Below are 57671 nucleotides of genomic sequence, written 5' to 3'. Positions count from 1 at the left end.
ACCAGGGAGGTGAACCTCCCGCCGTCGTCGACGCTCAGCACCGTCGGGATGCCCGCGGCCTCGCAGGTCTCCTGGTCGACCTCGCCGTACGCCGGGGCCTGGTGCACCACGCCGGTGCCGTCCTCGGTGGTGACGTAGTCCGCCAGCAGCACCTGGAAGCCGTGCTCCGCCATGCCCGGCTGGTCCGCGAGGTAGCCGAACAGCGGCTCGTACCGCACGCCCGCCAGCTCGGCGCCGCGCAGCTCGCGGGTCACCGCCGCCAGGGCGTCCTCGGCCGAGTCGTAGCCCAGGTCCTTCGCGTAGCCCTTGACCAGCGCGCGGGCGAGCAGCAGCTGCGTCGCCGCGGCCGAGGTGCCGTTCGGCCCGGCCGGGACGACCACGTACTCCACGTCCGGCCCGACCGCGAGCGCCGAGTTCGTCGGCAGCGTCCACGGGGTGGTCGTCCACGCCAGCGCCGCGACGCCCGCGAGCCCGAGCTCCTCGGCGCGCGCACCCGTCAGCGGGAACGTCACCGTCACCGTCTGGTCCTGGACGTCCCGGTAGACGTCGTCGTCCATGCGCAGCTCGTGGTTCGACAGCGGCGTCTGGTCGTTCCAGCAGTACGGCAGCACGCGGTAGCCCTCGTACGCCCAGCCCTTGTCGTACAGCCGCTTGAACGCCCAGATCACCGACTCCATGAACGTCGGGTCCAGCGTCTTGTAGTCGTGGTCGAAGTCCACCCACCGCGCCTGCCGGGTGACGTACACCCGCCACTCGTCGGTGTAGCGCAGCACCGACGTGCGGCACGCGTCGTTGAACGCCTTGATGCCCATCGTCTCGATCTGCGACTTGTCCGTGATGCCGAGGATCCGCTCCGCCTCGAGCTCCGCCGGCAGGCCGTGCGTGTCCCAGCCGAACCGGCGCTCCACGCGGCGGCCCCGCTGCGTCTGGTACCGGCCGACGATGTCCTTCGCATAGCCCGTCAGCAGGTGCCCGTAGTGCGGCAGGCCGTTCGCGAACGGCGGGCCGTCGTAGAACACGAACTCGTTCGCGCCGTCCGCGCCGGCGTCACGCGCGTCGATCGACGCCTGGAACGTGCCGTCCGCCTCCCAGTACGCGAGGACGTCCTTCTCCAGCGCGGGCAGGTCGGGGGACGCGGGCAGGCCGAACGCGGCCCCCGGGGACGACGGGGCGACGTGCTTGCCGGCGGGCGAGCGGTGCAGGGGGTAGGCCATGGCGGATGGCGCTCCTGTGGTCGGTGCTCCCGCCGGCGGGCGGCGGGGGCGGTGCGGTTCGGCAGGACCACGGGGACGACGTCACCCGGGCCGGACACCGACCCGGGGGCACCGCGGTACCACCCCGCTTGCCGTCCACCGTGCCCCTCGCGGGGTGCGGTGCGCGACCACTCTGCGCTGCGGCTGTGACGGGCCTGCCCCGTCCGGTTCTACTGGGGACGCGCCCGGTGGTGCGACGCGGCCTGTTCTTCCGGAGGCTCCCCGGTGATGGCCGGATCGGTGCCTGTGGGGACGAGTGTAGCGACGGTGGCGGACGTGGACGCGCGGAGCGCGTCGGGCGCCGAGCCGGCGCCGCCCGTCGGCGGGGCGGAGATCAGGCGCGCAGCGCCTCCCGGACGGAACGGCCCGGCCGGAGCCCGGCCGGGCCGGTGGCCGTCATCCGTCCGCGCCGCCCCGACCTGCGGACGCCTCGCCCGCCCCGCCGTACGCGTACGCCCCGTCCTGCGGTGCCGCGAGCGCCACCGCCGGGTCGGCCGAGAGGTACCGTCCGCGCGCCGGGTCGTAGTACCGCGTCCCGACGAGCAGCAGGCCGGTGCCGTCCTGCGGCGCGCCGAGGAAGGCGCGGTCGTCCGGCCAGACGGGGCTCGCCGCACGGGCCGCGCCGAAGGCGTCGAACCGCCGGGTGGTGAGGATCTCCTTGACGTTCTGGATCGCGGCGATCGCCGTCCCGTCCGCGTCGGTGACGAACGAGGTCACCGCCGAGCCGGACCTGCCGGTGCGCACGGCGACCGTCATCCCGGCGAACGTGTAGGAGCGCGACGCCGTGACCTGGCCGTCGGCGGTGAGCGTGATCTCCTGCCCACCGGGCAGCGTCACGGTCGTGCTGCCGTCCTGCCGCCGGACGAGCCGGTCGCCGTCGGCGGTGTACAGGTAGGACGACGTCGACGAGCCCGACCGGACCGTGGTGAGGCGGCCCTCGGCGTCCCAGGTGAGCGTCTGGGCGGCGCTCCCGGAGGGCGCGCGGGTGGTCGTGCTGCCGCTGGCGTCGGAGGCGTACCGCGAGGTCACGGTGCGGGACCCGGTGGTGCGGGCGACCGACGCCAGGGCGTGCGGCCGGCCGGACGCGGCCGCGTAGGTGTACCGGTCGGTGGTGGTGCCGGTCGCGGTGCGGGTGACCTGCGTGAGCCGGTTGCCCGCCGCGTCGTAGGTGGAGTCGGTCCAGGAGGGAACGGGACCGCCGAGCCGGGCCACCGACCGGGTGGTCGCGCAGCTGCCGCTCGCGGGGGTCCACGCGCTGCGCAGCCGGCCGAGCCCGTCGCGGGTGAAGCACTGGGTGTCGGTCTTCTGGCCGGTGCGCCGGGTCACGACCTTGGTGACGTTGCCCGCGGCGTCGTACTTGACCCGCTGGTCGAGGTCGGTGGCCCCGGACGACTGCCTCGTGAGCGCGACGCCGGTCAGCCGGCCGGTCCCGTGCTCGTAGTCGTAGCTGATCCAGTTCGCGGCGGTGTTGCCCACGTCGAGGCTCATCAGCTCGCCGGAGGACGAGTAGACCGTCCCGGCGACGTAGACGCCCCAGCCGAGACCGCCGTGCATCCACTCCGGCAGGTTCGCCGCGTCGTACTCCGTCCAGATGCTCTCGGCGGTCAGCGGACCGGCCGCCGGGAGCGTGGTGCGGAGCAGCTGCCCGTCCACGGTGTACTCGTACTCCGTGGTGTAGGTGCCGGCCAGAGCGCCCTCGACGGACGGCAGCGTCACGGACTCCCCGAGCGGACGGTACCCGTCGTCGTAGCCCGTCACGGCGGTGACGTAGGCCGCGCCGGCCTCGTAGCGGGTCGACGACGTGAGCTGCCCCGCGGCGAGGGTGTCGTACGTCCACTCGGCCCGCAGGTCCCCGGTGGCGGAGCCGTCACGCAGGGAGGTGCGCCGTCCGAGCGCGTCGTACGTCGACGCGAGAGTCAGGCCCCGGGCGTCGGTGACCGTGAGCACCTGACCGGCGTCGTCGTACGTCCGGGTGGTGGTGCCCGTGTCCGGGTCCGTGACGGAGACCTGCCGGCCGCGCAGGTCGTAGGTGGCGGTCCACGTGCTGCCGTCGGCGTTGCGCACCGAGGAGAGCGCGCCGGAGGGCGCGTACCGGTAGGTGGTCAGCTTGTAGGTGCCGGAGGGCGCGCCGGAGGTGTAGCTCCGCAGCTGCGTGGTGCGGCCGCGCGCGTCGAGGACGGTGGTCTGCGCGACGCCGCCTGCGGGCGGGTCGGTGCTGACGCGGTCGCCGCCGTAGGTGGTGGTCGTGCGCCACTTCTCGCGGCCGTCGACGTCGAGGATCTCCTTGCGCAGCCGGCCGGCGCCGTCGTGGACGTACCGGGTCCGGGACGGGACCGCCGACTTCGGCGCGACGAGCGCGCCGCCCGGCTCGCCCGGGGCGAACCACGCGCCGTTCTCGTACGACACGTACCCGCGGCTGTCGTAGACGGTGTCGGTGACCATGCGCCCGGCGGTGCCCGCGGCGAGCGACGGCGACTGGGTCTGCCGCGGGCGCAGCAGCCCGTCGTAGAGCGTGACCACGCTCTGGTAGGTGCCCGCGGCCGTGAGCGTCGAGGTGGTCACCGCGTCCGGCCCGGATCGCGAGACGACGTACGCGTAGGTCGTGCTCGCCGTCGCCGAGGCCTGCGGCCGGCCGGGGAGCCAGACGGCGGTGGGCCGGCCGAGGGCGTCGTACCGGGTGCTCGTGACCTTGCCCGCCGCGTCGACGACCTCGGTGGGCAGGCCCCACGCGGGGTCGAGCGTGGTGGTGACCACGTGCGGGGTGAGGTCGCCGTCGCCGTCCGGGTCGGGCGACGTCTCGGTGACACCGGTCACGGGTCCACCCGTCGCCGGGGTGTAGGCGGTGGTGGTGGTGCGGCCCAGGGCGTCGGCGCGCGCGACGACGCGGCCCGCGTCGTCGTACGTCGTGGACGTGTCCGTCACGTACACCGGGGCCCCGTCCGCGTACGACGCGAGCACCTCGGTCGCGGTGACCAGCCCGCGCGTCGGTGCGACGCCGACCGCGGCGCCGTCGTACGAGGTGCGCACGTCCGAGACGACGTCGGCCGGCCTCGCCGGGGTGACGTCGCACCGGACGGCGACGGTCTCGACGCGGGCGGGCGCTCCGACGACGGTCGTGGCGCCGTCCCGCGCGTACTCGGTGCGGGTGCACAGGTCGTCGGCGGCGGTCGCGAGGTCGCCCTCGTCGTCCACCTGCGTGACCGTCCCGTCGGCCGGGTCGAAGGTGGTCGCGGTCCGGGTGGTCCGGCGGCCGCCGGGCAGCGCGGGTGCGGTCGTGCGGGTCTCGGAGAGCCCGACGCCCAGGAAGGTCGAGGTCCGGCCGTCCGCCCCGGTCGCCGTCGGCGGCGACACCCACGGCGTCCGCACCACCCCGGTGAGCTCGCCGGTCCCCGCCCCGTCGTAGGTGATGACCTCACGGACGAACCCGGCGAGCCGGCCCTCGTCCGTGATGCCGTCGACGCTCGCGGACCGGGTCCCGCCGGACCCGAGCAGGTCCCCGTCCATCCCGCGGAAGTAGCGGTAGCGGGTCGTGGACCTGGTGGTGTCGGAGGGCGCACCACGGACGACGTCGACCGTCGCGTAGCCCCGGAAGTCGCCCCAGGTGCGCTGCGCCACCGGCGTGCGCGCGTCGTCGTCGTGGTGCCAGGCCGCGCCCCCGACGTACCGGTAGTGCGTCTCGACGGTCGCGCTCGTCCCGTCGTTCGGGTTCTCGAGGACCGAGGACACCGGGTAGGTGTGGAAGTACTCCGGCTGCGCACCCTCGGTGGCGGGTGCGCTGAGCACGGGGAAGCAGCGCGAGGAGCTCGTGCTGGGATCTGCCGGCAGCGACGTCGCGGAGCAGCCGGGAGCCGTGTAGGAGACCGAGGTCGTCGCTCCGGACTCGGACACCACGGAGGAGACCCGGTAACGGCTCATGGCCGGGCCGCCGGCGCCGACCACCCGGTTCGCCAGCGGCGTGCCGGTGAAGGAGACGTCCGGCAGGTCGACGGTCGTCCCCGCGAGGCCGCTGTGCCCGATCTTCGCGAGCCACAACGCGGTCTCCGAGCCGTCACCGGGGTCGGGGAACGTCTGCGTCAGCGTCCAGCGGTCCACGTCCCGGTAGGTCGCGCCCGCGAGCACCTGCGTCGTCACCCGGGCGAGCCGCTTGCGGGTGAAGAACGCCGGCGACGTGACACCCGGGCAGGACGTGGTCGACGTGCAGACCAGGTCGGCCGGGACGTCGGGCCAGGCCGCGGCGCTCGACGGCGTCAGCTGGTCCGGGTCGCACGTCACCGACGCCGACGGCACGCAGCGCTCGGCGACCGTGAGCTCCACGCGCGAGGGCGCCGGGCCGGTGGTCTCCTCGCCGGCGCGCTGCCCGTACTCGACGCGCGTGAGGTAGCCGCCGCGGTCGTACGTCGAGACCGCCGCGCCGAGGTCCCGCTCGTACGCGTTCTGCTCGCGGGTGTAGAAGTACGTCATCGAGCCGCCGGACGCGTCGACGACGTACTCGAGGTTCCAGCGCCAGGCCTGCGCGCACACGGACTCCGCGAACGTCTCGGCGTGGCACGGCTCGCCCGCCTGGTTGCCGTAGACCGGGACGGTCCAGGCCGAGTCCAGCGGCGTCGGGTCGGTCGCCGAGCGCTGGCCGCGACCGAAGACGTACCGGGTGCCGTCCGTCGTCGTGACGGCCCAGTACTCGCCGTCGTCGTCCCCGTTCGACGCACCGGTCAGCCTCTCGACGCGGCTCCCGTCGTCCTGCTGGACCCGCCAGGTCCCCGTCGCGGCGTCCTCGACGAGCGGGCTGGTGGTGCCGTTCAGCACGAGCACCGCCGCACCCGACGACCAGCACAGGTCACCGGTGGCGTGCCCCTCGTTGTTGCCGCCCGCGGTGTCCTGGGCGCACGGCACGTAGGACCGCTCGACGTACCCCGTGCCGAGGTCCCAGCCGTCACCGACCCAGGAGGCCTGGTTGTTGGTCGCGGACGTCCGGCGGTCGACCGAGCCGGAGGAGTACGCGAGCGCGAGGTCGGGCTCCGGACCGCCCGCGGCCGGCGGGACGCGCAGCGGGTAGGTCCACCGGAGGTCACCGGTCTGCGCGACGACGTCCCAGCTCGCGGAGGCGGACGGGACGGGCCCGGACGGGGACGGGGCGGGCGCGGACGAGTCGGATCCCGCCAGCGGGGCCGACGCGACGCCCGACAGGGACGCGTCGGACGCGGACGCGGGCGGCCGCGGGGTCGCCGCCCAGCTGCCGGTCGAGCCGGACGTCGCCGCGGTCACGGCGAGCGCGCCGGCAGCGGCGAGCGGCACCGCGGCCCGCACGGTCTGCGCGACGGGGTCGTTCACCGACTCGATCTCCGTCTGCGTGCGGCACTGCGCGTCCGACGGCGTGTCGAGGGCGCAGTCCGGCAGGCTGACGAGTCGCAGCCGCGCCGACCAGTCCCCGCCGTACGCGTCCGCGAAGGGGGCGTAGCTCACCGTGACGACGACGGGCGCCCCGGCGTCCGCGACCTCGGTCTCCGACTCGGCCGGACGGACCGACGCCGTCTGCTCGACGACGGCGGGCGAGGTGGTCGGCGAGGTGGTCGGTGACGGCGCCGAGGTCGCGGCGGTCGCCGCCGGAGCCGGCGTCCCGTCAGGCCCGGCGTCGGCGCCCTCGGCCCCGCTCACCGGCTCGAGCGCGAGCAGCACCCCGTCCACGCCGATCGCCTCGGCCGCGTCGTGGTCGACCACCTGGACCTGGACCGCGTCGGGGGACTCCGCCGTGCCGGACTGCTCGAGCCGCACCAGCGTCTCGGCGGTGACGGCCGCGGACGGGTCCGCGTCGGTCGCGCCCGGCGGGTCGACCGCGATCGTCGCCGTGCTCTCCGCGGGCCAGGCGACCGGCTCGGTGCTCGCCGCCGCGACCGGGTCGTGAGCGGGCGGCGCCGGCTGGGCGAGCGTCTCGACGGCCAGGGGCTCCGCCTGCTCGACGGCGGGCGCGGAGGCGACGCCCGCCGAGCGACGGTCCTCGTCCGACGGCGCGGCCGCTGCCGTGCCCGGAGCCGCCACGGCCAGGGTCGCCAGCAGCGACGCGACGACGACCACGGTCAGGCCGGTGCGCCGTCCCGGGGAAGCGCTTCGCCCCCGTCGTGTCGTCCCGTGCGGCAGGGCAGGCACAACAACGGTGTGACGACGCACAGCTCCCCCTCGTACGCGGATGCGCGATGCGCGCCGGTGGCCGGAAGGTACAGCCACCGCACCCGAGGGCACCCCGGCTTCGGCCGCCGGCACACCCGTTCGGCCCTGTGTGACGCACGCCACAGTGGAGCGTCTTCCCTGGTCACGGGCCGTCCAGGGACCAACGTCCGGCGCGCGGCACCGCGCTCCCGACGTCCCGCCCGCGTGCGGAAGCCGGCCGGTCGGCCGACCGCGCCGGCCGCGTCAGACCGCGGGGCGGGCGACCGGCGGCAGCGCGGACCACGGGAACGTGATCCACTGCGCCGTCCGCCGCCACACGAAGTCCGGGTCCACGATGGAGTGCGGCTTCGCGTAGAGCACGGCCGAGCGGGCCTCGGCGCAGTGCTGCGACACGAGCCGCTGCACGAGCGCGAGGGTCTCCCCTGTGTCGGCCACGTCGTCGACGACCAGCGCGCGGCGACCGGCCAGCGCCTCGGTGTCCAGCAGCGGCGGCAGCACCACCGGGTCGGGCAGCCGGGTGTCGATGCCCGTGTAGAACTCCACGTTGAGGGTGCCGCAGGCCTTCAGCCCGAGCGCGTACGCCAGGGCGCCGGCCGGCAGCAGCCCGCCGCGGGCGACCGCCACCACCACGTCGGGCTCGAAGCCGGACGCCACCACGTCGCGGGCGAGGTCGCGGGCGGCCTCCCCGAACTGGTCCCAGCCGAGGATCTCGCGCTCGTCCGGCAGGTCCTGGCCGGGGGCGGCCTCCGCAGTCGTCATGGCGGTCAGCGTAGTGGCCCCGCCCGGGGCGTCAGGTCGCGGGGCCCGCGGCGTGCTCGACGATGCGGCGGACGTCGTGCAGGTGGTGCAGCGCGTCGTGCGCGTTGTTGCGCGCGACGTCCCCGGCGCGCTGCGGGCCCCGGGTGGCGTGGTCGAGCACCACGCCGGCCGCCAGCGCCGCGGTGACCGACTCGACCCACCACGGCACGACCCGGCGCAGGGCACCGAGGGACGCCCCGACGGTCGCGTGCTCGTAGTCGAGCAGCTCACCCAGCGCGTCGGGGTCGTACCCGGCGGCGGCGGTGCGGCCGTCGCAGCGCGCCGCGTCGAGGCGATACGCCCACGCCCCGAGGTTGTCGGCGACGTGCCGCACGTACGCCGCGGTCGACCACGTGAGGCCCGGCAGGCGCAGCGGCTCCGGGGCGGCGACCAGAGCCGCGTCGAACCGGCCCGGCACGTCCGCGACCGCGTGCACCGCGTCCTCGGCCGTGAGGCCCCATCGGTAGCCGCACGCGCGGCACGGGTCGCCGTACAGCGCGGCCCCCCACAGCTCCATCCGGGCACCGTACCGCGCACCCGCGGGGCGGCGGGGCCGGTCGCGCGCGCCCGTCCCGGGCCCCGGCGCGTGCCGGCCAGGCGCCGGACGGTCAGGCGCTCTCGCGCAGCGCGCGGCGCCGGTTCTCCTCGTCGAAGAGCTGCGCGGCGAGCGCGCGGTAGCCGTCCGGGTCCTGCACGGCGTCCATGCGCTGCAGCCGGCCCCGCAGGTCGGCGATGCGGCGCGTGAGCTCGAGCTCGACGAGCGCCATGACGAGGCCGCGCGCGTAGGTCGGCAGGCGGTCGGGCCGGTCCTCGGGCAGCGGCGCGACGGCGAGCTGGGTGACGAGCGACCGGACCGGGGCCGCCGCCTCCTCGCGGACGGCCTCGACCCAGCCGACGGTCGCGCCGGGTCCTCCGGCACCGACCCGCGTGCGTGCCCCGGCGGCGCCGCCGGCCGCCCGCACCGCGGCGTGCACGGCCCGGTAGGCGGGAGCGGTGAACGCCTCGGGCGGCAGGTCGTCGAACTCCGGCGGCACGAGGTCGGGCATCTGGAGGACGGCCTCGAGCGCGCGGCGCTCCGTCGCGGCGACCGGGTCCCGCGGGTCGGGCATCGTCATGCGGGGCGCGGGCAGCGCCGTGCCCTCGCCGCCCGGCCCGGTCGGAGCCGCGGCGCCGGCGTCGTGCGGCGGCTCGTGCCCGGGGTCGTACGCCTCGGGCGGGGGCTCGTCCCAGCGGCGGTCCTGCGACCGGCCGTCGCGGCGCCCGTCGCGCCCGTCCCAGCGTCCGCCGCCGGGCCGGCCGTCACCGCGCCCGCCGCCGTCGCGGCGCTGCCAGCGGTCGCCCGCCGCGCGGGAACCGCCGCCGGCCGGCCCGCCCCCGCCGCCCGACGCCCGCCCGGCGGCGACGCGCCCGGCGGGCACGCGCTCCCCGTGCGCTCGCTGTAGCCACCGGACCGCGGGGCCTCGCGACCCGCACCCCGCCCCCGCCCCGGGACGCCTGCTGCACGGCCCGCTGCACCGTCTCCACGTCCATGCCGAGCCAGCCCGCGAGCATCCGGGTGTACTCGGGCCGCAGCGCGGTGTCGCGGATGCCGCCCGGGATCGGCGCCGCGGCGCGCAGCGCGGCCACCCGGCCCTCGGCGGTGTGCAGGTCGAACCCCTCGAGCGTCGTGCGGATGACGAACTGGAACAGCGGCTGCCGGGACCGCACGAGCGCACGCACCGCGTCCGGTCCCTGCGCCTGCCGGAGCTCGCACGGGTCCATGCCGCCGTCGGCCACCGCCACGAACGTCTGCGCGCTGAACGCCTGGTCCTCCCCGAACGCGCGCATCGCGGCCTTCTGGCCCGCGGAGTCGCCGTCGAACGTGAACACCACCTCGCCGCCGACGGACTCCCCCGACGCGAGCTGGATGCCGCTGCCCGTCCCGCCCGCACCCATGACCCATGAGCCGCCGCACGACGCGCGCGTGGTCGGACCCGAACGCGGTGCCGCAGGTCGCGACCGCGGTCCCGACGCCGGACAGGTGCATGGCCATGACGTCGGTGTAGCCCTCGACGACGACGACCTGCTTGTTCTTCGCGATCTCGCGCTTGGCCAGGTCGATGCCGTAGAGCACCTGGGACTTCTTGTAGAGCGCCGTCTCCGGGGTGTTGAGGTACTTCGGGCCCTGGTCCTCGTCGAACAGCCGGCGCGCGCCGAACCCGACGACGTCGCCCGTGACCTCCCGGATCGGCCACACCAGCCGCCCGCGGAACCGGTCGTAGAGCCCGCGGTTGCCCTGGCTCATGAGGCCCGTCGCGGTGAGCTCGGCCTCGGTGAACCCCTTGCCGCGCAGGTGCCGCAGCAGGGAGTCCCAGCCCTGGGGGCGTAGCCGACGCCGAACTGCTCCGCCGCCGCGCGGTCGAACCCGCGCTCGGCGAGGAACGCCCGGGCGGTCGCCGCGCCGGGCGTGAGGAGCTGCTCGGCGTAGTACTCCGCGGCGACGCGGTGCGCCTCCAGCAGCCGCTGCCGCTTGCCGGGCTCGTGGCCCGGGCGCGGTCCGCCGCCCTCCTCGTACCGGAGCTGCACGCCGACCCGGCCGGCCAGGTACTCGACGGCCTCGGTGAACGGCAGCCCGTCGATCTTCTGGATGAAGTCGATGACGTCGCCGCCCTCGCCGCACCCGAAGCAGTGGTACAGCCCCACCTGCGGGCGGACGTGGAACGACGGGGACTTCTCGTCGTGGAACGGGCACAGGCCCTTCATCGAGCCGACGCCGGCGGACTTCAGCGCGACGTGCTCGCCGACGACGTCCTCGATCCGGGCGCGCTCGCGGACGCTCTGCACGTCCTCCCGCCGGATGCGTCCCGCCACGGGGACGATCCTAGGTCCCCGCAGCGGGCGAGCCGCCGTCGTCCCCAGCGGGCCGACGGCGGCTCGTGCCCGGCGCTCAGTACCGGAAGCGCGACACCCGGGCCTCGAGGTCGGCGGAGAGCTGCGCGAGCTCCACCACCGAGACACCGACCTGCCCCAGCACGTCGGACTGCGACGCGGCGGCGGAGGCGACGCCGGTGATGTTCGTGGCGATCTCCCCGAGCCCGTCGCGGCCTCGGCCACGGAGCGGGACATCTCGTTGGTCGTGGCGGTCTGCTCCTCCACGGCCGAGGCGATCGTCAGCTGGTAGTCGTTGATCGACGCGATGATCTGCGAGATCTCCCCGATCGCCGCCACCGCACCCGTGGTGTCGCCCTGGATCGCCTCCACCCGGCGCGCGATGTCCTCCGTCGCCTTCGCGGTCTCCTGCGCCAGCTCCTTCACCTCGCCGGCCACCACCGCGAAGCCCTTGCCCGCCTCACCGGCGCGCGCCGCCTCGATCGTCGCGTTCAGCGCCAGCAGGTTCGTCTGCTCCGCGATCGACGTGATCACCTTCACCACGTTCCCGATCTCCTGCGACGAGGACCCCAGGCGCGCGACCTGCTCGTTCGTCGTGGCCGCCGCCGACGTCGCCTGACCCGCGACCTTCGCCGCCTGCGACGCGTTCTGCGCGATCTCCCGGATGCTCGCCCCCATCTGCTCGGCACCCGCCGCGACCGTCTGCACGTTGCGCGACACCTGCTCCGCGGCAGCCGCCACCACCACCCGCCTGAGCGGACGTCTCGTCGGCGCCCGCGGAGACCTGGCTGGACGCCGCCGAGAGCTCCTCCGCCGCCGCGGCGACCGCTTGCGCCGAGTCGCGCACCCCGCCGACCGTCGCCCGCAGCGCGACCTGCGCCTCGCCGAGCGCGCGCGCCATGTCGCCGATCTCGTCCTGCGACGACACGTCCGCGGGCACCGTCAGGTCGCCGTCCGCCATGGCCACCAGCGAGGTGCGCACCGCCGCGGCAGCCGCGCGGATCCGCCGGGCGATCAGCACCGCCACCGCGATCGCCGCCACGGCGCCGACACCCAGCCCGATCCACGTCACGAGGATGGCCTGCGCGGTCCGGGCCGCCACGTCGTCGGCCTCGCTCGCGATCGTCGCCGCGATCTCGTCCTGCACGGTCGAGACGCTCTCGACGAGCGCCGTGCCCTTGGCCCCGGCACCGCCGTCGCGCAGCTCGGCGAACCCGGCGTGGTCGTCCGCCTCGGCCAGCGGCATCAGCTCGGTCTCGAGCATCTGCCGGTACTCGACCCACGCGGTGGTGTACTCGTCCCAGCCGGCGGGCACGGTCCCGAAGGAGGTCCGGTACGCCTGCTCCAGGTCGTCCGCCGCCGCCTCGACCGCGCCGTACCCGTCCTCGATCTTCTGGATCTCGCCGTCCTTCGACCCCGCCGGGTACGTCGCGACCATGCCGGTGAGCATGCGGACGTTCCACAGGGCGGCCTGGAACCGCGACAGCGCGCCGTTGACGGTCGCGTCCGCCGTCGACATCGCGCTGGTCATCGTGCGCACCTGCGACATCTGCGTCACGGCGAAGCCGCCGACCGCCAGCGAGAACACGACGGCGACGGCGGCCACGCCGATGATCTGCGTGGCGAGCGGCAGCCGGCGGCCGGCGAGCGCGCGGCGGCCCGGGGACGGGTCGGGCGGGGAGGACGGGGACGTCGGGGCAGCGGCCCGGGTCTCAGCAGTCACGGTGCGGCTCCAGAGGCTCGGCCCTCCCCCTGCGGCCCGCGGCGCGGGCCCCTCTCGGGCTCACCCTCCCTGATCGGGCGGGCGGCCTCACCCGTGAGGATCACGCGACCGCCGCGGACGGGTGACGCCCGGCGATTCACCCGCGGTGCCGTGCCTCGCCGCGGTACGGCCGCGTCAGCAGGTCTCCCAGCTCCCGCACCCGGCCATCTCCAGCGTCGGCTCCACCGGCGTGTCCTCGGCCGGGTGCTGCTCGAGGTACACCGCGTCGCCGACCTGGAGCGGGAGGCCGGTGGCGGGGTCGACCACCAGCCGCTCGGTGCCCCCCGTCGACGGCCGGTACTCGACGACCGTGCCCGGGCGGCCGCGGTCGTCCGTGCCGTCCGCCACCGTCGCGCCGGGCAGGCCGCCGGCCACCCCGACCGCCGCCCGGAGCAGGTCCGTGGGCAGGATGCCGCCGTCGCGCAGCAGGTCCTGGACCATGCCGAACACCTTGTCGTCGTCGCTGCCCGCTCCCCCGCGGTCAGGCTCGACGGAGTCCCGCAGCACCTGCCCGAGCGCACCGGCGTCCGTCGGCAGCAGCGCCGGGTCGCGCAGCATGTCGACCCAGACGCCGTCGATCCGGAACCGCCCGACCACGTTCGTCGGCCCCATCGCGGCCGGCGCGGTCAGGTCGCCGTCCCACACGATCAGTCCGGGCAGCTCGCGGCTGCGCCACGTCTCGGTGCGCTCGGTGCCGCCGTCCGCCGCCGGGCTCTCCATGAGCACGTACCAGTACGGCGCCGCCCCCTGCGCGGTGCCGGACCCGGGCTCGATCGTCCCGGCCCCGTCCGTGCCGGCCGCGTCGGTGGCGGCCGGACCGGACGCCGCCTCCCGCGCCGCGGCCTCGGCGGCCAGGCGTGCCGCCTCGGCCTCCGCCTCGAGCGACGCGCCGTCCGTCGGCGCCACCGTCGCGGTGCGGCCGAGCGAGCCGGTGCCCGCGGGGCCGACCTCGGAGGCACCGCCTCCCGGCCCCCCGGCCCACGCCTGCGCCGCGACCACGCCCGTCACCGCGACCAGCGCGAGCGCCCCCGCACCGGCGGCCCGGCCGCGGGCGCGGCGCCGCCGGGCCCGCGGGATCACCGCGTCCAGGTCGACGTCGGACGGGGGCGCGGCGGCCAGCGCGCGCTCGCGCAGCTCGCGGGCGAACTCCTCGTCGGTGGTCATCGCGCGCTCCTCACGTCGGTGGGGCCGGCCTCGCCCAGGGTCACGCGCAGCCGCGCGAGCGCCCGGGAGGCCGTGGACTTCACGGTGCCGACGGACACGCCCAGGTCGTCGGCCACCTCGGACTCGGACAGCCCCTCCAGGTGCCTAAGGACGACGACGCGGCGCTGCCGGGTGCTCAGCGTCGCGAGCGCCCGGACCAGCCGGTCCCGCTCGGTCAGCCGCTCGTCGCTGCCCGGCACCGCCCCGTGCGGCAGGTCGCCCGGCTCCACGAGCACCTCGCGCCGCCGGCGCCGCCACCCGTCGATCCGGAGGTTCGCCAGCACGCGCCGCGCGTAGGCCAGCGGGTCGCGCTCCCGCGCCCGGCCCCACGCCAGGTAGGTGCGCACGAGCGCCTGCTGCACGAGCTCGTCCGCCTGGTGCGCGTCGCCGCACAGGAGCCACGCGGTCCGGGCGAGCGCCGGCGCGGCGTCGGCCATGAACGCCGCGAACTCCGCGTCGCGCTCTCCGCGCTCCCCGGCGCCGGCCCGCACCACGGGCAGCACCAGGGTCACCGGGTCCGGCGCCCCGCTGCCCTCGTCGGGGAGGGTCGTCGTCGCTGTCACACCAGGTACACGCACGACGGGCCCCGGAGGTTGCGTCCGCCGCGTCAGTACCGCGGGGGCGGCGCGAGGCGCGCGTGCCAGGCCGCGGCGGACACGTCGGTGAGCGAGGCGACCTGGTCGACGACGACGCGGAGCCGGGCGGCGTCGTCGGGGGCCGCCTTCCAGTCCGCGGCGAACGGGGGCTCGAGCGCGAGCGGCGCGCGCTCGGACAGCACGTGCACCAGGTCCGCGAGGATCTCCCGCTGCCGCTGGTACAGCGGCTCGAGCTCGCGCGGCGCCATCACGTAGGTCACGGCGAGGCCCTTGAGCACCAGGATCTCGGCCGTCGTCGTGTCGGGGACGATGAGGTCCGCGGCGTAGCGGGTCAGCGGGCCCGGCCCGTAGACCTCCCGCGTCGCGAGCTGGGCGGCGCGCGCGAAGCGCCCGATGAGCTGGCTCGTGGTGTCCTTGAGCGCCGCGAGCGCGCCGCGGGAGCCGTCGAACCCGGGGCGCCACAGGTCGGCGGCGACCAGCCGGTCCATCGCGGCCTCCAGGCCGGCGGCGTCGATCGCGTCGCCGTACCAGGTGCGGACGGACTCGGCGACGCGGGCGCGCTCGTCCGGGACGGTGAGCACCGCGAGGTCGAACCGCCCGCCGACCACGGCGTCCTCGACGTCGTGCACGGAGTAGGAGATGTCGTCCGCGAGGTCCATGACCTGCGCCTCGAGGCACTTGCGCTGCTCGGGTGCGCCGTCGCGCAGCCACGTGAACACCGGCAGGTCGTCCGCGTAGACGCCGAACTTGTGCGTGGGGCGGCCGGTCGCCGACAGCGGGCCCTCCCCCAGGCCCCACGGGTACTTCACCGAGGCGTCGAGGCTCGCGCGCGTGAGGTTGAGCCCCACCGCGACGCCGTCCGCCACGACCTTCGGCTCGAGCCGGGTCAGCAGCCGCAGCGTCTGGGCGTTGCCCTCGAACCCGCCGATGTCGCGCGCCAGGTGCGCGAGCGCCCGCTCGCCGTTGTGCCCGAACGGCGGGTGCCCGAGGTCGTGCGCGAGGCACGCGGTGTCGACGACGTCCGGGTCGCACCCGAGCGTCTTGCCGATCTCGCGCCCGACCTGCGCGACCTCCAGGGTGTGCGTCAGGCGGGTCCGCACGAAGTCGTCGGTCGAGGGGCCGAGGACCTGCGTCTTCGCGCCGAGCCGGCGCAGCGCCGAGGAGTGCACCAGGCGGGCGCGGTCGCGCTCGAACGGCGTCCGGGACCGCGACTTGGGCGCCTCCGCGACCCACCGCTCCCGGTCGGCGTCCACGTAGCCGTCGGGCTGGTCAGGGGTCACGGGCCCAGCCTATCGAGCGGCCGCGAGAGGCCGGGCCCCGGGCGGGCGGCGCCCCGCGCGGGCGGCGGCGCGGGCAGGCGGCACGCCGGGCGGGCGGTGTCCCGGCGGGCGGGTCAGCCTCGCCCGGCACCCGGTCCCACGCCGTCGGCCCCGCCCGCACGCGCCGGCCGGGTGCGCGCGAACCAGGCGGCCGCGTGGGCGACGAGCGCCCGCTGGTCCATGAGCCGCGCCGTGGCCCGGCCGACGGCACCGGTGCGCTCGCCCCCGGCCGCCGCGAAGTCCCGGCCGGCCGCGACGAAGTCGCTGTCGTCCACCACGGGCTCGGTGAACGGCACCCACACCCGGCGGCCCCGCTCGAGCAGCGGGGCCGCGTTCGGGACGCGGGCGCTCGCCGTGCCGGAGCGCGCCTCGGCGAGGTGCAGCGAGGTGTTCTTGTCGTGGTCCACCCCGAGCAGCAGCACCTGGCCGTCGCGCCGGTGGACGGCCTGCAGCGGCGACCCCTCCCCGACCGGGTCGTCCAGGTCGTGGCGCGCGACGACCTCGGCGGCCAGCGGCCCGCGCGCGGCGAACGACCGGTGCGGGTGCCCGGACCGCAGCGTGCCGGGCCGGGTGCGCACCGCCTCCGCGACGGCACCCATCGACCGGCTCGGCGTGGTCCGCGGGTCGTACGGCGGCAGCGCCGCACGGACCGCCTCCCAGGCGGCGCGCGGCACGCCCGGGTCCGCCAGGTACGCCGGGTCGCAGAGCTGCCAGCTCTGGGTCGGCACCACGAGCGTGCCGTCCGGTCCGAGCGCGGTCTCGAGCGCGAGCGCCACCGCCTCGGCGCCCCCGACCACCCGCCCGAGCGAGGACAGGCTGACGTGCGCCAGCAGCACGCCCCCGGGCCGGACCCCGAGCGCCCGCAGGTCGTCGACCAGCCGCTCGGGCGTGACGACGGGGCCGGCGCCCGGGTCCGGGGTCACGCCAGCCGCCAGACCTGCACGCCGGGACCGTCGCCGGGCAGGTGCAGCCCGTCGGCGTCGACGCGCAGGTCGGCGCCGCCGTAGAGGTTCTCCGCGCCGGACGCGAGACGCCCGGGCAGGGTCGCCCCGCGCCAGGGCGCACGCGCCGCGAGCACCAGCACCCGCTCGTCCGCGGTCTCCCGCAGGTACGCGACGGCGTCGTCCTCGACGACGGCCCAGCGCAGGCCGCCCTCGCGCAGCGCGCGACTGGACCGGCGCAGGGCGATGAGGCGCCGGTAGACGTCGAACGTCGCGGCGTCCCACCGGGGACCACGGCCGGGGTCGCGGCCCTCGATGGCGTCCCAGGGCATGGGCACGCGGGCGTTCTCGCCGTTCCAGCCGGTCAGCCCGCCCTCGTCGCCCGCGAACAGCGCCGGGGTCCCGGGGTAGGTGAACAGCAGCCCCGCGGCGACCTCGACCAGCTCGCGGCTGCCGACCACCGTCCGCAGCCGCGGCGTGTCGTGCGAGCCGAGCATGTTCCACTGCGAGCGCGTCACCCGCCACGGCACGGTGGAGTCGAACTCCCGCATCGTGGCGACCGCGGACGGCCCGGTGCGGCGCGGGATCGTCGTCGGGATGCCGAGGAAGTCGAGCGTGGTGGCCGGGTCCACCAGCCACGTCCACACCGGCTTGGTGAACGCCCCGTAGTTCATGTTCGCGTGCCAGCCGGCACCGGTGAGGTCGCCGCCGGCGTCGTGGAAGTGCTCGCTGACCAGCACCGCGTCGGGGTTGGCGGCCGCCATCGTGGCGCGCACGGCCCGGGCGACGGCGTGCGCGAAGTCGTCCCCGCCGAACCGGCCGGTCATGTTCGCGACGTCGATGCGCCAGCCGTCCAGGGCGTACGGCTCGGCCAGCCACCGGGCGATCACGGAGTCCGGGCCGTCCACCAGGCGGCGGGCCAGCTCGCGCGACCGGTAGGACAGCTTGGGCAGCGACGGCACGTCGAGCCAGGCCGCGTACCCGCGCTCCGAGTCGTCCCAGTAGTAGAACTCCCGCTCCGGGGCCCCGGGGTCGGCGCAGGCCCGCCGGAACCACTCGTGGGCGTCGCCGGTGTGGTTCGTCGTGAGGTCGCCGACCAGCCGCATCCCGCGGCCGTGCAGCGCCCTGCTCAGCGAGGCCAGCGCCTCGTCGCCGCCCAGCAGCGGGTCCACGTGCCCGAACGTCGACGCGTCGTACCGGTGGTTCGACCGGGACGGGAACACGGGCGTCAGGTACACGGTGTCGACGCCGAGCCGCTGCAGGTGGTCGAGGCGCTGCTCGACGCCCAGCAGGTCGCCGCCGTAGAGCTGCACCGGCGTGACCGGGCCGCGCCCGACCGGCTCCTCGTCCCACGCCGCGGGCACGGCCCAGTCGGGCAGCGCCCGCTCGGTCCCGGACCGCGCGAACCGGTCCGGGAAGATCTGGTAGACCACCGCGTCCGACACCCACGCGGGCGCGCCGGGGTGCACGGTCAGCCGGAAGTCGCCCGCGTCGGTGACGTCCCGGTCGAACGCCCCCCGCCCGGTCAGCCAGCGGTAGCCCCCGGGCTCGTCGAGCAGCCAGCGGTAGGACGTCACCGGGTTGTGCACCGGCACCTCGGCGACGTACCAGCGCTCGCCGCCCTCCTCGCGGTCGAGGCGCGCGGGCACGATGTGCGGCTCGGCGTCCCGGACGGTGCGCACCCACACGCCGCGCTCGGGCGTGCCGGCGGGCACCCGCAGCCGCACCGGGACGACGTCGCCCAGCGCCGGGACCTCCTGCGGGGCGAACAGCTCGCTGCCGTCGTGGTGCGGGACGTCCAGCAGGTGGCCCGCCGGGCGGGCGTCGCGGCGCCGGGCGGGCGACGGGACGGTGGTCGTGGTGGCCATGCTCATCCCTTCACGGAGCCGGCGGTGAGGCCGGACACGATGTAGCGCTGGAGGAACTGGAACAGCAGGATCACGGGCACGGCGGCCAGCACGGCCCCCGCGGCGAACACGCCCCAGTACTCCGAGAACCGCTGGCTGACGTACTGGTAGAGGCCGACCGCCAGCGTCTGCTTGTCCGGGTCGACGAGCACGATCGACGCGATGAGGAAGTCGGAGAACGTGCCGACGAACGACAGCAGGCCGACCACCGCGAGGATCGGCGCGACGAGCCGCAGGATGATCGTGAAGAACGTCTGCGCGTGGCTCGCGCCGTCCAGGGTCGCGGCCTCGTCCAGCTCGCGCGGGACCGTGTTGAAGAACCCGTACATGAGGTACGTGTTCACCCCGAGCGCCCCGCCCAGGTAGACGAGGATCAGGCCGAGCCGGCTGCCCAGGCCGATGGCGGGGAACAGGTCCCGCAGCATGACCATGAGCAGGAAGATCGCCACGTACGCCAGCAGCTGCGGGAACATCTGGATCAGCAGCAGCGACAGCAGCCCGCCGCGGCGCCCCCGGAACCGGAACCGCGAGAACGCGTACGCCGCGCACGCCCCGAGGAACACGGTGCCGACCGCCGTGACGCCCGCGATGACGAGGGTGTTGACGAACCACTTCGCGTACGGGTGGACGGGGTCGGTGAACAGGTCGACGTAGTTGTCGGCCGCCACCGTGCCGAACAGCCGGTTCGACCCGGTGAGCGACCCGCTGGGGTTCAGCGACGACGAGACGATGTAGAGGATCGGGAGGATCGCGAACACGAGCGCCACGAGGGCGACGACGTGCCGCCAGCCGACCTCGCGCCACCAGCGGCGCGGGGACAGGCGCCGGGGCGCGTCGGGGGCGGTGCGGGAGCCGCGGGAGCCGCGGACGGCGGTGGTCTGGTCGGTGGCCATGTCAGCCCAGCTCCTCGAGCGCGCGGGTCTTGCGGAAGCTGATCGCGGAGATGGTCGCGACGATCAGGAAGATGAGGATCGAGATCGCGCAGGCCAGGCCGTACTGCCGGTTCACGCCGCCGAACGCGATCTTGTAGACGAAGGTGATGAGGATGTCGCTCGCCCCGACGTCCACCGGCGCGGACAGGTCCTGCGGCCCGCCCTCGGTGGTCAGGTAGACGACGTTGAAGTTGTTGAAGTTGAAGGCGAAGCTCGAGATGAGCAGCGGCGCGGTGGACACCAGCAGCAGCGGCATCGTCAGCGACCGGAACATCCGCCACGGCTTCGCGCCGTCGAGCCGGCCGGCCTCGTAGACCTCCTGCGGGATGGACTGCAGCGCCCCGGTGCAGATGAGGAACATGTACGGGAAGCCGAGCCACAGGTTGACGGTCAGCACCGCGACCTTGGCCAGCACCGGGTCCGTCAGCCACGGGATCTCCGCGCCGCCGAGCAGCGTCTGGTTCACGAACCCGAAGTCCCGGTTGAGCATGCCGCGCCACACCAGGGCGGACAGGAACGCCGGGAACGCGTACGGCAGGATCAGCAGCGACCGGTAGACCGTCCGCCCCCGCACCCGCCAGTCGTTGAGGGTGATGGCGAGGAACAGCCCGAGGCCGAAGGTCAGGACGACCGAGCCGATCGCGAACCCGAACGTCCACAGCAGAACGCCGACGAACGGGCCGCGCAGCGAGGCGTCGCCCAGCACGCGGGTGAAGTTGTCGAGCCCGACGAACACCCGCCAGCCGGTGCCCAGCGCGGTGCCGTCGTCCGCGACGAAGGACCCCTCGGTCTCGTCGGCCGTGTACACGGTGCCGGTCGTCGTGTCCGTGATCGTCCCGGCGGCCTCGTCGTAGACCATCGTGGAGGCGTACACGTAGCCGGCCGACCCGTCGGTGGTGCGCAGGCTGCCGTCGTTCGGGTCGTCCGACAGCGGCACCCGCATGGCGAAGACGTCGGACTGCCGCGCCACGACCTGCGCGAAGTCGAGCACGTCGTAGCCGTCGAGCGCGACCACCCGGCCGCCCTCGACGTCGGCGCCCTCGGCCGGCTCGAGCGGCTGCTCGGCCGCGCCGACCAGCGGGTCCCCCTCGGGGTCGACGACCGCGAAGGCCAGCTCGTCGCCGCGCGTGACGACGGACAGGGCGTAGGTGGGCGAGTCCGGGACGCGGGCCTCGTCCTGCACGAGGATCGCCTCGACGGCGTCCTCGCGGGTCGAGTTGTGGCCGTCGCCGTAGTTCGTGAACGCCGTCCAGCCCGTGTACGCCACGACGAACACCTGGTAGACGAGCAGGAACACCAGGCCGGGCACCAGGTACTTGCCGGGGACGGCGCGCCGCGAGAAGTAGACGAGGTTGACGACGAGCAGCGCCGCGACCAGGAACGCCAGGACGCCCCACTGCTGCTGGGCGGCCGACGCGAGGACGCCGTAGACGCCCAGCGCGTCGACCAGGCCCACGAGCACGAGCTTGACCACGAAGCCGGCCGAGAACGTCTGGGCGCCGATCCAGGTCCGCGGGCCCCGGGGCCCGTCCGGGCCGGCGGGGCCGTGGGACGGTCCGCGGGTCGTCCGGGAACGGGGGGACGCCGCGGGGGGCGTCGTCGTGCGGCTCATGCTCTCTCCACGCTGAGGGGGTCCGACGAGGGGGTGCCGGGCGGGCGGCGGACCGCCCGCCCGGCGGGGCCGGTCAGGCCGCGGCGATCTTGGAGGCGATGGACGCGCACATCTGCGTCCACAGCTCGCCCGGGTCGCCCTGCTGGTTGACGATCGCCACCTGCGTGGCGCCCCAGTCGGACCAGACGGAGTCCATCGCCGGGATGGACGGCATCGGCACGCCGTTCTTGCCGACCTCGGCGAAGCCCGCGACCACCGGGTCGTCGGCGATCGTGTCGACCGCCGCGCTGAGCGCCGGGGCGCGGCCGCCGGCCTCGTACAGCGCGAGCTGGACGTCCTGCGTGCCGAGGTAGTTCACGACGAACTCGTTGGCGAGCAGCGCGTTCTCGCTCTTGGCCGAGATGAAGAAGCCCTGCACGCCGACGAACGGCTGCGACTCCTGGCCGCCGGCCGACGGGATCGGCTCGATGGACACGTCCATGCCGGCGTCCACGAAGTCGCCGACGTTCCACGGGCCGGTGATCATGTACGGCGCCTGGCCGGCCAGGAACGCCTCCTTGGCGATGTCGCCGGAGACCGTCGTCTTGAGCACGCCCTCGGCGCCGAGCTTGCCGACGTACGCCGCGAACGCCCGGCCCTGCTCGGTGTCCATCGCGAGCTGCGAGCCGTCGTACGCGCCGGAGTCGTCCGTGGCGAACACGGGAGCGCCGAACGAGGTCTGCAGCGGGTACAGGTGGTACGGGTCGCCGGTGGTCTCGTCCTGCTGGATGAGGACCGAGTGCTCCGTGCCGACGGCCTTGGCCTGCTCGACCAGGGCGTCGAACGTGTCCGGCGTCGGCTCGCTCACCAGCGCGTTGTTGCGCACCAGGCCGATGTTCTCCACCGAGTACGGCAGGCCGTACAGCGTGCCCTCGTAGCTCATCGCGTCGATGGCGACGTCGAGGAAGTCACCGGCCTTGTCCCCCAGCTCGATCGGGGCGACGACGCCGTTCTGCACGAGCTTCCCGAGCCAGTCGTGGGCGCCGACGATGATGTCCGGGCCCTGGCCGGTCGGCACCTGCGAGATGAAGTCGTCGCGGATGTCGCCGAAGTCCTTCTGGACGAACTTCACGGTCACGCCGGTGTCGGCCTCGAAGGTCTGCGCGACCTCCTTGACCGGACCGGACCGGGTGTCGTCGACCCAGACCGTGAGGGTGCCGGCGGACTCGGCCGGCTGGGTGGACTCGTCGCCGCTGGCGGGCTCGTCGCCGCCGCCCGAGCAGCCGGCGAGCACCAGGGACAGGCCCAGGGCGGTCGCCAGCACGGGGATGCTCCGTCGCATCGTCGTCTCCGTATCGCAGGAAGGTTGCCGGGCGGGCAGCTGTGCCGGCCACGGCTTGACGGGGCTGGACGCTAACGCTGATCCGAGTCGCTCCGCAAGGCCTTGCAGCAAGTTTCAGAACGTGCGTACAGTGACGACCGCCCGCTCCGAGGACGGCGCCGGCCCGGGCTCAGCCCTGCACGTGAACGACCCAGGACGAGGAGGCCCGGTGTCCCTTACGCTCGCCACCGTGCGCACCCGCCTGACGGACCTCGCCGACCAGGCGGGGGTCTCCACCGCGACGGTCTCGCGCGTCCTCAACGGGAAGTCCGGGGTCTCGACGCAGGCGCGGGAGGCGGTCCTGGCCGCCCTCGACGTCCTCGGCTACGAGCGGCCCGAGAAGCTGCGGACCCGGTCCAGCGGCCTCGTCGGCCTGGTCGTCCCCGAGCTGTCCAACCCGGTGTTCCCGGCCATGGCGCAGGCCGTCGAGTCGATGCTCACGCGGCGCGGGTACACGCCCCTGCTCTGCACGCAGTCACCGGGCGGCACCACCGAGGACCACTACGTCGAGATCCTCCTGGACCACGACGTGGCCGGCATCGTGTTCGTCTCCGGCCTGCACGCGGACACCACGGCCTCGACCGAGCGCTACCACGCGCTGCGGGGCCGCGGCCTGCCCATCGTGCTGGTCAACGGGCGCGCCGCCGACGTGGACGCCCCCGCCGTCGCCACCGACGACGCGGTGGCCGTCGAGCAGGCCTTCACCCACCTGCTCGCGCTCGGGCACCGCTCCATCGGCCTGGCCACCGGACCCACCCGGTTCGTCCCGGCGCGACGCAAGCACGCGCGGTTCGCCGAGCTGCTGCGCGACCGGCTCGGCGTCGACGACCCCGCCGGCCACGTCGTCGCCACGCTGTTCACCGTCGAGGGCGGCGTCCAGGCCGCGCACGAGCTGCTCGACTCCGGGCACACCGCGATCATCTGCGGCTCGGACCTCATGGCCCTGGGCGCCATCCGCGCCGCGCGGTCCCGGGGTCTGGACGTCCCCGGGGACGTGTCGGTGGTCGGCTACGACGACTCCCCCCTCATCGGGTTCACCGACCCGCCGCTCACGACCGTGCGCCAGCCGGTGCAGACCATGGCCCAGGCCGCCGTCCAGGCGCTCATGAGCGAGATCGCCGGCACGCCCGCCCCGCGGGCCGAGCTGCTCATCCACCCCGAGCTCATCGTCCGGGGATCCACCGGTGCCGCGCCGCGCGAGCCCGGCGCGAGCGCCTGACCGTCCGACCCGACCGCCCCGCCGCGCGGCCGGCGCGCCCGCACCGACCCGCACCCCGTCCCCGCACCCCGTTCCCGCACCCGCCCGCGACCCCGAAGGCCCCGCCGTGACCGCTGTCCTCCCCCAGGCCCTGACCGCCCCCGCCGTGGTCCACCACCCCGACGCCGCCGACGGCCCCTGGTGGCGCGACGCCGTGATCTACCAGGTGTACCCCCGCTCGTTCGCCGACGGGAACGGCGACGGCATCGGCGACCTGCCCGGCATCACCGCGCGCCTCGACCACCTGGCCGCCCTCGGCGTCGACGCGGTGTGGCTGTCGCCGTTCTACCGCTCCCCGCAGGCGGACGCCGGCTACGACGTCGCCGACTACCGGGACGTCGACCCGCTGTTCGGCACGCTCGCCGACTTCGACGCGCTGCTCGACCGCGCGCACGACCTCGGGCTGCGCGTCGTCGTCGACCTGGTGCCGAACCACACCTCCGACGAGCACGCCTGGTTCGCCGAGGCGCTGCGCACGCCCCCCGGGTCGCCCGAGCGCGCGCGCTACCTGTTCCGCGACGGGCGCGGCGCCGACGGCTCGCTGCCGCCGAACAACTGGGACTCCATCTTCGGCGGCCCCGCCTGGACCCGGCTCACCCCCGAGCGGCACGGCGTCGACGACGGCCAGTGGTACCTGCACCTGTTCGACTCCAAGCAGCCGGACCTGGACTGGACGAACCCCGAGGTCCGCGCAGAGTTCGAGGACGTGCTGCGGTTCTGGCTGGACCGCGGCGTCGACGGGTTCCGCGTCGACGTCGCGCACGGCATGGTCAAGGCCGACGGCCTGCCCGACTGGGACGGGCACGTGTCGATGATCGAGGGCAGCGACGACGGCGACGCCGCCGACGCCGTCAGCGGCTCCGGCAACCAGGGCCCCATGTTCGACCAGGACGGCGTGCACGAGATCTACCGGGCCTGGCGGCGGGTCCTCGACGAGTACGACGGCGACCGGATGCTCGTCGCCGAGGCCTGGGTCGAGCCGCTGTCCCGCCTGGCCCGGTACGTGCGGCCCGACGAGATGCACCAGGCGTTCAACTTCGCGTTCCTCGCGACGGGCTGGGACGCGCCGGCGCTGCGACGGGTGATCGCGGCGTCCTACGCGGTGAACGACTCGGTCGGCGCCCCCACCACGTGGGTGCTGTCCAACCACGACGTCGTGCGGCACCACTCCCGCCTCGGCCTGCCGGACCCCACCTCGCGGCCCAACGGGATCGGCGCCGCGGACCAGCAGCCGGACGAGGAGCTCGGCCTGCGGCGCGGCCGGGCCGCGACCCTGCTGCTGCTCGGGCTGCCCGGCTCGGCCTACCTGTACCAGGGCGAGGAGCTCGGCCTGCCCGAGCACACCGCGCTCGACGACGCACTGCGGCAGGACCCGGCGTACGTCCGGACGGGCGGCGCCGAGCTCGGCCGGGACGGCTGCCGCGTGCCGCTGCCGTGGGCCGCGCACGAGCCCGGCTTCGGGTACTCGGCCAGCGGCGACACCTGGCTGCCGCAGCCGGCGTCGTGGGCGGCGTACGCGGCGGACGCCCAGGACGGCGTCCCGGGCTCCACGCTCGAGCTCTACCGGGCGGCGCTGCGGCTGCGTCGCGCGGAGGGACTCGGGACCGGCGGGGCGGCGTGGGAGCCGGCGTACGACGGCCAGGACCACGTGATCGCGGTCCGCAACGGCGACGTGCTCGTCGTCGCGAACCTCGGCCCGGCCCCGGTGCCCCTGCCGGACGGCGCCGAGGTGCTGCTCGCCTCGGGCCTGCCGGGCGACGCCCCGGTCGGCCCGGAGCTGCCCGCGGACACGACCGTCTGGCTCCGCGCCCGCTGACGCGTTCTCGCGCGCCCGCGCGCTGCCCGCCCACGCGCTCGCGCCCACGCGCTGCCCGCATGCTCGCGCACCCACCCGCGTGCTCGTCCCCGCGCGCAGACCCACCGAGAGTCCAGGACACGCCGATCGATCGCGCGCATACCGGGCGTGTCCTGGCCTCTCGACCCGGACCGCGGTCCGGGTCGAGAGGCCACCGCGGCCGCAGCGCGCGGCCGGCACGCGCCCCGCGTACCCACGTGCAGGCCGCCGAGAGTCCAGGACACGCCGACTGATCGCGCGCGGATCCGGGCGTGTCCTGGCCTCTCGGTGCACTCGACAGCGCGCGGGCGGGCGCGGGCGCGCGGGGCTCGGGTCGCGGGCGGGTCAGCCGCCGGAGACGCTGAGCTCGGCCTCGTGCAGGGCCTGGCGGAAGTCCTCGGACAGCTCGCGGGAGTCGAGCCAGCCGTCCGGCAGGTGCGGGCGCTTCGGGGTGCCGGCCCGGCCGCGCTGGCCCTCGGCGGCCTCGCCCGGGTACGGCTGGTCCAGGTCGAGGGCCGCCAGCCGGTCGTCGAGCTCCGCGAGGGACGACACGAGCCCGAGCGCCGCCCGCTGCTCCCCGCCGACCACGTAGCCCTTCCAGTACCAGGCCATGTGCTTGCGGAGCTCGCGCAGCGCCTTCCCCTCGTCGCCGAAGTGCTCGACCATGAGCTCGGCGTGCCGCCGGATGACCTGCGCCACGTAGCGGGCGCCCGGCCGGATGCGTTCCGGGGACCCGGCGAACGCCGCCGCGAGGTCCGCGAACAGCCACGGCCGACCCTGGCAGCCGCGCCCGACGACCACGCCGTCGCACCCCGTCCGCCGCACCATCTCCAGCGCGTCCTCGGCGGACCAGATGTCCCCGTTGCCGAGCACCGGGATGTCGGTCACGGTCTCCTTGAGGCGGGCGATCGCCTCCCAGTCGGCCGTGCCGGAGTAGTACTGCTCGGCCGTCCGTGCGTGCAGCGCAACCGCCGCGACCCCCAGGTCCTGGGCGACCAGGCCGGCCTCCAGGTACGTCAGGTGGTCCTCGTCGATGCCCTTGCGCATCTTCACGGTCACCGGGACGCCGTAGGGGCGCGCCGCGTCGACGGCGGCGCGCAGGATCGACTCGAACAGCTCGCGCTTCCACGGCAGGGCCGAGCCGCCGCCGCGCCGCGTGACCTTCGGCACCGGGCACCCGAAGTTCAGGTCGACGTGGTCGGCGCGGTCCTCCGACGCGATCAGGTGCACCGCCGCACCGACGGTCGCCGGGTCCACGCCGTACACCTGCACGGAGCGCGGCCGCTCGTCCGGGGCGTGCGAGATGATCCGCATCGACTCCTCACCCCGCTCGACCAGCGCGCGTGACGTCACCATCTCCGCGACGTACAGCCCGGCGCCCGACTCCCGGCACAGCCGCCGGAACGCCGCGTTCGTCACGCCGGCCATCGGGGCGAGCACCACGGGGGTGTCGACGGACAGCGGCCCGATGCGCAGCGGGGGCAGCACGGTGCGGTCGGTCGCGGGCGCGGCCGGGGCGGCGGGGACAGCGGTCATGCGTCAATTGTCCCCCAGCGCCCGGCGCGGGCGCGCGGGGCGGCGGGCCGGGCGGGTGCGCGGGGCCGTGCGGGGGCGCGGGCGGTACCGCCGGCGGGTGCGCGGGGCCGGTGACTCGGGTGGGTGCGCGGGGCCGTGCGGGGCGCATGCCGGGTGCGCGCGGGGCGGACCCGGCAGAATCGCCTCCGTGCCGACCCCCACCGCGCTGCGCACCCGTCGTCTGATCGCCGCGATCCTGCTGCCGCTCGTGCTCGCCGCCGGCGTCGGCGTGGCCCTGACCTGGCCGCACGGCGAGATCGACAGCGACCGCACGATCAGCGCCGTCGACCTCGACTACCCCACCGCGACCGTCACGGGGACGTCGGTCGAGCAGTGCGAGGGCACCGTCGAGGACCGGCAGCCGGACGGGACGATCCCCGCCGAGGTCCCCTGCCTGCGGGTGTCCGCGACCGTGACCAGCGGCCCGGAGCGCGGGCGGGACGTCGAGGTGTGGGCGACGGCGTCGACCACCGCCGACGACGTGCCCGCGGGGACGCGCATCCTCGTCGAGCACTACCCCGCGTCGGGCTCCGACCCGGAGGTCTGGGCGTGGCACGACTACGACCGCACGCTGCCTCTCGTGACGATCGCGCTCGTGTTCGCCCTGGCGATCATCCTCGTCGCGCGCAGCCGCGGGCTGCGCGCCCTGATCGGGCTGCTGATCGCGTTCGGCGTCATCGGCGGGTACGTGCTGCCGGCGCTCGTCCGGGGCGAGAACCCGGTGGTCGTGGCGCTGAGCGCGTCGACGCTCATCATGGTGGTGGTCCTGTACCTCGCCCACGGGCTGTCGCTGCGCACGTCCGCCGCGCTGCTCGGCACGCTGGCGGGGCTCGCGGCCACGACGGTGCTCGGGGTGCTCGGGGCGGAGTGGGCGCGGCTGTCGGGCGTCAGCACCGAGGACTCCTACCGGCTCGCGCAGCTGCTGGGCGACAGCGGCGCGACGTCCCTGCGCGGGCTGTTCCTGTGCGGGCTCGTGCTGGCGGGTCTCGGCGTGCTCAACGACGTGACGATCACGCAGGCGTCCGCGGTGTGGGAGCTGCGCGCGGCGTCCCCGGCGGCCACCCGGGCGGAGCTGTTCCGCGGCGGGATGCGGATCGGCCGGGACCACATCGCGTCGACCGTCTACACGATCGCGTTCGCCTACACCGGCGCCGCGCTGCCCGTGCTGCTGCTGCTCGAGCTGTACCAGCTGCCGCTCGGGCCGACGCTGACCAGCGGGGAGTTCGCGGAGGAGATCGTCCGCACGATGGTCGGGTCCATCGGCCTCGTGCTGGCGATCCCGCTGACGACCGCGATCGCGGCGCTGGTCGTCACGCGCTCCGGCGCGGCGCCGGCCCGGCACGCGGCCCCCGACGGCCACGCGCACGCCCACGTCCACGCGGTCGCCGAGGTCGACGCCCCCGGCCACCCGGGCTGACGGCGCCCGCCCGAGCCCGAGCCCGAGCCCGCTCGAGCTCGTCGAGGGTGCAGCAGATGTGGGTTTCCGGCCGCGGAACCCCACATCTGCTGCAACCTCGAGCGGGGACACCCGGGGACGCGGGTCCGGTCAGGGCAGAGCGGGTCCGGTTCCGTCGGGCGCGGTCGAGACCGGCGCGGTCGAGGCCGGCGCGGACGAGGTCTGAGCGGACGGGGTCTGCGCGGGCGGGGTCTGCACGGTCGGGGCCGGTGCGGGCGCGGGGCCCGGCACCAGGGCCGCCGCCACGGCCGTCGTCAGGGGGATCGCGAGGACCAGCCCGATCGACCCGACCATCGTCCGGACGACCTCCTCCGCGATCTCCCCGGACGTCAGCGAGTCGAGCAACGTGCGGTCGGACATCGCGACCAGCAGCACGAGCGGCAGCGCCGCCCCGAGGTACGCGAACGCCACCGTGTAGACGGTGGACGCGATGTGGTCGCGGCCGATCCGCATCCCGCCGGCGAACAGCTCGCGCCGGGTCGCCGCGGGCGAGACCGCGCGCAGCTCCCACACCGCGGACGCCTGCGTGATCGTCACGTCGTTGAGCACGCCGAGGCCGGCCAGCACGATCCCGCACAGCAGGATGCCGCGCAGGCTCGCGTCGGGGGCGAGCGACAGCAGGTCGAGCGCGTGCTCGCCGCTCAGCCCCGTGAGGTGGGTCGCCCCGGTGGCCCAGGTGGCGAGCAGCCCGGTCGCGAGCAGCCCGCCGAGCGTCCCGAGCAACGCGACGGACGTGCGGACCGAGACCCCGTGCGCGAGGTACAGCAGCACGTACAGCAGCGCCGCGGCGGTGACGAGCGCGACCGGCAGCGCCGGCTTCCCGGCCAGCAGCGCCGGGACGGTGAACCCGAGCACCCCGGCCACGGACACGGCGAGGCCCAGCAGCGCACCGACGCCCCGCAGTCGCGCGACGGCCAGCACCAGCACCACCAGCACCCCGGCGAGCAGGGCCATCGGCGGGCCGCGCACCAGGTCGACGAACACGTACGGCGCCGCTCCGGTCACCTGCGGCAGCGCGAGGACGCGGATGCGGTCCCCCGCGCTCACGACGTCGAGGTACTCCGGGGCGACCTGCACGGTGACGGTCTCCCCCGCCGCCGTCTCGGCCAGCAGCGCCGGACCCGTCTGCGCGTCCGCGAGCAGGTCGGTGTCCGTGACCGTCACGACCTGGTACGACGAGCCCTCGGGCGTCGTGTCGAGCACGGGGGTCGCGGTGCGCGGCCACAGCCACGCCAGGCCGGCCAGCGTCGCGACCGCGGCGACGGCCAGCAGCACGACGACCACCACGCGGGCCCGCCGCCCGACCCGGAGGTCGGGGACGTCACCGCCCGCGTGGTGGCCGTGGGTGTGCACGCGCGGGGCTCAGGCCCCGACGAGCCGCTGCGCGAGGTAGCCGGTCACCTGGTCCAGCGCGACCCGCTCCTGCGTCATGTCGTCGCGGTGCCGGATCGTGACGGCCTGGTCCTCGAGCGTGTCGAAGTCCACGGTGATGCAGAACGGCGTGCCGATCTCGTCCTGGCGGCGGTACCGGCGGCCGATGGCGCCGGCGTCGTCGAAGTCGACGTTCCAGGACCTCCGGAGCTCCGCGGCGAGGTCGCGGGCCTTGGGCGAGAGCGCCTCGTTGCGGGACAGCGGCAGCACCGCGGCCTTGACGGGCGCCAGGCGCGGGTCGAGGCGCAGCACGGTGCGCTTGTCGACGCCGCCCTTCGCGTTGGGGGCCTCGTCCTCGTGGTACGACTCGACGAGGAACGCCATGAGCGACCGGGTCAGGCCTGCGGCCGGCTCGATGACGTACGGCACCCAGCGCTCGTCCTTGGTCTGGTCGAAGTACGACAGGTCCTGGCCGGAGTGCTTCGAGTGCGTCGACAGGTCGAAGTCGGTGCGGTTCGCGATGCCCTCGAGCTCGCCCCAGTCCGAGCCGCTGAAGCCGAAGCGGTACTCGATGTCGACGGTGCGCTTGGAGTAGTGCGAGAGCTTCTCGGCCGGGTGCTCGTAGTGCCGCAGGTTCTCGCGCGAGATGCCCAGGTCGACGTACCAGTCGGTGCGCTGGTCGATCCAGTACTGGTGCCAGGTCTCGTCCGTGCCGGGCTCGACGAAGAACTCCATCTCCATCTGCTCGAACTCGCGGGTCCGGAAGATGAAGTTGCCGGGGGTGATCTCGTTGCGGAACGACTTGCCGATCTGGCCGATGCCGAACGGCGGCTTCTTGCGGGCCGTGGTCAGCACGTTGGCGAAGTTCACGAAGATGCCCTGGGCGGTCTCGGGCCGCAGGTAGTGCAGGCCGGACTCGTCCTCGACGGGGCCGAGGTAGGTCTTGAGCATCATGTTGAAGTCGCGCGGCTCGGTCCACTGGCCGCGGGTGCCGCAGTTCGGGCAGGCGATCTCGGCGAGGCCGCCCTCGGGGGCGCGGCCCTTCTTCTCCTCGAACTCCTCGATCATCTGGTCCTCGCGGAACCGCTTGTGGCACGAGAGGCACTCGGTGAGCGGGTCGGTGAAGACGCCGACGTGGCCGGAGGCGACCCACACCTGGCGGGGCAGGATGACGGCCGAGTCGAGCCCGACGACGTCGTCGCGGCCCTGCACGACGGTGCGCCACCACTGCTTCTTGATGTTCTCCTTGAGCTCGACGCCGAGCGGCCCGTAGTCCCACGCGGAGCGGGAGCCGCCGTAGATCTCCCCGCTCTGGAAGACGAAGCCGCGCCGCTTGGCGAGGGAGACGACGGAGTCGAGACGGGAGGGTGCTGCCACGGTGAGTGCTCCTGGTGCCGGGGGTCGCCGCGCCTGGGTGACGCGGGAGGGTGATCGCGAGCAAGGCTACCGGGCGGCACCCGCACCCGGGACGTCGTGTTTTGACACTCGTTCTCAACACAACGAGAATGGCTCTCATGTCCACTCGCCGCCGCACCCTGTCGACCCTCGCCCCCGCTGCCGCCACGGCCGCAGCGGCGGTGCTCGTGCTGTCCGCCTGCTCGTCCGGCGGTTCCGGCGGGTCCGGCGGGTCGGGCGACTCCGGCGGCGTCCAGGTGCTCGCGTCGTTCTACCCGCTGCAGTACGTCGCCGAGCAGGTGGGCGGTGACCTCGTCTCCGTCGAGTCCCTGACGCCGCCCGGGGCCGAGCCGCACGACCTCGAGCTCTCCCCCGCGCAGGTCGACCAGGTCGGGCGCGCCGACCTCGTCGTGTACCTCTCGCAGTTCCAGGCCGCCGTCGACGACGCCGTCGAGGCGAACCCGCCGGGCCACGTCGTCGACGCCGCGCAGGACACCGAGCTGCACGCCGCGGAGCACACCGAGGACGGCGAGGAGCACGCGGACGACGAGCACGGCGAGGAGGAGCACGACCACGGCTCCCTCGACCCGCACTTCTGGCTGGACCCCAGCCGGCTGCCCGCCGTGGCCGACGACGTCGCCGCGCAGCTCGGCGAGCTCGACCCCGACCACGCGGACGAGTTCGAGGCGAACGCCCGCACGTTCGCGCAGGCCATGACGGACCTGGACGACGAGTACGCGGCCGGGCTCGCGACCTGCGAGAGCCGCACCGTCGTCACCACGCACGAGGCGTTCTCCTACCTCGCGGACCGCTACGACCTCGAGCAGGTCGGCATCTCCGGCATCGACCCCGAGGGCGAGCCGTCGCCGGCGCGCCTGGCCGAGGTGGGCGACGTGGTGCGCGACGAGGGCGTGACGACGATCTTCTTCGAGACCCTCGCGAGCCCGAAGGTCGCCGAGACGCTCGCCGACGAGCTGGGCGTCCAGACCGCCGTGCTGGACCCGCTCGAGGGCCTCACGGACGACACGCAGGACTACGTCTCCGTCGCGAAGACCAACCTGGAGACGCTGCGTACGGCACTCTCGTGCGCATGACCGACGCACCGGACCGCCCCGCCGGCCCCCCGGCGGCCCCGGCCGACCCCGCCCGGCGACCCTCCGGCGCGCCGCAGCCGCCCGGGGCCGTGCCCGCCGTCTCGGCCACCGGGGTCGACGTGGTCCTCGGGGGCCAGCCGATCCTGACCGGCGTGGGGCTGCGCGTCGAGCGCGGCGAGGTCGTCGCCCTGCTGGGCGCGAACGGCTCCGGCAAGTCGACGCTGGTGCGGGCGCTGCTCGGCATCGTCCCGCGCACCGCCGGCGAGGTCCACCTGCTCGGGGCACCGCTCGGTGCGGGCGTGCCGTGGGAGCGGGTCGGCTACGTGCCGCAGCGCCTGCCCGTCGGTGCGGGCGTCCCCGCGACCGCGCTCGAGGTCGTCATGTCCGGCCTGGTGCACGGCCGCCGGCTCCGCCCGCCCCGCGACGCGCGCCGCCGCGCGCTGGCCGCGCTGGACGAGGTCGGCATGACCGGGCACGCGCGCCGGTCGGTGCTCCAGATGTCCGGCGGGCAGCAGCAGCGGGTGCTCATCGCGCGCGCCCTGGTGCGCGACCCCGAGCTGCTGGTGCTGGACGAGCCGACCTCCGGCATCGACCTGCCGACGCAGGAGACGTTCGTCGCCACGGTGCGCGAGCGGCAGCGCGCGGGCGGGACCGTCCTGGTCATCCTGCACGAGCTCGGGGCGTTCGCCGACCTCATCGACCGGGCCGTCGCCCTGCGGCACGGCCGCGTGGTCTACGACGGCCCGCCGCCGACCGCGCGCGGCGAGCACGCCGGCGCCGGCCACGAGCACACCCACCCGCACGCCGACCCCCCGCCGCCCGAGGCCGGGTCGACCGGGCTGTCGATGGAGGTCCTCCCGTGACCTGGTTCGAGACCCTCGGGTCGATGCTGTCGTCCCCGCTGATGCAGCGCGCCCTGCTCGCGGCGGTCCTGGTCGGCGCCGCGGCGCCCGTCGTCGGGACGTTCCTCGTCCAGCGGCGGCTCGCCCTCATGGGGGACGGCATCGGGCACGTCGCGCTCACCGGCGTCGCCCTGGGCTGGCTGGTCGGCACGTGGGCCGGGCTGGTCCCGCAGGACACGCTCGCCGTCCCGGGCGCGGTCGTCGCGGCGATCATCGGCTCGGTCGTCATCGAGTGGGTGCGCGCCCGCGGCCGCACCTCCGGCGACCTCGCGCTCGCGCTGATGTTCTACGGCGGCATCGCCGGCGGCGTGCTGCTCATCAAGCTCGCGGGCGGCACCAACGCCAACCTCGTGTCCTACCTGTTCGGGTCCATCTCGACCGTCTCGACCGGGGACCTGTGGTGGACCGTGGGGCTGGCCGTCGGGGTGCTCGCCGTCGGGCTCGGCCTGCGGCACGTGCTGTTCGCCGTCAGCCACGACGAGGAGTTCGCCCGCGGCTCCGGTCTGCCCGTCACCGCGCTCAACATGGTGGTCGCGACGATGTCCGCGCTCACCGTCACGATCGCGATGCGCGTCGTCGGGCTGCTGCTCGTGTCGGCGCTCATGATCGTCCCCGTCGCCGTCGCCCAGCTGCTCGCCGGGTCGTTCGCCCGCACGATGGCCGTGGCCAGCGGGATCGGGGTCGGCGTCAGCATCGTGGGGCTGTCCATCACGTACTGGGAGGACATCCCGCCGGGCGCGACGATCGTGCTCCTCGCCATCGGCCTGTACGCGCTGGTCGCGGTCACGCGCCCGCTGCTGCGCCCACGGCGCTCCGACGCCCCGCACCACGACCCGCACCCGGAGCTGCCGGACGACGTCGACCTGCCCGCCGCCGGCGCGGAGCGCTGCTAGCCGCCGCTACGCGTCGTCCGGCGTGCGCGCGTCCTGCGCGATGCGCGCGACGTGCAGCGCGAGGTACGACACCTCGTCCTCGGTGAGCCCGGCCTGCAGCCGCAGCTCCACCAGCCGCGCGAGGCGGTCCGCGGTCTCGGACGCCTCCGGGTAGGTCCGGCGGATCGCGTCCCCGACCGCGGAGTGGCGGTGGTCGTCGAGCTGGCGGCGCTGGTGGATCCGGACGAACAGGTACCGCAGGTGCGTGACGAACCGGCCGACGCTCACGCTGCCGGGGACCAGCTCGACGCCGTACGCCCCGGCCACGACGTCGAGGAACTGCTGGATCAGGCCGGTCATCGTGTAGCTGTACGACAGGTCCCCGGTCGCGAACCCCGCGTTGACGAGGTGCAGCGCCAGGCCCACGGCCTCGGTCGGCGGGAGCGGGGTCCCGACCCGCGCGTTCACCGCCGCGAGCAGCGCCGTGGCCTGCTCGTGCTCCTCGGCGTAGAGGTTGGTCACCTCGGCCAGCAGCGGGTACTCCACCGCCTGGCCCTGCTCCGCGCGGCGCAGGGCGAACCCGATGTGGTCGGCCATCGCGACGACGAGCGCCGGCTTGGCCGCGAGCCGCTCGAGCCCGATCTCCGTCAGGGCGTCCCCGACGAGCTGCACGTGCTCGGGCGGGATGCCCGCCAGCAGGCCGGCCAGGTGGTCGGGGTCGCGGCCGTCGTCGGGCCGGAACACCCGCACGACCCGGTCGTCGGCGACGTGGTCGCCCGGCTTCGCCTGGAACCCCAGGCCGCGGCCCGTGAGGATCACCTCGGCGCCGCGGTCGTCGCGCGCCAGCACCAGGTTGTTGTTGAACACGCGCAGGACGTCCACGGCGTCGCTCCTGGGTCGGGGTCGGGCGGCTCGGTCGGGGTGGGTCGCGGGTGGTGCTGCGGGACGGACGCGGACGGCGGACGGCGCCGCACCCGACCCGCGAGGGCCGGGCGCCGCGCCGTCCGCCGGTACCGCGTGGGTGCGGTGCGGCTCAGGGCTCCACGTCGACGACCGCGTCGCCCGGGACGACGCTACCTGCCGGACGCGGCGACACCGAGGTCAGCGCCCGCGAGTTGAGCACCGTCACGACCGTCGTGGTGTCGAAGCCCGCGGCGCGGACCGCGTCGAGGTCCACGGTCGCGAGCCGGTCGCCGACGGCGACGTGCTGGCCCTTGGCGACGGCGACCGCGAAGCCCTCGCCCGCCATCCGGACGGTGTCGATGCCGACGTGCACCAGCACCTCGACGCCGTCGGCCGTCTTGATCCCGAACGCGTGCCCGGTGTCCGCGACCGTCACGAGCTCCCCGGCGACCGGGGCGACGACCTCGCCGGACGTCGGCACCACGCCGACGCCCTCACCGAGGGCCTGCGAGGCGAACACCGGGTCCGCGACCTGCGCGAGGGGCACCAGCTCGCCGGCGACGGGCGACGCCACGACCGTGGTCGGGGCGGTCGCCAGCGCCACCGCGGCGGGGGCGGCGGCCGTGGCGGTCGCCGTGACGGTCGCCGCCGGGGAGGCGGCCGGCGACGCGGCGGACGGCGACGTGGCAGCAGGGGCGGCGGCGGGGGCCGCGGCCTCGAGCGCGAGGTCGGCCTCGGCCTGCGCCCGGGCGGCGGCGGCCTCGGCGCGCTGCTCCGGCGTGCGGTAGTCGGAGACGATGACCAGCACCATCGAGACCGCGAACGCCGCGGCGACCGCGATGGCGTACACCGGCATCGGGTCGAACACCGGGATGGTCAGCAGCGAGGTGAACGCGAACGCCTGGGTGTCGACGCCGCCGAGCACGCCGATGATGACGCCGCCCACGAGGCACCCGACGAGCATGCGCGGGTAGATCCGCTTGAACCGCAGGTGGATGCCGTAGAGCGACGGCTCGGAGATGCCGCCGAGCAGGCCCGCCGCGAGCGCGCCGGTGGCCGTCTGGCGCATCTGCACGTCCTTGTCGCGCACCGCGAGCACGAGCACGCCGGCGGTGGCGCCGAAGCAGGCGAAGTTCCACGCGCCCATGGGGCCCTGGATGAAGTCGTAGCCGAGGGTGTTCAGGTTGACCAGCATCAGCGCGTTCAGCGGCCAGTGCAGGCCCAGCGGCACCAGGAACGGGTAGATCAGCGGGATCACGATGGCGAACACGATCGGCGCGTTGCCGTTCAGCCACGCGAGGCCGTCACCGAGGCCCGACCCGAGCCAGATGCCGAGCGGGCCGAGCAGGAACGCCGTGACCGGGATCATGACGACCATCGACAGGAACGGCACGAACACCATCTGGATGTTCTCCGGGAACACCCGCTTCAGCCCGCGGTACAGCGGCGCGAGCACCGCGACCATGATGAGCGGCACGAACACCTGGCCGCCGTAGTCGTTGAGCTGCATCGGCAGCCCGAAGACGTCCGCCACGCAGGCCGTCGTGCCGAGCGTCGCGTTGGTGGTGCAGACGGTCGACGCGGCGTCCGTCAGGCTGAGGAAGTTCGGCGTCATGACCGCGGCCATGACGGTGGCGCCCAGCCACGGGTCGACCTGCAGCTTCTTCGCGGCGTTGTACGCCACCATGATCGGCAGGAAGTAGAACACCGCGCGCCACATCGCGTCGACGAACACCCAGGTCGCCGGCTTGTCCGCCGCGCGGAAGTCCACGACGCCGAGGGCGTCGAGCACCGCGGCGAACGCGATGATCAGGGACGCGCCCAGCAGCACGCCGAGCAGCGGGCGGAACGAGTCCGACAGGTACTCGAACACCGCGTCGAGCCACGCGACCTTGCCGCGCGCCTTCGACCGGGCCGCGGCCTTCACGTCCGCGTCGGACTGCCGGGCCGCGCCGACCCCCGCCATCTCGGGCAGGTGCATGATCTGCGTGTACACGGTCTGCACCGCGCCGCCGATGACGACCTGGTAGCGGTCGCCGGACTGCGGCACCGCGCCCATCACGCCGGGGATCCGCTCCACGGTCGGCTGGTCGACCACGGAGGCGTCGCGCAGCTCGAAGCGCAGCCGGGTGGCGCAGTGGGTGAGGCTGAGGACGTTCGACGGTCCTCCGACCGCCGCGATGATCTCCTCGGCCCTGTCGCGCGTCGTCGCGGACGTCATCTGGGACTCCCTCGTTGGAAACGTCCACCGGCGTCCGGGCACAAAAAAAGACCCGGGACGCATCTCTGCGGCCCAGGTCTTGCCCCGCGACGGTGGCGGGTAACAATCCTGTGGATGAGCTCAAGCTCGGCGAGGACAGTAGCACGCGCCGCCGGGGGCTCCGTGCCGGACGAACGTCCCGGGGTGCCCCCGTAGACTTCCCGGGGTGACGGACGTGGCTGCGGCGTACGGGATGGCGGGGCGCCCGCTGTGGTTCGTGTTCGCCGCGCTGTTCGTCATCGTGATGGCGCGCTCGCACCTGTTCTACTGGCTCGGGCGGGGCGTGTACTCGGGCGCCGCGCACCTCGCGGACCAGGCGGTGGCCGGTGCGCCCGCCGCTGACGCCACCGCTGCTGACACCGCCACCGCCGCCGCCGCGGCCGCTGCCGAGGACGACGCCCGCCGTGGCGCCGCCCTGCGCGCCCGCGCCCAGCGGCTCGTGCAGACCCGCGCCGCGCGCCGCGGGCTCGCCCTCGTGCACCGCTGGGGCCCGCTCGCCGTGACCTTCGCCTACGTGACGGTCGGCGTGCAGACGGCCGTGTTCGTCGGTGCCGGCCTGCTGCGGATGCCCTACCTGCGCTTCGTCGTCGCGTCCGTCCCCGGCAGCGTCGCGTGGTCGGCGATCTGGGGCACCGTCGGGCTCGGCGTCGTCTGGGGAGCCGTCGGACTCGCTGCGCGCTCGCCGTGGGCGCTGGCGGGTGTCGTCGCCGTCGTCGCGGTCGTCGTCGTGGTGGCCCTGCGCCGGCACCGGGCCGGCCGGCGGCCCGTGGCCGACGGGCCGGCGGCGACGGACGCGTCCGCGGACCGGACGTCACCCGTCGTCTGACGCCGCCGCGCCCGCGCCCAGCCCCGCCGTCAGGCGCCGTCCTCCTGGGCCAGGCAGAACTGGTTGCCGTCCGGGTCGGCCAGCACCGTCCACGTGAACCCGTGCTCCGTCCGCTCCGCGACCAGGGTCGCGCCGTCGGCGACGAGCTCCTGCGCCGTGGCGGTCCGGTCGGGCACGTGCAGGTCCAGGTGCAGCCGGTTCTTGCCCGGCGTCGGGTCGGCCACGCGCTGGAACGCCAGCGTCGGCCCGCCCTCGGAGGTCACGAGCACGAAGCCGCCTCCGGCCTCGTCCTGCACCGTGCCGCCGGTGTGCCGAGCCCACCAGCCCGCCAGGGACGCCGCGTCCGTCGTGTCGAAGTTGATCATGCCTACAGTCATCGCGCTCATGGGCCCAACCTAGGTCCCACCACCGACACCCGGGGCCCAGTTCGCCGGCCGCGTCCGCGCAGGTCGGGACGCTAGGCCTGCGCCGGCTGGTCCACCGCGCCCCCGTAGCGGCGGTCGCGGCGGGCGTAGGTCTCGATCGCCCGCCACAGGTGGCGCCGGTCGACGTCCGGCCACGGCTCGTCCAGGAACACGAGCTCCGCGTACGCCGCCTGCCAGATCATGAAGTTCGACGTGCGCTGCTCCCCCGACGACCGCAGGAACAGGTCGACGTCGGGCAGGTCCGGCTCGTCGAGGTACCGCTGGACCGTCTTCTCGCTGACCTTGTCGGCGCGCAGCCGGCCGGCGGCCACGTCCTGCGCGATCGCCTTCGCGGCGTCCGCGATCTCCGCCCGGCCGCCGTAGTTCACGCACATCGTCAGCGTGCAGGTCGTGTTGCCCGCGGTCAGGCGCTCGGCCTCCTCGAGCTCGGAGATCACCGACCGCCACAGCCGCGGCCGCCGGCCCGCCCAGCGCACCCGCACGCCCCAGTCGTTCATCACGTCGCGGCGCCGGCGCAGGACGTCCCGGTTGAAGCCCATGAGGAACCGCACCTCCTCGGGCGAGCGCGACCAGTTCTCCGTCGAGAACGCGTAGGCCGACACGTGCGTCACGCCGATCTCGATGGCGCCGGCGACGACGTCCAGCAGGGACGCCTCCCCCGCGGCGTGCCCGGCCGTGCGGGGCAGCCCGCGCGCGTTCGCCCACCGGCCGTTGCCGTCCATGACGATCGCGACGTGCTTCGGGACGAGCTCCTTCGGCAGCACGGGCGGGCGGGCGCCGCTGGGGTGCGGCGGCGGTGGGACCGGCATCAGATCCTCTCGACCATCGGCAGCGAGCGCAGCGTGCGCTCCAGGTGGAACTGGGAGTACGCGGACACCAGCCCGTTGCCCTCCTTGCGGTGCCGCTCGGCGGACGCCTCGGCGACGGGCCAGTCCCCGGCGAGCAGCGCGGCCAGCAGGCTGAGGGTCTCCGGCGCCGGCGCGGTGGCGCCCGGCGGGCGGCAGGACAGGCAGACGGCACCGCCCTGAGCGACCGCGAACGAGTGGTGCGGACCGGGCCGGCCGCAGCGCGCGCAGTCGGTGAACGACGGCGCCCACCCGGCGATGGCGAGGGCGCGCAGCAGGTACGAGTCGAGCACGAGCCCCGGCGCGTGCTCGCGCCCGGCGAGCGACCGCACGGCGCCGACCAGCAGCCAGTACTGCTGCAGCGACGGCTCCCGCTCCGCCTCGACCAGCCGCTCGGCGGTCTCCAGCATCACGGTGCCCGCGGTGTACAGCGCGTAGTCCTCGCAGACCGGCCGGCCGTAGGCGCCGAGGGTCTCGACCTGCGTGACGACGTCGAGGCTCCGGCCCGTGCTGAGCTGGGCGTCGACGTGCATGAACGGCTCGAGCCGCGACCCGAACCGGGACGTCGTGCGCCGGACTCCCTTCGCGACCGCGCGCACCTTGCCGTGGGTGCGGGTCAGCAGGGTGACGATCCGGTCCGCCTCCCCGAGCTTGTGGGTGCGCAGCACGATCGCCTCGTCGCGGTAGAGGCTCACGCCCCTATTGTCCCCCGCCGCGCCCCCGTTCGCGTGCTGCCCGCGCCGCCCGCCCGCGCACCCTGCACGGAGCGCCCCCCGGTCCCCCACACGCCCCGAGCCTCCGGCCGTTCGGATCCCCTCGCGCCGACACGCCCGGCGCGCCTGGTCGTTCGGATCCCTCCGCCCGCGCAACCCCTGACACCCGGCCGCCCGCGCACCGCTGACACCCGGCCGCCCGCGCACCCCCGACTGCCCGGTCCTCTGCGCTCCCGTGGTCCGTCGTTCGGATCCGTTCGCACCGACACACCCGGCGAGTCCGGTCGTTCGGATCCGAACGACCGGGGGGGAGTCGATGCGACCGGACGCGGCGACGCCCGGCCCCGCACCGGCGCGCGGGTGGCGCGGTGGGCGGGACCGGGCGCGGGGGCCGGTCAGGGGTGGTGCCGGCCCCCGTCGTGGGGCCCGCGCCGGGTCAGGCGGGGGCGGACGCGCGCTCGGCGCGGTTCACCGCGGACACGATGGCCTTGAGCGACGCGGTCGTGATGGACGGGTCGATGCCGACGCCCCAGAGCGTCTGGTCGCCGACCGCGCACTCCACGTACGCGGCGGCCGTCGCGTCGCCGCCGGCGGACAGGGCGTGCTCGGCGTAGTCGAGCACCTGGACGCGGACGCCGACCTGCCCGAGCGCCGCGACGAACGCCGCGATCGGCCCGTTGCCGGACGCCTCGACGGTGCGGTCCACGCCGCCGTCCACGAGGTCCACCGCGAGCGTGTCCGGGCCCTCCTCGCCACTGGTGGTGCGGGTGCCGCGCAGCGCGAACCGGCCCCACGGCGCGAGGTCGGACCCCGGCTCGACGGGCAGGTACTCGTCGGTGAAGATCCGCCACAGCTCGTCCGCGGTGACCTCGCTGCCGTTCGCGTCGGTGAACCGCTGCACGACCTGCGAGAACTCGATCTGCAGCCGGCGCGGCAGGTCCAGGTCGCGCTCGGACTTCATCAGGTAGCTGATGCCGCCCTTCCCGGACTGCGAGTTGACGCGGATGATCGCCTCGTACGACCGGCCGACGTCCTTCGGGTCGATCGGCAGGTACGGCACGGCCCAGACGACGTCGTCGACGCCCTTGCCCTCGGCGGCCGCACGGGCCTCCAGGGCGTCCAGGCCCTTCTTGATCGCGTCCTGGTGCGACCCGGAGAACGCCGTGAACACCAGGTCGCCGCCGTACGGGTGCCGCTCGGGGACGGCCATCTGGTTGCAGTGCTCGACGACACGCCGGATGTGATCGATGCCGCCGCCGACCGCGAAGTCGATCTCCGGGTCGACGCCCTGGCTGAACAGGTTCATGCCGAGCGTGACCAGGCAGACGTTGCCGGTGCGCTCGCCGTTGCCGAACAGGCAGCCCTCGATGCGGTCCGCGCCGGCCAGGTAGCCCAGCTCGGCGGCGGCGACGGCGGTGCCGCGGTCGTTGTGCGGGTGCAGCGACAGCACGACGTGCTCGCGGTACCGCAGGTTCCGGCCCATCCACTCGATGGAGTCCGCGTAGACGTTGGGCGTCGCCATCTCGACGGTCGCGGGCAGGTTGATGATCACCGGCTTGTCGGCGGTGGGCTCGAACACGTCCAGCACGGCGTTGCAGATGCGCGCCGCGAACTCCAGCTCGGTGCCGGTGTACGACTCCGGGCTGTACTCGTAGAACACCTCGGTGCCCGGGACGCTCTCCTCGTACTTCTTGCACAGCCGGGCGCCGGAGACGGCGATGTCGACGATGCCGTCCTCGTCGGACCGGAACACCACCTCGCGCTGCAGGACCGACGTGGAGTTGTACAGGTGCACGATGGCCTGCTTCGCGCCGGCGATCGCCTCGTACGTCCGCTCGATGAGGTGCTCGCGGGACTGCGTCAGGACCTGGATGACGACGTCGTCGGGGATGCGGCCCTCGTCGATGAGCATCCGGACGAAGTCGAAGTCCGTCTGCGAGGCGGACGGGAAGCCGACCTCGATCTCCTTGTAGCCCATCTCGACGAGCAGCTCGAACATCGCCAGCTTGCGGGCGGCGTTCATCGGCTCGATCAGGGCCTGGTTGCCGTCGCGCAGGTCGACCGCGCACCAGCGCGGGGCCTTCGTGATCTGCTTCGTGGGCCAGGTCCGGTCCGGCAGCTCGACGCGGATCTGGTCGGCGAACGGGCGGTACTTGTGCACCGGCATGCCGGACGGCTGCTGGGGGTTGCTGTCGTGGTAGCTCATCGGAGGTCCTTCGCGTCGCGGGTGCTGCGGGTCAGCCGGCGCACCGAACACCGCGACGAGGATCCGGCCTAGAGGGCCTCGTCGCGGCGGCGAAGGAGGAGGGTGCGGAGCGAGAGCACGTCAGCACTGTACCCCTGCCCGTCGGTCGGACCGCAAGCGCTCAGCATCCGGACGTCACTGGAGCAGCAGGATCTCGTCGCGCGTCCGGAGCACGAGGTGGCCGCCGACCTCGGTCACCGCCCGCACGCCGTCGGGCACCGGCAGGCTCCACTCGAGCACCCCGTCCACCAGCCGCCGCGCCTCGATCGTCGACGCCCCGGAGCCCGTCCGGCCGGCGGACAGGACGAGCCGCCCGTCGGTGAGCGGGGCCCACCACATGAGCGTCTGGCCGGGCGTCTGCCACAGCACGTCGCCGGTGCGGACGTCGACCACCTGGTAGCCGTCCACACCCACGAGGACGAGCTTGCCGTCGACGCGCAGCCGCGCCGCGCGGTACGTGTCGAGCCGCCACAGCTCGTCGCCGTCCGGCAGGGACCGGCCCACGACGCTGCCGCCGCTGTCCAGCACGAGCACGTCGGACGGCCGGCGGTCCGTCGCCGTGAACGACGGGAAGAGCGCCGACGACCGGAAGAGCTCCTTGCCGCTCCGGTCCCGCACCGTGCCGCCCTGACCGCTCGACCAGGTGCCGAAGACGCCCTGCGCGAGCGCGCCGATCGTGTACCACCGCGGCGTCCCGGTGGTGATGACGGAGCCGTCCGCGGCGTCCAGCACCGACGCGGACCACCCCTGCACCAGCACGAACGCGTCGTCCACCCTCAGCTCCGAGCCGGAGACGATGCCCGAGCGCAGCCGCAGCGGCTCGGCACCGCGGTACCACCAGCGCAGGTGGCCGCCCTCGGCGGAGTAGCGGGCGACCTGCGGGTGGCCGTCCGGCGCGATGCTCAGCACGACGACGTCGTCCGCCAGCCGCTCGACCGCCGCCAGCCGCCCCACGAGCGTGAACGTGCTGCGCACCGCGCCGGTCGCCGCGTCGAGCGCCGACACCCGCGCCCAGCGCTCGTCCGGTGCGGGGAACGGCACCGTCGAGGGGTGCGCGGGGTCCGTCGCCACGACGGGCGGCTCCACCACGCACACGACGACGTCGCTCGTCCCGTCGGGGTCGGGCAGGCACCCCGTGAGCGGCCGCGTGCCGGCGGCCGGGCCGAGGTCCTGGTCCCAGCGGCGGCCGCCGGTCACGACGTCCCAGGCGGTCACCCGGAAGCGCCCCTCGCGCACGGACGCCGCGAGCAGCACGCCCTCGGCCGCGAGCAGGTCCTCCGAACGCGTCACCGGTGCGCGCCAGCGCGTCCACGGCGGGTCGTCCACCGGGCGGAGCATGCCCGCCGCGGTCCGGGGCCGGGCCGGGTCGCCGCCCGCCGCCAGCCCCGCGCCCACCGCACCGCCCGCGACGAGGGCCACCGTGATCGCGACGACGGCCCACCGCCGGGCGGTCGGCTGCCCGCCGCCCGGGCGCCCGGCGCGACGGTGGCGCCGCACGGGAGCGACGCCGTCCCGGGCCGCGCTCGTGCCGTCGACGTCGACCAGCTCGACGTCCTGCATCGTCGCACGAGACCGCGCGCGGCCCATGCGTCACTCTAGGCGCGCAGCCCCACGGACAGCGAGAGGTCGCCGAACGCCACGAGCGAGCCGTCGGTCAGCCGGACGCGCCGGTCGGGCAGGCACACGATGCGCTGCCCGTCCGCCAGCGTGACGAGGGTGCCGTTGGTGGAGCCGCGGTCCACCACCCACGCCCCGTGCTCGTCGGCCCCGAGCATGAGGTGCGTCTTGGAGACCGAACGGCCCGGGTCGCTCACGGGCGCCACCCGGACGCCCGGCTGGGGCTCGGGGTTGCGACCGACGAGCAGGGGTGCCTCCAGCCCGACGACCGTCCCGTCGGGCAGGCGGACGGCCCAGGAGCGCGGGGCGTCCGGCCCCGGTGCCGTCACCGTGGCGGGGAAGGGCTCGGGCGGCAGGGGCGGGACAGGCGGGAGCGGTGGCTCGGGCGGGAGCGCGAGCCGGGGCTCCGGCGCGGGTGGGACCCGGGGCTCGGGCGGGAGCGCGAGCCGGGGCTCCGGCGCAGGCGCGACCCGGGCCTCCGGCGCGGGCGAGAGCCAGGGCTCCGGCGCGAGCCGAGGCTGAGGCGCGGCCCCGGACTCCGGCGCGGGGGCGGCGACGGGTCCCGGCGTCGCCGCCTCCGCGGGCGCCGGTGCGGGGGCGGCGGGGGCCGGCGGCACGGCCCACACCGGCGCGGCCGGCAGGGGTGTGCGCGCCTCCTCCGGCGCGGCGGGCGCGTCCGGGTGCGGCGGCGTCGGCACCGACGGCTCGACGTGCGCGGGACCCGGGGCCGCCGCCGCGCCGGGGGCGGCGTGCCGCCCCGCGCGCTCGACGTCGCCCGCGGTGCCCGGCCACCCGGGCAGCGCACCGGCCGCCGGCACGGTCGGCATCTGCCGGGTGTCGAGGTCCGGGCCGGGGCCGGGCCTGCCGAGCGGGGGCAGGACGAGGCCGGGCGCGTCGAGCTGCCGCTCCCCCGCGAGCGCCGCCCACCGGGTGCGCGCGGGCAGGTCCGGCTGCGGGGCGGGCACGGCCCCGGGCGGGTCGTCGACGCCGGGGCGGACGGGGGTCGCGTCCCCGGGCGGGTCGTCGGTGGTCCCGGTTCCGGCCCACGGCACCTCGCGCGCGACGACCGGCTCGGTCGCGGGACGGCGCACGGGCTCCCACGCGGCGATGCGCCGCGCGGCGGGCAGGCCCCGGACGTCGACGACGACCGCGTCGGCCACCCGGTCGTGCCAGCCACGGCGACGGCCCGTACCGTCGAACAGCGGGCTGAGGAGCACGAGCAGCTGCCCGACCCCGCACGCGAGCGCGCCGATCGCGACCACGAGCGAGCGGACGAGCGCCCGCCCCATCCCGAGCGGCCGGGCGCTGCGGACGTCGACCGTCCGGAGGCCGAGCAGCCGGCGCCCCACGGTCCACCCGCGCGTGCCGTGGCACACCCACTGCACGACGCCCCACACCGCCAGGAGGACCGCCCCGGTGACGAGCAGGGCTCCCGACGGCGTCGCCGCGGGCTCCTCCTGGCGGACGGAGGCGACGGCGGCAGGCACCGTGGCAGCCCACAGCGGCGCGGCGACCAGGGCGGTGAGCACGCCGTCGACCAGCGACGCCGTCACCCGGCGTCCGATCGGCGCCGGTGGTGCCCCGTGCACGGCGGGTACCCCGCCGCCGGAGGTGCTGCTCATCGTCCTGCTCCTGTGCTCCGTCGGGCTCGCCCGCCACGGCGGCGCAGCGAGCGGGTGGTCAGCCGGCCGCGCCAGCGCTGCCGGGGCGGGGTCGCGGCGCGCATGCGGTCGAGCGCGCGGTCGACCTGCGCCCAGTAGTCGCGGGCGTCGGCGACGGACGGCTCGTCCGGCCCGAAGACGGCGGCGTCCGCCCGCTCCGCGAGCGCCACGACGGCGGCGCCCGCCTCGGCCCCGGCCGCGGTCGGCGCGGGCGGCGCGGCACGTCCACGACGCGCTGGCACCGGCGGTGGCGCCGTGAACGCCCGGTCGAGCGCCCGGGCGCCCTCGCGGCGGGTCGCGACCGGGTCGACGTCCCGCTGCAGGTCGGTCGCGAGGTCCAGCACCTCCTGCCAGCCCCCGACGACGCGGCGCAGCGGCACCGGGTCACGACGGCGGCGGCGGCGACGGCGGGCCTTCAGCGCCGCGATGACGAGGAACGGCGACAGCAGCAGGAGCAGCCCGCCGGACCCCGCGGCGACGCCCAGCGCGATCCGCTGCCAGAGCGCCCAGCCGGACTCGTCGGCCGGGTCCTGCGTCTGGGGCTGCTCGGTGTCGTCCTGCGGCGGCTCCACCGGCTCGGGTGCCGGCGGCGGGGGCTGGGCGACCTGCGGCTCGGGGTCGGCCTGGCTGGTCTCGGTCTCGTCCTGCGGCGTCTGGCTCTCCGGCGGCGTAGGGTCGAACGGCACCCAGCCGTGGCCCGCGAAGGCGATCTCCACCCACGCGTGGACGTCGGCCCCGGTCACCACCACCGGCTCGTCGGGGTCCGCCGTCGGCGTCTCGTCCGTCCCGGCGTCCCCGTCCTCGTCGGCGCCGGGCACGAAGCCCATGACCACACGTGCGGGCAGGCCGAGCTCCCGGGCCATGAGCGCCATCGCGGACGCGTACTGCTCGTCGTCGCCGACCATGAGCTCGCCGTCGAGCAGCGTCGCCACCCGGTCGGCCCCGTGCCCGGAGAGCGACGGGTAGTCGCCCTGGTCGGTGCGGCCGTGGGAGAAGAACCCGTTCTCCGACAGCGTCCGCTCCAGGGCGCGGGCGACCTCGACGGGCGTCTCGGCATCCCGGACGGCGTCGGAGGCGGCCGCCACCACCGCGTCGGGCACCGCCTGCGGCTCGGGGAGGTCCAGGTCCCGGCCCGCGGCGGAGCCGATCGCGGCGTCGTCGGGCTCGGCCGGCACGAGCGCGTCCAGCGTGTACGTGAGGCCGGTGCCGAGCCCGCCGGTCAGCACGGCCGCCCCGGTGGCGTCGTTGAACCGCAGCCGCGCCTGGTCCTCCTGGTCGTCGAAGCGCACCGACACCGCGTCGCCGACGGTCGGCAGCCACACGCCGTCCAGCTGGTCGACCTGCACGCGCACCTGCACGCGGGTGCCGACCCCGGCCGCGGCCGCCGCCGCTGCGGCCTCGGCCGCCCCGTCGCCGACCGTCTCGCCGACCCGGCGGAACTCCCCGGAGGCGCGCGACGACCCGTCGCCCGCGACGTTCCACACCACGCCGTCGAACCGGTCGAACGTCGCGAGGCGCACCCGGGCGCCCGCGGGCAGGCCGGTCACCGTGAACAGGTCGACGGTGTCGTCGTCCTTGACGAACGCGCGGAACGCCGACAGCGGGCTGGCGTAGTCGCGGGGGTCGAACGGCGGGACGAGCTCGTCGCGCAGCACGAAGCGGTCGCGCTGCTGCTCGACGACGGCGCCCGCGCCGAGCCCCGCCCCGGCGGCCAGGGCGACGAGCGCCACCAGCGCGACGGGGCGCCGGACGCGGAGCCGGCTCGCGCGCCACGAGGCCCAGACCACGAGGACCACCGCGAGCGCCGTGCCGACCGCCGCCGGCGCGACGACGGTGTGGGTGCCGAGCAGCACCGCGACGGCGAGGCACACGGCGGGCAGGGCCGCGGCCGCCGGTGCGGCACGGCCGGCGCCGAGGGCGAGCCGGATCCCGACGGCGGTCGCGGTCACCGCCAGCAGGTACGGGGGAACCAGCAACCAGCCGGACCCGCCGAGCGGGGGCTGGAGCGTGAGGACGTCCTTCCAGCCGAGCACCGAGCCGCGCACGACCGCGACCGCGGACGCCGGCGTCGGCAGCAGGCCGCCGACCGTCTGCCCGGGCGTCGCCAGCGGGCCGCCCGCGAGCACGGCGACGGCGACGAGCGCCGCAGCCGTGACCGGCGGTGACCACCGGGCCCACGCGGTGAGGACGCCGACCGCGGCTCCCACCAGCACACCGCCCACGACGGGGACGACCAGCGTCGACCCGCCGTACACGGGCAGCAGCGGCGTGAGGGCGGCGGCGGTCGCGACGGCGAGCACGAGCACGTCGACGACGGCCGCCGCGCCGCGCGGCACCCCGCGCCGACGTGCGGCCGCGGGGCGCCCGGATCCCCGGGGACGGCGGGCCGGCCCGCCGGGCGGCGGCCCCGCCGGGGGGCCGGGGGGCGTCGCCGCGGGGGCGGTCGGGAGGGCGGTCGTCGTGCTCATCCGGCCGCCGCCAGGCGCAGGGCACGGGGAAGGTCGTCGAGCGCGCCCAGCCGGACCAGGCTGAGACCGCGCTGCGTGCGGACGTGGACGGCCGAGCCGGGGTCGCAGGAGACGACGAGCGTGCGGGTGCCTTCGGGCACGTGCCGGGCCGCGGCGCGCAGGTCCGCGTCGGCGACCACGGCGCCGGTGACGAGGAACGCGAGCGTCACGTCGGCGGCCTCGCGCGCGATCCGGCGGCCGAGCAGGGCCGTCGCGGTGCCGTCGGGACCGCACACGATCGCCGAGCAGTCGTCGAGCAGCGGGCGCCGGGCCGTGGTCCGGACGCGCCCCGGGCCGGCGAGCACCGCCAGGGGGTGCTCCTCGGCGATGACGTGCACCCCGAGGGAGGCCACCACCGAGACGGCGAGCTCGAGCTCCGCGTCGTCGTCGGCGTGGCCGTAGTCGCGCGGGTCCGTGGCGAGCGCGACGGCGGTCTGCGTGCGCCGGGTGTCCTCGTACTGCTTGACCGTGAGGACGCCGCGCCGCGCGGTGGTGCGCCAGTGGATCGAGCGCCGGTCGTCCCCCACCACGTAGTCGCGCAGGGCGTGGAAGGCCAGGTCCATGTCCGACAGGTCGCGGGTCGAGCCACCCTCCAGGTCGCGCAGCAGGCCGGCGTCCGCGCCGGTCAGCATGACGACGCGGGGGTGGACGTACAGCTCCTCCGAGCCGGTGGTCACGGCGTGCCGCACGGCCAGCCCGAGCGCGTCGCCGCGCACGGCCCGCACGGGACCGACCGTCACGACGGCCCGGCGCTCCGTCGGCACCGCGAACAGCTCCTCGTGCTCCGCGCCGGGTGCGAGCGACGGCACCTCCAGCTCCGCACGGCCCTGACCGACCTGCAGCTCGAGCCGCACCGCCCGGGTCCGGCGACCGGCGGGCGCCGTCACGACGACGCCGCCGAACGCCCGCTCCCCCACCCGCACCCGGCGGTCGGCGAGGTCGAGGCGGACCGCGTGCGGCAGGCGGCCCCACGTCATCGCGACGGCCACGACCAGGGCGGCGACACCGACGGCACCTGCCGCAGCGAGCTCGACCCAGCCGAGCAGCACGCCCGCGACCGCGGCGGCCGCACCGAGCAGCCCCGCGCCCCAGCCGACGCCCGAGAGCCGGGTGTGCGAGCGCCTCACGGCGTCACCCCGGCCCGGGTGCGGACGGTCCAGCTCACGCCCGCGCCACCGGCGGTGCGGTCGCGGACAGCACGCGCTCGACGACCTGCGTGGCGGTCGCGCCGAGGAAGTCCGCCTCCGGGTCGAGCACCAGGCGGTGCGCCAGCACCGGCACGGCCAGGTCCTTCACGTCGTCCGGGATCACGTACGACCGTCCCGCCGCCGCGGCCTGCACCCGGGCGCACCGCACCAGGGCGAGGCCACCGCGCACGCTGCCGCCGAGCGCCGTCTGCGGGTCCTCGCGCGTCCCCTCGAGCAGGCGGGCGACGTAGTCCAGCACCGCGCCGTCGACGTGCACGGTCTGGGCGAGCTCCGACATCTCGACGACGCCGGCCGTGGTCACCACCGCGTCGAGCGCGCGCGTGCGGTCCCGGGCGCCCGACAGGATCTCGACCGTGGCCGTCCGGTCCGGGTAGCCGAGGGACGTGCGCACCAGGAACCGGTCGAGCTGCGCCTCCGGCAGCCGGTACGTGCCGGCCTGCTCGATCGGGTTCTGCGTCGCGATGACGACGAACGGCCGGCCCACCGGGTGCGTGTCCCGGTCGACCGTGACGTGCCCCTCCTCCATCACCTCGAGCAGCGCGGACTGCGTCTTCGGCGAGGCGCGGTTGATCTCGTCCGCCAGCAGCACCGAGGTGAACACCGGGCCCGGGTGGAACTGGAAGGTGCGCGTGCCCTGGTCCCAGATCGTCACGCCCGTGACGTCGCTCGGCAGCAGGTCGGGCGTGAACTGGATGCGCTGGTGGGTGCCCTGCACCGACGCGGCGATGGCCTTGGCCAGCGACGTCTTGCCGGTGCCGGGCGCGTCCTCCAGGAGCACGTGGCCCTCGGCGACCATCGCGGTCAGCACCAGCCGCACGGCCCGGTCGGCACCCAGCACCGCACGGGAGACGTTGGTGACCAGGGAGGCGAACGTCTCGGCGAACCAGGCGGACTGCTCGGGGGTCATCGGGGGGTCGTCTCCTGTCGGGGGAAGGGGGTCGTCTGTCTCATCGGCAGGGCGGGCGTCACCCGGAGGTGCCGGGGTCCGGGTCAGTGCCGGGGTCCGGATCCGGCTGCTGCGGCGGTTCCTCCCACGAGATCTGCGGGAATGCCTCAGCCCACGCGGACCAGCCCTCTTGTGTGTGGACCCGGACCCTCAGCGTCACCTGGGAGTTGTTGGGCAGGTTCGAGTTCGGCAGCGCGAAGCTTGCGCTCGTAGCAGTAGACGGCGTCGGACTTCCCTCGATCGCACGCCAGGTCCAGCCCGAGAGGGAGAACTCGTAGTTGTCGATCGCCCGCCCGCCTGTGTCGGAAGGAGCAGACCACGCGGCGGTCGCGTCTGTGGGTCGCCCGTAGCCCGAGGCCGACGAGGTGCTGAGCGACAGACCGGTCGGTGCTGCCGGCAGCGTGAAGGCAACCACGGGTTCGGACTGTGGGCTTCCAGGCCCGCAACCGCGTCGGTTGCATGCGACGACGCTGATCTGGGCGGAGTCGCCACCCCGCATGTTCTGCACCGTGTAGCTCGGGTCGAAGACCTGAGCCACTTCGGCGCCTCCGCTGAACACCTTGTAGGACGTGACGATGTCCCCGTTGCCCCGCGGCACATTCCAGGTGAAGCGCACCGACCCTCTACCGGGGCTGGACGTGCTGGAGGAACCAGGTTGGCCGACCGGCCTGCCCGGTGCGTCGGGGACGTCGAACGCCTGGGCAGGCAGCTCGACCGACGATGTCGAACCAGCCTTGTTCCTGGCGACGACGCGAACCGTGTACGGCGTCTCGTTCTCGACCCCGGTGAGCGTGAAGCTCGGAGCGGCTGAGGGCGTGACCGAGTAGCTGCCGGCCTTGCGCCCTCCGGAGACCACGACGACGTACTCACGGATCGCGTCACCATTCGGATCCGCAGGATTCCACCGGACGGTGAACTGCTCGGAGGCATCTGACCTCACCGCGTCCGGGGGGAATGTCGGCGCGCCAGGTGCCCCCGCCGGGATTTCCGTCGCGGACGAGGTGCTCCATCCGCTGGGGTCCGGCGCACGGTTGTGCGCCCGCACGCGGACGGTGTACTCCGTGCCGTTCGCCAGGCCGGTGAACGTATAGCGCGTCCCACTCGTCGTGACCGAGCCCGCCCCGCCCGGCGGGGCGGGCGAGATCTCCAGCGTGTACGACGTCACCGGCGACCCGTTGCTGGCCGGGGCGTCCCAGACGGCGGTGAGCTCGCCGTCGCCGAAGCCGGTCCAGCGCGGCGGCGCCGGCGTGTCGGGGACGGCGTCGGGGCGCGCCACGGCGGACGCCGGGCTGGGGTCGGACATGCCGACGGCGTTCTCGGCGGCGACGGTGAACGTGTACTCCACGTTGTTCGTCAGGCCGGTGATCGTGCACGTGGTGCTCGCGCACGAGGTCGGGGTGCCGCCGGGGCTCGCGACGACCCGGTACCCGGTGATGGGCTCGCCGCGGAAGTCGGGGGCGGTCCACGACAGGACGACGGTGCCGTCGCGCACCTCGCCGATGCGGGGGGCTGCGGGCGTCGCGGGCTTGCCGCGCACGCGCAGCGAGATGCCGGCGGAGACCTCGCGGGCCGGGTCGCCGGTGGCGTCCCGCACGCGCACGCGCACCACCATCTCGCCGACCAGGTCGGCGGCCGGGCGCAGCACCACGTTCTGCCCGGACACGGCGGCGGTCCCGGTGCCGGGGGTCTCGACGGTCGCCGAGACGACGCGCAGCGGCTGGTCCGGGAACGGGTTGTACGCGCCGGCCAGCACGTCCACGACGCGCTCGCGGCCCTGCACGCCGTCCCCGAGCGACACGTTGTTGACCACGGCGACGCGCCGGGTGCTCGCGATCGTGCGGATCTCCACCTGGACGTCCATCGACGACGACCGCCCGTACCCCAGCTCGAGCTGGAGCGTGGCGCGCGTGCCCTTGGGCGTGCCGACGTCCGCGGCGACCGTGAGCCGGCTGCCGGACAGGCCGACCGTGAAGCCCGCCGGCTGCCCCGAGGTGAGGCGGTAGGTGTACGTCTCCGCGCCCGACGCACCCTCGACGCCGCGCGTGAACGCCAGCAGGTCGACGGTGGCGGCGGGCTCGCCCGGCCCGACGTCCACGACCGCGGGGTCGAACACCGGCGGGTAGTCGTCGAGCGTGTACACGGTGATCGGCAGCGTGATCACGGCGGTGCGCGCGCTCGTGTCCCCCGGCCCGGTGGCGTCGGTGACGGGCACCGTGATCGACGCCGGCCCGACGTAGCCGTCGGCGGGCGTGTACTGCACGGTGGTGTCGTCGACGAAGAGCGACGAGCCGTCCGAGCGGGTGGCGGTGAGCTGCGTCGCGTCCGACACCTGCGCGACGCGCCCGGGGGCGACCTGGATCTGCTCGCTGAGCGGGATGGTGAGGGTCTCGCCGCTCGCCACCCGCAGCTCGGGTGCCCGCGGACGGGCGGTGGGCGGGAAGAAGCCGAGCGCCGGCACCGAGATGAACGCGTAGGACCGCACGTCCTGCGCGGTCCGGTTGGTCAGCAGGTACGGGATCGTCTGCGCGGTGGCGGCGAGCGTCACCGTGACCAGCCCGTCCGCCCCGACCGAGGCGACGTCGGCGGCGGAGCGCGGCACGGACACCTCGAGGTCGTCCAGCGGCCCGCTCGGGTTCTGGGCGACGGCGAGCACGTCGACGTCGACGGAGGTGCGGCCGACCGTGTCGACCGGCGGGACGACGACGTCCTGGGCGATCGGCGGCAGGACCGGCGCGTCGGGGTCGACCGTCACGGTGAGCACGGCCCCGGCGCGGGCCCCGCGGGTGTTCTGCGCGGTGTAGCCGATCGGCATGACGCCCGCGGCGTCGCCCTGCACCACGACCCGGCTGCCGACCACCGACGCCGTGATCCCGGCGGGCACCTCCAGCTCGTCCTGCAGGGACAGCGTGCCGCCGGAGACGTCCGTGTCGTTCTCGAGCACCCGGACCTCGACGCGCTGCCCGGGGCGGATGGTCACGGTGTCGTCGCGCGCCACCACCCGGTTGCTGTCGCCGGGCCGGGCGGCGATGCCGACGCGCACCGTCGCGACGGCCCGCTGCCCCGTCCAGTCCTCGACCGCGTAGGTGAACGTGTCCGTGCCGGCCTCGCCGGGCAGCGCCTCGTACTCGAGGTAGTCGGCCCCGACGCGGGCCACGCGCCCCTTGGTCCCGGCCGACGCGACACCGAGCAGCGTGACGCCGTCGCCGTCCGGGTCGATCCCGACGAGGGGCACGGGGATCCGCACCGTGTCTCCGGCGAACACGCGCGCGACGAGCGCCTTCGGGCGCGGCGGCGCCTTGGTGTCGGGGTCGGACTCGTGGACGCGCACCGTGAGGGTCGCGGCGGTCTCGTTGCCGTCGGAGTCCCGGACGACGAACGTCGCGTGGACCGTCATGGGCGTCGCGGGAGCCTGGTACCGGAGCACGTCGCCGGCCACGAACAGCAGCCCCTCGCCGTCCCCCAGGGGCTCGGCGAACTCGGGCGCCAGGCTGATCTCGTCGCCGTCGGGGTCGTGCGCGCCCTCGAGCACCGGCACGGTCACGACCCCGCCGGTCCGCACGTCGGCGGTGGCGTTGGGGACGACGGGTGGCTGCGACGACCCCGACGCGGGCACCGGCGAGACGATGATCTGCCCGGTCGCGGTCTGCGTGCCGTTCGACACGACGTACTGCAGCGTGACCGGCGCCGCGAGCGCCCCGACGGCGGAGATCTGCACGAGCTCCCGCTGGCGCACGGCCACGCGCAGCCCCTCGGGCGCGTCGACGGACAGCAGCAGCAGGACCCCGCCGCCCGGGTCCGTGTCGTTCGCCAGGGGGGCGACCGTCGTCTGACCGCCCTGCGGCAGGTACGCGTGGTCCAGCACCGCGACCGGCGGCTCGGGCTCGTCGGGGCGCTCGCGCACGTCGATGCGCGCCAGCCCGACGGCCTGCTGCGGCGGGGCGGTGACGGTGAACGAGACGTAGAACGTGCCCGCGGTCGGCGCGCTGAAGGAGAACGTCCCCGCGTCGAGGTCGGGGGTGACGGTGACGCCCGTCGCCTGCTCGACCCCCGCGAGCCGCACGGGCTCGCTGCCACGGGTCCGCACGGCCTCGAGCGGCGCGAGCTCGACCTCCTGGTCGACGTACGTCACCGCGTGCAGCGGGTCCACCAGCAGGTCGGTCGAGCCGGGCGCCCGCACGTCGACGTCCAGCGTGCCCTCGGTGGTCGAGACCCCGTCCGAGACCAGCAGCCGGACGACCGTGCGGCCCAGCTCCCCGCCGTCGGCCACGTACGTGAGGGTGCCGTCCTGCCGGTACCGGGCGGTGCCGCTCTCGGCCACGGCGCCCACCAGCGTCAGGGGGTCGCCGTCGGGGTCGCTGAAGTCGGACAGCACGGGGTAGGTCGCGGAGGCGTTCTGCTCGACGCGGATCTCGCCGGTGCGCACCTGCACGGGGGGCTCGTCGAGCGACGCGTCGCGGACGGTCACCGTGACCTGCGCCGTCGAGGGCGCGGTCGCGCCGCGGCCGTCGCTGACCGTGTACGAGAACGTCGCGCTGCCGGACGCGCCGGCCGGGACCTCGATCTGCAGCGCGCGCCCGCCGTACACCGGCTGCAGCGTGCCGATCTCGGCCGGCAGCGGGTCGACGTCGGTGATGGCGAGGATGCCGCAGTCGGAGGACGTGTCGTTGTCGATGACCGGCAGGATCGCGGTGCGCCCGGGACGGACGCCGAACTCGTCGTCGACGGCCGTCGGCGGAGCGCTGGTCGCGGAGCACTCCGGCACGAGCTCCTGCGTGGTGCGGTCGCCGTCGCTCTCGTCGGTCTGCTCGTCGGGCTCGTCCTCCGGGACGACGTCCTTCCACTCGGGCTCGCGGACCTCGGTGTCCTCCAGGGGCAGCCACAGCCGCCCCTCGACGACCTCGTTCAGCGCGACCACCTGGCGGTTGACGCGGAACACGAGCTGGTCCGACGTCGTCACGCCGGTGAGGTCGCGGACCTCGGCGTCCTGCCCGTCGCACAGCAGCAGGTAGTTCGCGGTCGTCGTGGGCCACGCGGCGTGCGCGCACGTCCCCACCCGCACCGGCGCCGCCGGCCGGCCCGAACCGCCCGCGTCGTGCTCGGCCGCCACCGACCCCGACGACAGGTCGACCTCCACCAGGCCCGTGCTGCCGGCGACGAGCGCGGCGCCCGCGGGCGGTCCGGGCTGCTGGAGGACCGCCTGCGCGAGCCCGAGGTCGGTCGACCCGCCGGGCGTGCGGACCGTCTCCCCGTCCAGGCCCACGGGCACGTCGCCCACGGCCGTGAGCGCGTCCACCGGCCCGTCGAGCGCCGGCCCGGCCTCGCTGCGGGTCGCGCCGCCGGGCACCGGGGTGAGGCGGGTGACCTCGCCGGTCTCGGCCTCCACCGCGAGCGCCGCGCCGGTGGTCGTGGCCACGGCCAGGCCCCCCGCGCCGACGTCGGCGTCGGGCTCGTCGCTGGTCTGCAGCAGCGGCAGGTCCTCGAACGTCCTGACCCACACCTGGCCGTCCGCGTCGGTCACGGCGACCGTGCCGCCGGCCATCGAGACCTGCGCGCCGGCCGGGACCGCCACCTGGGACGCCGCGGTGACGCCCGCGGGGTCGACGACGGACACCGTGCCCGGCTCGACGATCAGCACCTCGCCGGCGTCCTGGAGCACGTCGAACTCCGTGCTCGTCGCCACGAGGCCGGCGTTGAGCTCCTCGACCTGGGCGTTGTACCGGCCGACCTGCAGCGTGCTCGTCGACGTCAGCCACACGGCGCCGTCGTTGAGGTCCACCTGCGCGAGGGGGAACCCGGGGTTGACCAGCGCGAGCGTCGCCACCACGGCGGGCACCGCGACCACGGCGGCCGTCGACGCGGCGCGACGGCGGCTCCAGCGCACGCTCACGGCACGCACCCCTCGGCCGGGAGGGTGGAGACGCGGCGGTCCGCCCGGACGATCGAGACCTCGATGCACACCTCCGCCGCCGTGCCGTCCGAGGGCACCGTCACCGTCGTGTCGTCCACGACGGCGAGCTGCGGCTCTCCCGTCGCGGTGCGCCGGCCCCAGAGGTACGTGTCGCCGTCCTGCTCGTCGGGGTTGGTCCAGGTGAAGACCACCGAGCCGTCGTCCTCGCGGGTGCCGAACAGGTTGGTGGGGCTCGGCACGGTCGACTGCACGGAGCCCGCGGGGCCCGGGAAGTCGTCGTCCCGCCCCGGGTCGGGGGCGCCGTCCGGGCGGCCCGCGAGCAGCACCACCGCGACGACCGCGGCCGCGATGACCACCACGGACCCGGCGACCGCGAGCACGCGCCCGGTGCGCGACCGCGCCGGCACGCCCGGGTGCACCTCGCGGACCTCGACCAGGTCGTCGCCGTCGGGCGACGCCGCGGCCGGCGACGGCGGCGCCGGGGAGGCCGGGGGCGCGAGCCGCGGGGCGGCGGCGTCCGGCGGCACGGTGAGGACCGGGCGCAGGCGCGTCGCGTCCGGGCCGGAGCCCACGTCAACCGGCGGGCCGGCCGGCACCGCGGGGCGGGGTCCGGGCGCGACCTCCAGCACGGGCCGCGCGCGGGTCGCGTCCGGCTCCGCCGCGGCGGGGGCGCCCGGCTCCGCGCGGACGTCCGCGACGTCCAGCGGCGTCAGCGGCAGGCCGAGGTCGGCCTCGACGGCGCGCAGGTCGTGCGCGAGGTCCAGCGCGTGCGCGTGCCGCTGCTGCGGGTCGCGCGCCATCGCCCGGGCGAGCACGGTGCGCAGCCGGTCGGGCACGTCGTCGCGCGCGGGGGGCACCGGGGTGCCGCGCTCGATGCGCCCCACCAGGTCCGCCGCCTCGTTGCTGCCGCCGGGCCGCTCGAACGGCGACCGGCCCGCGAGCGCCGAGAACAGGGTCGCGGCCAGCGAGTACACGTCGGACCGGGCGTCGCCGTGCGGGCGCGCGGCGAGCAGCTCCGGCGCGGCCCACGGGATCGACATGCCGACGGCCGGACCGCCCGCGTCCACCGTCGCCGCGATCCCGAAGTCCGCGAGCACCGGCCGTCCGAACTCCGTCGTCAGCACGTTGCCCGGCTTG

36 protein-coding genes and 2 pseudogenes (2 of these 38 running past the window's edge) are annotated in these 57671 nt (G+C 75.5%); 7 read left to right on the top strand and 31 right to left on the bottom strand.

The features are described from left to right. The 15 genes and pseudogenes from ileS to P9841_RS17870 form a co-directional block, all read right to left on the bottom strand. Positions 1–1214: the 5' end (the start) of an isoleucine--tRNA ligase gene (gene ileS, locus P9841_RS17940; RefSeq protein ID WP_283319936.1), read on the bottom strand. The gene continues 2110 nt to the left of window position 1, outside the view; the window shows 1214 of its 3324 coding nt (coding positions 1–1214); the start codon lies at positions 1212–1214; the stop codon falls past the left edge of the window. A 435-nt stretch (positions 1215–1649) separates the two neighbouring features. Then, entirely contained in the window at positions 1650–7322 is a 5673-nt protein-coding gene (locus P9841_RS17935; protein WP_283319935.1) for a SpvB/TcaC N-terminal domain-containing protein, read from the bottom strand. Positions 7323–7658: 336 nt separating this feature from the next. Next, positions 7659–8174 (bottom strand): phosphoribosyltransferase, encoded by a 516-nt coding sequence (locus P9841_RS17930; RefSeq protein ID WP_283319934.1) that lies wholly within the window; start codon positions 8172–8174, stop codon positions 7659–7661. Between the two features lie 31 nt (positions 8175–8205). Further along, positions 8206–8730: a DinB family protein gene (locus tag P9841_RS17925; protein WP_283319933.1), complete on the bottom strand. Its 525-nt coding sequence runs from the start codon at positions 8728–8730 to the stop codon at positions 8206–8208. A gap of 91 nt (positions 8731–8821) precedes the next feature. Further along, entirely contained in the window at positions 8822–9631 is an 810-nt protein-coding gene (gene dnaG, locus P9841_RS17920) for a DNA primase (protein ID WP_283319932.1), read from the bottom strand. Positions 9632–9668: 37 nt separating this feature from the next. Then, a pseudogene (gene dnaG / locus P9841_RS17915) lies at positions 9669–11063 on the bottom strand (DNA primase); the annotation flags it as partial. A gap of 76 nt (positions 11064–11139) precedes the next feature. Continuing rightward, positions 11140–12804 (bottom strand): annotated as a pseudogene (locus tag P9841_RS19205) (methyl-accepting chemotaxis protein). 174 nt (positions 12805–12978) lie between these two features. Beyond that, positions 12979–14007, bottom strand: a complete 1029-nt coding sequence (locus P9841_RS17905) for a hypothetical protein (RefSeq protein ID WP_283319931.1) — start codon at positions 14005–14007, stop codon at positions 12979–12981. After that, positions 14004–14609 carry a SigE family RNA polymerase sigma factor gene (locus tag P9841_RS17900; protein ID WP_502848042.1) on the bottom strand — a complete coding sequence of 202 codons (606 nt, stop codon included), beginning with the start codon at positions 14607–14609 and terminating at the stop codon, positions 14004–14006. Before P9841_RS17900 ends, P9841_RS17905 begins: the two co-directional genes overlap by 4 nt. Before the next feature lie 44 nt (positions 14610–14653). Beyond that, positions 14654–15922 carry a deoxyguanosinetriphosphate triphosphohydrolase gene (locus P9841_RS17895; RefSeq protein ID WP_283319930.1) on the bottom strand — a complete coding sequence of 423 codons (1269 nt, stop codon included), beginning with the start codon at positions 15920–15922 and terminating at the stop codon, positions 14654–14656. A 113-nt stretch (positions 15923–16035) separates the two neighbouring features. Then, positions 16036–16884 (bottom strand): AAC(3) family N-acetyltransferase, encoded by an 849-nt coding sequence (locus P9841_RS17890; protein WP_283319929.1) that lies wholly within the window; start codon positions 16882–16884, stop codon positions 16036–16038. Beyond that, positions 16881–18770, bottom strand: coding sequence for a glycoside hydrolase family 13 protein (locus tag P9841_RS17885; protein WP_283319928.1), 1890 nt, complete (start codon positions 18768–18770; stop codon positions 16881–16883). The genes P9841_RS17890 and P9841_RS17885 overlap by 4 nt, the downstream gene beginning before the upstream one ends. Positions 18771–18772: 2 nt before the next feature. Beyond that, a complete protein-coding gene (locus P9841_RS17880; protein WP_283319927.1) occupies positions 18773–19702 on the bottom strand; it encodes a sugar ABC transporter permease in 930 nt (309 codons plus the stop codon). Position 19703: 1 nt separating this feature from the next. Beyond that, entirely contained in the window at positions 19704–21353 is a 1650-nt protein-coding gene (locus tag P9841_RS17875) for an ABC transporter permease subunit (protein WP_283319926.1), read from the bottom strand. Between the two features lie 73 nt (positions 21354–21426). Further along, complete coding sequence (locus P9841_RS17870; protein ID WP_283319925.1) at positions 21427–22674, bottom strand: sugar ABC transporter substrate-binding protein; 1248 nt, start codon at positions 22672–22674, stop codon at positions 21427–21429. 208 nt (positions 22675–22882) lie between these two features. On the opposite strand from P9841_RS17870, the gene P9841_RS17865 reads away from it, so the two are divergent. After that, positions 22883–23932 (top strand): LacI family DNA-binding transcriptional regulator, encoded by a 1050-nt coding sequence (locus P9841_RS17865; protein ID WP_283319924.1) that lies wholly within the window; start codon positions 22883–22885, stop codon positions 23930–23932. 106 nt (positions 23933–24038) lie between these two features. Next, positions 24039–25787 carry a glycoside hydrolase family 13 protein gene (locus P9841_RS17860; RefSeq protein WP_502848037.1) on the top strand — a complete coding sequence of 583 codons (1749 nt, stop codon included), beginning with the start codon at positions 24039–24041 and terminating at the stop codon, positions 25785–25787. Positions 25788–26150: 363 nt separating this feature from the next. Here P9841_RS17860 and dusB read toward each other — a convergent pair whose 3' ends face one another. Next, positions 26151–27341, bottom strand: coding sequence for a tRNA dihydrouridine synthase DusB (gene dusB / locus P9841_RS17855; RefSeq protein WP_283319923.1), 1191 nt, complete (start codon positions 27339–27341; stop codon positions 26151–26153). Between the two features lie 187 nt (positions 27342–27528). Here dusB and P9841_RS17850 point away from each other — a divergent pair, with 187 nt between their 5' ends. Then, positions 27529–28797 (top strand): YibE/F family protein, encoded by a 1269-nt coding sequence (locus P9841_RS17850; RefSeq protein WP_283319922.1) that lies wholly within the window; start codon positions 27529–27531, stop codon positions 28795–28797. A gap of 129 nt (positions 28798–28926) precedes the next feature. Here P9841_RS17850 and P9841_RS17845 read toward each other — a convergent pair whose 3' ends face one another. Beyond that, positions 28927–30189, bottom strand: a complete 1263-nt coding sequence (locus P9841_RS17845; RefSeq protein ID WP_283319921.1) for a YibE/F family protein — start codon at positions 30187–30189, stop codon at positions 28927–28929. 9 nt (positions 30190–30198) lie between these two features. Continuing rightward, the gene (locus P9841_RS17840) at positions 30199–31584 is read right to left on the bottom strand and encodes a glycine--tRNA ligase (RefSeq protein ID WP_283319920.1); all 1386 of its coding nucleotides are present in this window, start codon (positions 31582–31584) and stop codon (positions 30199–30201) included. A gap of 137 nt (positions 31585–31721) precedes the next feature. Here P9841_RS17840 and P9841_RS17835 point away from each other — a divergent pair, with 137 nt between their 5' ends. From P9841_RS17835 to P9841_RS17825, 3 genes are read left to right on the top strand one after another with little or no spacing between them, the layout of a single operon-like run. Next, positions 31722–32696: a metal ABC transporter substrate-binding protein gene (locus P9841_RS17835; RefSeq protein WP_283319919.1), complete on the top strand. Its 975-nt coding sequence runs from the start codon at positions 31722–31724 to the stop codon at positions 32694–32696. Further along, the gene (locus tag P9841_RS17830; protein ID WP_283319918.1) at positions 32693–33559 is read left to right on the top strand and encodes a metal ABC transporter ATP-binding protein; all 867 of its coding nucleotides are present in this window, start codon (positions 32693–32695) and stop codon (positions 33557–33559) included. The genes P9841_RS17835 and P9841_RS17830 overlap by 4 nt, the downstream gene beginning before the upstream one ends. Next, on the top strand, positions 33556–34491 hold the full coding sequence (locus P9841_RS17825) for a metal ABC transporter permease (protein WP_283319917.1): 936 nt from the start codon (positions 33556–33558) through the stop codon (positions 34489–34491). The genes P9841_RS17830 and P9841_RS17825 overlap by 4 nt, the downstream gene beginning before the upstream one ends. Positions 34492–34497: 6 nt before the next feature. On the opposite strand, the gene P9841_RS17820 is transcribed toward P9841_RS17825, so the two are convergent. After that, positions 34498–35352, bottom strand: a complete 855-nt coding sequence (locus P9841_RS17820) for a PRD domain-containing protein (RefSeq protein ID WP_283319916.1) — start codon at positions 35350–35352, stop codon at positions 34498–34500. 151 nt (positions 35353–35503) lie between these two features. Further along, positions 35504–37594, bottom strand: a complete 2091-nt coding sequence (locus P9841_RS17815) for a glucose PTS transporter subunit IIA (protein WP_283319915.1) — start codon at positions 37592–37594, stop codon at positions 35504–35506. A gap of 205 nt (positions 37595–37799) precedes the next feature. Between P9841_RS17815 and P9841_RS17810 the strand changes: the two genes are divergently transcribed. Continuing rightward, on the top strand, positions 37800–38459 hold the full coding sequence (locus P9841_RS17810; RefSeq protein ID WP_283319914.1) for a DedA family protein: 660 nt from the start codon (positions 37800–37802) through the stop codon (positions 38457–38459). 29 nt (positions 38460–38488) lie between these two features. Here the strand turns inward: P9841_RS17810 and P9841_RS17805 are convergent, their stop codons facing one another. The 11 genes from P9841_RS17805 to P9841_RS17755 all read right to left on the bottom strand — a co-directional run. Continuing rightward, positions 38489–38845, bottom strand: a complete 357-nt coding sequence (locus P9841_RS17805) for a VOC family protein (protein WP_283319913.1) — start codon at positions 38843–38845, stop codon at positions 38489–38491. Positions 38846–38916: 71 nt separating this feature from the next. After that, positions 38917–39693: an isoprenyl transferase gene (locus P9841_RS17800; RefSeq protein WP_283319912.1), complete on the bottom strand. Its 777-nt coding sequence runs from the start codon at positions 39691–39693 to the stop codon at positions 38917–38919. After that, positions 39693–40424, bottom strand: a complete 732-nt coding sequence (recO, locus tag P9841_RS17795; protein ID WP_283319911.1) for a DNA repair protein RecO — start codon at positions 40422–40424, stop codon at positions 39693–39695. The genes P9841_RS17800 and recO overlap by 1 nt, the downstream gene beginning before the upstream one ends. A 454-nt stretch (positions 40425–40878) precedes the next feature. Then, positions 40879–42648, bottom strand: a complete 1770-nt coding sequence (leuA, locus tag P9841_RS17790) for a 2-isopropylmalate synthase (protein ID WP_283319910.1) — start codon at positions 42646–42648, stop codon at positions 40879–40881. Positions 42649–42822: 174 nt separating this feature from the next. After that, positions 42823–44247, bottom strand: coding sequence for an outer membrane protein assembly factor BamB family protein (locus P9841_RS17785; RefSeq protein ID WP_283319909.1), 1425 nt, complete (start codon positions 44245–44247; stop codon positions 42823–42825). Between the two features lie 35 nt (positions 44248–44282). Continuing rightward, positions 44283–45926 carry an RDD family protein gene (locus P9841_RS17780; protein WP_283319908.1) on the bottom strand — a complete coding sequence of 548 codons (1644 nt, stop codon included), beginning with the start codon at positions 45924–45926 and terminating at the stop codon, positions 44283–44285. Further along, positions 45923–48301 carry a transglutaminase-like domain-containing protein gene (locus tag P9841_RS17775; RefSeq protein WP_283319907.1) on the bottom strand — a complete coding sequence of 793 codons (2379 nt, stop codon included), beginning with the start codon at positions 48299–48301 and terminating at the stop codon, positions 45923–45925. Before P9841_RS17775 ends, P9841_RS17780 begins: the two co-directional genes overlap by 4 nt. 128 nt (positions 48302–48429) lie before the next feature. After that, positions 48430–49599 carry a DUF58 domain-containing protein gene (locus P9841_RS17770; RefSeq protein WP_283319906.1) on the bottom strand — a complete coding sequence of 390 codons (1170 nt, stop codon included), beginning with the start codon at positions 49597–49599 and terminating at the stop codon, positions 48430–48432. Positions 49600–49633: 34 nt separating this feature from the next. Then, positions 49634–50587, bottom strand: a complete 954-nt coding sequence (locus P9841_RS17765) for an AAA family ATPase (RefSeq protein WP_283319905.1) — start codon at positions 50585–50587, stop codon at positions 49634–49636. A 58-nt stretch (positions 50588–50645) separates the two neighbouring features. Next, on the bottom strand, positions 50646–56513 hold the full coding sequence (locus P9841_RS17760) for an Ig-like domain-containing protein (RefSeq protein WP_283319904.1): 5868 nt from the start codon (positions 56511–56513) through the stop codon (positions 50646–50648). Next, positions 56510–57671: the 3' portion of a serine/threonine-protein kinase gene (locus tag P9841_RS17755; protein ID WP_283319903.1), read on the bottom strand. It continues 416 nt past the right edge of the window; the window shows 1162 of its 1578 coding nt (coding positions 417–1578); the start codon falls outside the window, past its right edge; the stop codon is at positions 56510–56512. The genes P9841_RS17760 and P9841_RS17755 overlap by 4 nt, the downstream gene beginning before the upstream one ends.

The sequence above is a fragment of the Cellulomonas sp. ES6 genome, assembly GCF_030053835.1.
GTDB lineage: Bacteria > Actinomycetota > Actinomycetes > Actinomycetales > Cellulomonadaceae > Cellulomonas.
Note: the sequence above shows the minus strand (reverse complement) of the source record. Positions and strands in the feature narration are given on the sequence as shown.

What these genes read in the sequence shown, in the direction of transcription:
- P9841_RS17780 (WP_283319908.1), bottom strand. Translation starts at nt 45,926, where the DNA reads ATGAGCAGCACCTCCGGCGGCGGGGTACCCGCCGTGCACGGGGCACCA.
- P9841_RS17805 (WP_283319913.1), bottom strand. Translation starts at nt 38,845, where the DNA reads ATGAGCGCGATGACTGTAGGCATGATCAACTTCGACACGACGGACGCG.
- P9841_RS17785 (WP_283319909.1), bottom strand. Translation starts at nt 44,247, where the DNA reads ATGCAGGACGTCGAGCTGGTCGACGTCGACGGCACGAGCGCGGCCCGG.
- P9841_RS17870 (WP_283319925.1), bottom strand. Translation starts at nt 22,674, where the DNA reads ATGCGACGGAGCATCCCCGTGCTGGCGACCGCCCTGGGCCTGTCCCTG.
- P9841_RS17925 (WP_283319933.1), bottom strand. Translation starts at nt 8,730, where the DNA reads ATGGAGCTGTGGGGGGCCGCGCTGTACGGCGACCCGTGCCGCGCGTGC.
- P9841_RS17930 (WP_283319934.1), bottom strand. Translation starts at nt 8,174, where the DNA reads ATGACGACTGCGGAGGCCGCCCCCGGCCAGGACCTGCCGGACGAGCGC.
- P9841_RS17875 (WP_283319926.1), bottom strand. Translation starts at nt 21,353, where the DNA reads ATGAGCCGCACGACGACGCCCCCCGCGGCGTCCCCCCGTTCCCGGACG.
- P9841_RS17800 (WP_283319912.1), bottom strand. Translation starts at nt 39,693, where the DNA reads ATGCCGGTCCCACCGCCGCCGCACCCCAGCGGCGCCCGCCCGCCCGTG.
- dusB (WP_283319923.1), bottom strand. Translation starts at nt 27,341, where the DNA reads ATGACCGCTGTCCCCGCCGCCCCGGCCGCGCCCGCGACCGACCGCACC.
- P9841_RS17905 (WP_283319931.1), bottom strand. Translation starts at nt 14,007, where the DNA reads ATGACCACCGACGAGGAGTTCGCCCGCGAGCTGCGCGAGCGCGCGCTG.
- leuA (WP_283319910.1), bottom strand. Translation starts at nt 42,648, where the DNA reads ATGAGCTACCACGACAGCAACCCCCAGCAGCCGTCCGGCATGCCGGTG.
- P9841_RS17765 (WP_283319905.1), bottom strand. Translation starts at nt 50,587, where the DNA reads ATGACCCCCGAGCAGTCCGCCTGGTTCGCCGAGACGTTCGCCTCCCTG.
- P9841_RS17830 (WP_283319918.1), top strand. Translation starts at nt 32,693, where the DNA reads ATGACCGACGCACCGGACCGCCCCGCCGGCCCCCCGGCGGCCCCGGCC.
- P9841_RS17885 (WP_283319928.1), bottom strand. Translation starts at nt 18,770, where the DNA reads ATGGCCACCACGACCACCGTCCCGTCGCCCGCCCGGCGCCGCGACGCC.
- P9841_RS17880 (WP_283319927.1), bottom strand. Translation starts at nt 19,702, where the DNA reads ATGGCCACCGACCAGACCACCGCCGTCCGCGGCTCCCGCGGCTCCCGC.
- P9841_RS17835 (WP_283319919.1), top strand. Translation starts at nt 31,722, where the DNA reads ATGTCCACTCGCCGCCGCACCCTGTCGACCCTCGCCCCCGCTGCCGCC.
- P9841_RS17815 (WP_283319915.1), bottom strand. Translation starts at nt 37,594, where the DNA reads ATGACGTCCGCGACGACGCGCGACAGGGCCGAGGAGATCATCGCGGCG.